Origin of the sequence: Aliiruegeria lutimaris, from assembly GCF_900099935.1 — a bacterium.
GTDB lineage: Bacteria > Pseudomonadota > Alphaproteobacteria > Rhodobacterales > Rhodobacteraceae > Tropicimonas > Tropicimonas lutimaris.
The window spans coordinates 1-55,662 of record NZ_FNEK01000027.1; the positions used below are offsets into that span (position 1 = coordinate 1).

Sequence of the window (55,662 nt, forward strand, 5' to 3'; positions counted from 1 at the left end):
ATCGAAACCCAACTGGGGCCGACGCTGCGCGAAGGCGACGTTGTCATACTCGACAACCTGTCGAGCCACAAAGCCCCGGCCGCAGCGGCGTCCCTACGCGCGATTGGTGCATGGTTCCTGTTCCTGCCACCCTACAGCCCAGATCTGAATCCCATCGAGATGGCCTTCTCGAAACTCAAGACACTGATCAGGAAGGCCGCCGCGCGAACCTATGACCAACTCTGGGCCGCCGTCGGACAGGTCTGCAACCTCTTCTCGGACGAAGAATGCTACAACTACTTCAAAGCCGCAGGCTATGAGGCCGATTAAACGCGACACGCTCTAGAGCGCCGCTCGAGTTCTGCTCGGCGGCAAGCCCCACCCTGAAACAGGCGATGTCAGGAAGTTTGTTCGTCCACCCGCACCGCGATGCGGCCGTCCTGCGGAACCGATGGAGTGGCAAAGGCGATGCGCTTGCCGCGGCCGGCATCGCTGTCATCCTCGCTCATGCGCATGATGGCAATGCCGAACTGTACCCCGGCAAAGACAACTCCGTTGAAGATGAAGAGCATCGCCACGGCGATCCAGCCGCCGCTCGTATGCGTCACCAGGTGCCACAAATTGGCGACGTTCAGCGACAGCAGCAATGTCACGAAAACCGCCGAGAGCAGGTACCCGATGATGACCTGGCGAATATAGAGGCGGACGAGTTTCGGCATTGCAATTCCTTTTCGCACAACATGCTGCGGGACAGCATAGCGCAGGCAGGTCCAAAGACAAAATGAAAAAATTGAATATGTTTGCTTTCGCCGCCCGCATCGCTACCGCATCCAGAGCTTGGCTTTCTTGATCCTGTTGCGCAGTTTCTGCTCCGGCCAGGGCAGGTCTGCGCGGTCGAACATTGCCCGGACCTTTTGGCCTTTCCCCTGAAAGATCATGCGTTTGAAGGGCTCGTGTTCCTTCAGCGCCTTCTTGATCCAGTTCGGGCTGGAGACGTCTTCCAGGATTTCCACCACCAGGTCGCTTTCACGCGCATAGAGCAGCGGCAAGACGCGCCAATGGCAGGTGGCGGTGCCATCGAGGGGCGATAACTCCGGCCCCGGCCGGCCGCCGCCCAAGGAATGAATCACCAGTGGCAGGGCCACCTGGTCGAGCCAGGGATCGAGCTTCTGGCAGACGAGTTCCGGTGGCGGGTCCGAGCGGATCGAACGGGCATATTCGAGGAAGCGCGCACCAAAGGCTGCCGGATCGCGGTAGAAGAACCAGCCGGCGTTGAAATAGAGATAGCGGCGCCAGAATTCGTCCGGCTCCGACAGGTCGAGCGAGCTTTCGAAATCCAGCTCGAAGCGGTCATAGAGCGATTTCCAGATCGCGCTGTAGCCCGGCCCGTAAAGCTCGATCTCCGGCCAGGTTCCCTCGCGCCGCATCGAGGCTGAGGGCCGGTCGAAATCGAATGGGGTTTCCGAGAGCGGCCCGGTGATCAGCGTGTCGCTGTCCAGGAACAGGAAAGGCTCATCGGCGGGCAGCGCGGCAAGTGCCTCGATTTTGTTTCCCTGCGGATAAGAGGCGCCGAAATGGGCAGCGTGAAAGGGTTGGATCTCCGCGCCGAGCCGCAGCAAGGCCTCCCGCGTCTCTTCGCCCTGTATGCGCGGGTCTTCCGGCCATGCGCCGCCGGGTTGCGGCTCCAGCAGGATCAACCGTCCGTTGAAGCCGGGATCGCAGGCCCTGAGCGAGGCTGCCAGCAAAAGCGCTTCGTACTGCAACCGTCCGCCCTGGGCGATGGCAGCGATGTTGAAGGGCGGGCGCGGGTCTGTGTCGGTCATCTGCACCGGGGCTCTGGTGTCATCTCGGTCTTTTGTTGCATCTTCGCGTTACGAAGGACATGGCGAACCGCGGCTCGCGCGCATTTTCTGATCTCCTAAGGGGTCACCTTCCCGAGCAGGATATCCGCCGCATTGGCAGCGATCATCATCGTCGGCGCATTGGTATTGCCAGCCGGAATGCGGGGCATGACCGAGGCGTCGATCACCCGCACCCCCTCAACCCCACGCAGCCGCAGGCTCGGATCCACCACGGAATGCGCGTCCGCGCCCATGCGGCAAGTGCCGACGGGGTGATAGATCGTCTCCGCATGCGCACGGATATGGGCCGCGATCTCCGGCTCCGCTTCCAGCCGCCGCGACGGCGTGACCCGCCCGCGACGATGTGCGGAAAGCGCCGGGTTCTCCATCAATGTCTGCGCGATGCGGAAGGCGTCGATCATGGTCTCCATGTCGGCGGGATGGCTGAGATAGGCCGGGTCGATCCGCGGCACGGCCATGGGCGAGGGGCTATTCAGCCCGATTTGGCCGCGGCTCTCCGGCAGAAGGTCACAGACATGCAGCGTGTAGCCATGGCCATATTTAAGCCTGCGCCCATGATCGAGCAGATAGGCCGGCAGGAAGTGGAATTGCAGGTTCGGCCGTTCTCGCTCCGGGTGCGAACGGGCAAAACCACCGGCCTCGGCGACGTTGCTCGTCAGCATGCCTGAACGGTGGCGCAGGTAGGCCAACGCCTCGACGATCCCGCGCGGCAGCAGCGACGCGGCCAGCCCGATCGGCATGCGGGAATTGGCCGAGTGCATCAGCGTGACATCGAGATGGTCCTGCCGGTTGCGCCCAAGCTCGGGCAGGTCGTGCAAAACCTCAACGCCACTCTGCTGCAATTCCAAGCCCGGCCCGATCCCGGACAGCATCAGGAGCTGTGGGGAGTTCACGGCCCCCGCGCAGAGCAGGATCTCCCCGCCCGGCCGGAGAACCAGCTCCCGGTCCCCATCGGCGTCGCGCAGGCGGATGCCACGCGCCCGCCGCCCGGAGAAATCCACCCGCGTTACATGGGCATTGGAGAGGATGTCGAGATTTGCGCGCTCGCGGGCCGGTTCGAGATAGGCGCGGGCTACGCTACAGCGTTTCCCCTTGCGTTGGGTCACCTGGTAAAGGCCCAGCCCTTCCTGCACCGCGCCATTGAAATCGTCGTTCGGGAGCAGTCCGATATGCCGTCCGGAGTCGGTAAACGCCCGGCTGACCGTGTTGGGCGAGGGCAGGTCGCTGACGGTGAGTGGACCGTCCGCGCCATGCTCGCCGGAGGCGCCGAGCCGCTCGTTGGCCTCGGCCGAGATGAAGAGCTCGCGCGCCCGTTCCCAACCCCAGAGCGCAGTGCCCGTGGCCTTTTCCCAGCCGTGGTAATCCGCCCGGTGTCCGCGACTATAGATCATCGCGTTCACCGAACTGGACCCGCCCGGCGTTCGCCCGCGCGGCCAGTAGAGCGGCCGGCCGTTCAGTTCCGGTTGCGGCTCGGTCTCAAGGTTCCAGTTGATGCCGCGCATATGGGCAAGCACGGCCAGTCCGAGCGGAATGTGGATGAAGGGTGAACAGTCGGGCGGTCCGGCCTCGATCAGGGCGATGCGGCGCGTGCCGCCCTCGCTCAGCCGGTTGGCCAGAACGCATCCCGCAGACCCGGCGCCGACAATTATATGGTCGTACACGTCCCTTCCTCGCCGACACTTCCGCGACCGGTCGTGCCGGCCGAGGATCGCAGCCCATCGGCGCGAACGATAGCGGTACGTGGAGTCACCGGAGACGGGGCGTCGTTTACCTCCAAGGGCTAGAATGCGTGAATTTTTTCGACGGAAATCACGCAGTCCCGCGTATGATCGGGTAACAGGAAGCAGCGGGGCGGGCCTGATGATATCGGCCTTGCGGTATTTCATCTCGAAACAGCCGGTCGTTTTCGGCATCTGCGTGGCGGCCAGCCTGTTCACGCTGTTTTTCGCTGTCCAGTTTCTCGCCCATTTCATCTGGATGCAGGACCCGGCAAATCGCGACCAGAGCCTCGAAGGATGGATGCGGCCTCGCTACGTGGCAATGTCCTGGCATGTGCCGCCGGATGTTGTGCGTGAAGCGCTGGAACTCGGGCCGCCGCCCAAAGAGCGGGGCAGGGAACCGCTGACCATGGCCGATATCGCCGTGGCGCAAGGCGTTAGCCTTGAGCAACTCACGGCGCGGGTGGCGCTTGCGGCCGAAGCGTTCCGGACGAGGCACGACAGATGATCGATACGCTTCTTGCCCTCGTGCCGATTTACGGGCTGTTCCTGATCGCGGGCGTGGTGGCGGTGTCCTGCCTCGCGGTTCCGCTGCCGTCTTCCATGCTGGTCATGGCATCGGGAGGCTTCGCTGCCGCGGGCGATCTCGTGTTGTGGCAGGTGATTGTCGTGGCCTTCCTAGGGTTCGTCCTGGGTGACCAGACCGCGTTCGGCATTGCACGCTGGGGTGGACCGAAGCTGCTCGACAGGCTCAAGGAGCGTTCTGGAACAAGGGCGGCGATCGCACGGGCGGAGGCGCTGGTGGATCGTTGGGGCGCGGCGGCTGTCCTGTTGAGCCGTACCCTGGTCAGCCCGCTGGGACCATGGACGAGTTATATCGGCGGGGCTGCCGGGCTGGGATGGTTGCCCTTCACGCTCGCGGCGATCTTCGGAGCGGCGCTTTGGGCGAGTGCTTATGCGAGCCTGGGCTACGTATTCGCAGACCAGATTGCGAATATCGCCTCGATGATCCTGAACGGTGCGGGGTTCATCCTCGCTGCAATGGTCGCGTTCGGTTCCGGCTGGTGGCTCCGTCGGAATTGGAAAGCCATGCGCGCGGAGTTGCGCATGGCTCAAACCGAAAAATCAGCCGCCGAGGAATAGGCGCGAAAGGACGTATCAGAGCATCCGTCCGGCGACCGCATCCAGTTTCGCCAGTAATGCGGGGTCCCGTTTTTCCGGGGCAGTCATCAGCGCGTTCTCCAGCGCGCGGTCGCACCCATGCTCGCAAGTGCCGCGCGCGGTCGTCAGCAGGGCGGGCAGGCGGGCAATCATGCCACGAGCCTTCTCCGAATTGCCGATCAGGGTGCGGATGATCTCGGTCACTTCCACCTCTCCGTGGTCGGGGTGCCAGCTGTCGTAATCGGTGACCATGGCGACGGAGGCATAGCACAGCTCCGCCTCGCGGGCGAGTTTGGCCTCGGGCATGTTGGTCATGCCGATCACATCGCAGCCCCATTGCTCGCGATAGAGCTTCGATTCCGCGAGCGTGGAAAATTGCGGTCCCTCCATGGCCAAATAGGTGCCGCCCGGATGCACCGTGATGCCCTGCGCCAGAGCGGCATCGAAACAGGCCTTCCCGAGGCGCTCGCAGGTGGGGTGGGCAACGCTGACATGGGCGACGCAGCCGGTTCCGAAAAAACTCTTCTCACGGGCAAATGTCCGGTCGATGAACTGGTCCACGATCACGAAATGCCCCGGCGCCATCTCCTCGCGGAAGGAGCCACAGGCGGAGACGGAAATGACATCCGTCACCCCAAGCCGCTTGAGCGCATCGATATTGGCCCGGTAGGGAACGGTGGTCGGCGAATGCACATGGCCGCGCCCGTGCCGCGGCAGGAAAGCCATTCTTACACCGTCCAAAGTGCCCGTCAGGATCTCGTCCGATGGCGCGCCCCATGGTGTCTCGACGGCGTGCCAGCGTGCGTCTTCCAGCCCGTCGATCTCGTAGAGGCCACTGCCCCCGATCACTCCGATCATCGTGTCCATGGCCTGTCTCCCCTGGCAGTGTCGCTCGCGGCAAATCTAGTGCACAGTTTGGAGCGATGGAAGCGCCTCCCATGCTCGGCCATCGCGGAGCCTTTGCAACGAAGCGGAGCCTTTGCAACGAATAGGTGCCGACAGCGGGTGAAAAGGCGGGGGCTTTGCCCCCCGCGCTCTGGCGAGCGCTCCCCCCAGGATATTTGTGGAAAGATGAAGTGGAGTGTTTTTCAGCTTCATCTTTCTTCAAATACCTCTGCCGGAGGCACGATCCAACGGATCGTCCATGTCCGTTTGGCTCCGGAGTTTACGTTCGCAGAGAATGCGGATCCGCGGCTTTTCATTCGCATGTCCTGCGCCGCCACAGAGCCTTTAGCCGGGCATAGGTTAGTCGCTGGAGGAAAGGAGCTATGCGTTGAGCGCATGACGGGTTCCCGCCTGGGTTCCTTCTGCGACGTGGTATCTTCTGATAACGCCAACCGGATGCGTGCTGCGGCAATCCGGCGCGTCAGAAAATCCGCCTGCGGCCGTCCCGAGTGTGACGTGTGCTGCAGCATCTGAACAGCGAACGAGGCCCCGCTTGACCCGAACCATAATGGCAGCTCTTGCCCCGAAGAATTATCTGGCACAGTTCTCGTCCGGCGAGACGATGAATTCCGCGCGGCTGCGCACCGAGATCCTTTCGGGCCTGACTGTGGCGCTGGCGCTGGTGCCGGAGGCGGTCGCCTTTGCCTTCGTGGCCGGCGTGCATCCGCTGGTGGGTCTTTACGCGGCCTTCATCGTTGGTCTGATCACGGCTTTGATCGGCGGTCGCCCGGGCATGATTTCGGGGGCAACCGGCGCGTTGGCCGTTGTCATGGTGTCGCTCGTGGCCGAGCACGGGGTTGAATACCTCTTCGCGACCGTTGTGCTGATGGGAACTATCCAGATCGCGGCGGGTATCTTCAGGCTGGGCAAATTCATTCGGCTGGTGCCGCATCCGGTGATGCTGGGGTTCGTCAACGGGCTCGCCATTGTCATCTTCCTTGCGCAGATGACGCAGTTCCAGGTGCCCGGCACGGCAGAGGCCTCGGGCCACGGCATGGCGGGGGGGGAATGGCTCTCGGGGCTTCCGCTCATCATCATGCTGGCGCTTGTGGCGCTGACCATGGCAATTGTCTGGGGCCTACCCAAGCTTACCAATGCCATACCTGCGCCACTCGCGGGGATCGCCATTACGGCCGCCATCGTGATCGTCTTTGGTATCGACGTGCCGCGTGTCGGTGACATGGCCTCCATCGAGGGCGGGTTGCCGATGTTTCACATTCCCAGTGTGCCGCTGACCTGGGAAACGTTTCAGATCATCCTGCCCTATTCGCTCATCTTGGCTGCCATCGGCCTGATCGAGAGCCTGCTGACGCTGAACCTGGTGGGGGAGATCGTGCATGAGCGCGGCGGCGCCAGCCAGGAATGCGTGGCCCAGGGGCTCGCCAATACCGTGACCGGTTTCTTCGGTGGCATGGGGGGCTGTGCGATGATCGGCCAGTCGATGATCAACGTGAAATCCGGTGGCCGCACCCGGCTTTCGGGTATCTCGGCCGCGCTTTTCCTGCTAGCCTTTATCGTGGTGGCCGCACCGTTGATCGAGCAGATCCCGCTTGCCGCGCTTGTCGGCGTCATGTTCATGGTCGTGATCGGAACCTTCGCCTGGAAGTCGCTGACTATCATGCGCAAGGTGCCGCTGACCGATGCCGTGGTGATCGTTCTGGTGACTGTCGTGACCGTGATGACGGATCTTGCCACGGCGGTTGTCGTTGGTGTGATTGTCTCCGCGCTGGCCTATGCTTGGGAGAGCGCTTCCCACATTCATGCCAAGACCTACAAGACACCCGAGGGCGCCAAGGTCTACCAGATCCAGGGACCGCTCTTCTTCGGCTCTGCACATGGTTTTACCGAGCTTTTCGATCCGGCGAACGACCCGCAGCGGGTGGTGATCGATTTTGCCGAGAGCAAGGTGGCCGACCAGTCGGCATTAACCGCGATCGAGGCGCTGGCGGGAAAATACGAGCAGGCCGGCAAGAAGCTTGAACTGCGCCATCTGAGCCATGACTGTCACAAGTTGCTGAGCAAGGCCGGGCAGCTCATCGTGGATGCAGATGACGATCCCGATTACGCCATTGCCGCGAACTATTCGGTTCGGACTGGGGTTCTGCACGCAGGGCACTGATCACGGCTCGGGCGTCTTGCGGGGAGATGCCAGAGGTCATGGGGTGATCGGCGGTCGCGTCGAGGCGCGCAAGATCAGCTCTACCGGAGCGATGATCTGCTGAGACGCGCGGTCTGCGCCATCGCAGAGTTGTTCCAGCATTCCGGCGATCGCCCGGCCTGCGTCCCGGATGGGCGCGCGGGTGACCGTAAGCGGGGCAGAGAAGCTGACCGTCGAAAGCCCCGACAGATCGTCATCATGGCAGATGAGGGACATGTCGCGCCCGAGTGCCAGTCCGGCATCGTGGATGGCCCGCTCCGCTCCGAGCGCCAGGTGAATCGAGGAGCAGATCGCGGCCGTTACGCCGGTTTCCAGTGCCGCACGCATGCAACGGAAGCCTTCCTGTTCGGTCATGGGCGTTTCGGATATCGGGGTTTGCGCGCGAGCGAGGCCGTTGACCCCGGCGAGGAAACCGTCGCGGCGCATGATCGCGAACATGGCATCCACGCGCCCGTTCAAAAGCGCGATCTTGCGATGGCCAAGCTGCATGAGAAGCTCGGTGGCGCGTTGGAAGGCGCCGAAATTGTCGATATCGTAATAAGCATGATCCGGCTCGGGAGCTGTTCTGCCATGCAGGACGAAGGGAACGCCGAGCCGTTCCAGCAACTCGGCGCGGGAATCTCCAAGCAGCGGTCGTGTTATAACGAACCCATCGACTTTGCAGGCGCGGATGAACCGTTCATAAGTGGCCGTGCTTCGTTCATTCGGTGACCCGCCAAGCACAACATCGCGCTCCTTGCCGGCCAGGGCCTCTGTTAGCCCGGCCATGAAATCCGAAAACTGCGGATCCAGCATCGGCGTGCCTTCCGTCGTCAGGATCATCCCATAGGCACCGGCCTTGCCGGTGGCGAGGCGTCGTGCGGAAGCATTTGGCCGGTACTCCATCTCGCGCGCGGCCCGCAGGACGCGCTCTCGGGTTTCGGCGTTTACCGTGGAATAGTTATTCAATGCCCGGCTGACAGTCGCCTGGCTCAGGCCGAGATGTTCCGCGAGTGATTTCAGGCTGGTCAAGGGAAGGTCCGGTTCTGGAAAGCGCTTTCATAATTTGGCGAAATCATTTCGCCTCGGCAATGGGGAAACCGCTTTGGGCGTTAAAGAGGTGGCTGGCGCGACACGGGGGCTGTTCGATCGGGGGCGCTCCGCATGTGACGACGATCCGTTGGATCGTGCCTCCGGCGGGGATATTTGTCGTCAGAAGAACAGGTTCGGGTCGGCTCGTCTATTAATGTTTGGAAGTTCCGTGGCGAGGGGCTGTTTAGGGATGGAACCTGAATTGTGATCGGGAACCGCATTGACGATGACGTCTTGCCGAGTGTTTATGAAAGCGCTTTCAATATGTCCGATTCCGAGGAGGAAAACATGTCCGGAGCGTCCCTGAGCCGAAATCCTGAGTGGTGGCGCGGTGCGGTGCTCTACCAGATCTATCCGCGCTCCTTTCAGGACAGTACCGGAAGCGGTACTGGCGACCTGCGCGGTATTACCAAGCGGCTGGACCATGTGGCTTCGCTCGGCGTGGATGCAATCTGGCTCTCGCCCTTCTTCACCTCTCCGATGGCGGATATGGGGTATGACGTAGCGGATTATTGCGATGTCGACCCGTCCTTTGGCACGCTGGACGATTTCGATGCGCTGGTAGCGCGGGCGCATGAGTTGGGCCTCAAAGTGATGATCGACCAGGTGCTCTCGCATAGTTCGGACCAGCATGAATGGTTCAAGCAGAGCCGGAGTTCGCGCGACAATGACAAGGCGGATTGGTATGTCTGGGCCGATCCGCTTCCCGATGGTTCGCCGCCCAACAACTGGTTGTCGATCTTTGGCGGCCCGGCCTGGGAGTGGGACGGGGTGCGGGGGCAGTATTACCTGCACAACTTCCTGATCGGGCAGCCGGATCTGAACCTGCACAACCCGGATGTACAGCAGGCGCTTCTGGACTCGGTGCGGTTCTGGCTCGAGCGCGGCGTGGATGGGTTTCGGCTCGATGTCTGCAATTTCTATTTCCACGACCGATCGCTCAGATCGAATCCGCCGCGGCCACAGACGATCGAGCGGAGCCGCTACACGAACCCCTACGGGATGCAACTCCATATCCACGACAAGACACAGCCCGAGAATCTGGAATTCCTTCGCCGCTTCCGGGCGCTGTTGGAGGAATATCCGGATCGCGCCTCGGTCGGCGAGATCGGGGCGGAGGAGCGCTCGCTCGACGTGGTGGCCGAATATACCGAAGGTAAGGACAAGCTCCACATGAGCTATACGTTCGACCTGCTTTCGGATGGCGGCACGCCTGCGGGGATCGCCGCGGCCATCGATAAGTTCGAGGAGGCGGTGAACGATGGCTGGGTGTGCTGGGCACTCTCCAACCACGACGTTCCGCGTCATGTTTCCCGCTGGCTGCGCGACGGTGACGACCGGGCGCGTGTCGCACGGCTGGCCGCCTGCCTGTTGTTGAGCTTGCGGGGGTCCGTCTGCGTCTATCAGGGCGAGGAGCTGGGACTGGAGCAGGTCGACGTGCCTTTTGAACGTTTGCAGGACCCTGAGGGAAAGCGGTTCTGGCCTGCGCACAAGGGGCGCGATGGTTGCCGCACGCCGATGCCTTGGGAAGAAGGAGCGGTTCAGGCCGGCTTCTCAATTGTCGAGCCGTGGTTGCCGCTCGGGCCGGATCATTATGCGCAGGCTGTGGATCGGCAGGGGGCGGCGGACAGCGTGCTCAATCACTACCGGCAAATGCTGGCATTCCGGAAGGCGCATCCTTTCCTGGCAACAGGCGATATTCGCGTCCGGGAAGTGAACGAAGACCTTCTCGCTTTCGAACGCATCGGGGATGAGCGCTTGTTGATGGTCTTCAACATGGGCTGCGAGGCGGTGAGGTTCCAGATTCCCGAGAACGGCACGCTTCTGCAATTGCCCGGATTCTCAGATGTAGCGTCGACTGGTGGGGCTTTGGACTTGCCAGCGCGTTCCGCGGCTTGCATCCGTCTCGGCTGAGGCCGGGTAAGTGCTTGTCAGCATTTGGTCTCTGCCAATTACAGGGAAAGGTGTCTGTTCGTGGGCGCGCGCAAGGCGCGCATGAACGATCCTGTGGATCGTGCCTCCGGCGGAGGTATTTGGGGAAAGATGAAGCAAGAAAACGCACTTTTCTTCTGACGACAAATATCCTCGGGGGAGCGCTCGAGAGAGCGCGGGGGCAACGCCCCCCTCCCACATTTGCCATCAGCTTGAACCTTGGTGGCACAGGGCAGGGTCTTCTGCCGAAGTGATGGAGAACTGACTGTTCTAGCTAGTCTCTCAGATTATGAAGCTCAACCCGCGTCATCCTCGATGAAGGTCTCGACACCATCGACCGGTATTTCGGCATCCTTGAGCCATTGGGACATGTTGGCAATTTTCTCGGTGTCCATTCGGGGGCGTTTCTGGCTACTGCGATGCGACGGCACGGGCCAGGCTAAGTCCGGAACGACGGCCTGGCGTTGGGTAATACTCTGCCTGGAAACATTCAGCACCATCAGATCCTCGGCCAGTGCAACCGGTCCTTTCCATTCGGTACGCAAGTCGTCGAGGACGGGCACGCGCAGGTCTTCGGAGATCATCGTGTGATAGAGCACACCCAGGCGCGGCTGGCAGAGCGTGAACATCTTGCCGGCAGAGCGCGGCGGGCAATGCACGCCGTGGCAGATATTCTGTGCGATCTGGAGCGGCAGGTGGGTCTTTTCGGCATAGTGTTTGGCCGGCAGGAATGCTTCGTGGATGAGCACGTCGGCTCCTTGTGCGTTCTCGACGAGGAACCGGCTTGGCTTGCCGTCGCCGAGAAAGACGAAGGACAGTCCGTTCCAATCGAGCCGATAGCTCACCGGGCCGTCGATGCAGTGGATCGCCGGGAAGGCGCTGATCGAGACGCCGTTTTCCTCGAACACGACATGGCCGTTTACCGCGTAGTCGAACTCTGTGAACTCGGTCTTCCAGCCGTCGCCGGCGGAGACGACATTCCGCCGGCTTTCGATATCCCAAGCCATCAGGGCCTCGAAGGCGCGGCCGAAAGCGGCCGTGCCCAGGCGCTCTTCGTTGCTGGAAGGGCCCCAGACCCGCAGGGGTGTGAAGCGGCCGCGCACCATGCCGAGCCCGTAGAGCGAGGTCAGATCCCCCATGTGATCGACATGCAGATGGGTCAGGAACACCTTGTCCAGCAGCGAATGCGGCACGCCGAGCGCGTTGAGATTGGCCGAGCTGCCGGTGCCCAGATCGAAGATGAACTTGTCGCCGTTGCCAAGCTCGACCAGCCAGCCCGCGGATTTCTGGTCGCGCCGGCAAAAGGGCATGCCGGTGCCGAGCGCGGTGATCCGCATCTCGTCCTCAAGCAGGGGCTCGCCGGGATAGAAGAAGTTCGGATCGCGTTCGCGCATGGAGGATCTCCGGGATGAAAGGCGGCAGACGGGTGATTCCACGGGCGAGCCTAGCAGCCCGTGGGCCATTTGCCCGATAGCGGGTTTGGATCCTGTCGAAACGCGTTGGAGCGGTGGGGCCCGAACGGAGCGAGTGGTTGCGGCATACGCGCCCCTTGGGCGGGTCCGCCTTGCAACGGGAGTATTGAGCGGCGAGTTTCGTCCCAGACCGGGCTGTGTCGGGCCGATCCGTCCCTCCGGGTCGGCAATCCGGAGCGCGTCGAGAAGCCAAATCGAGGAGAAAGCGTCATGCGGTTCCAAGGGAAACGGGTCATCATTACCGGTGCGGGCAAGGGGATCGGGCGAGATCTCGCCCTGCGACTTGCGGGCGAAGGTGCAGAGATCGCCGCCATGGCCCGAACGGCGGCGGACCTCGACAGCTTGAGGGCGGAGATTGGCGGAACTTCTCATGTCGTAGACCTGGGCGACGCCGAGGCCGCTAGAAAGGCTGCGCGAGAGGCCGTGCCTGCCGACCTGCTGGTCAATTGCGCCGGCATGAACATCCCGCAACCCTTCCTGGAGACGACCGTCGAAGCCTTCGACACCGTGAACGCCGTGAACACCCGTTCAGCGCTGATTGTGAGCCAGGAATACGCGAAGGCCCGTATCGCCGCGGGCGGCGGCGGCGCGATCGTTAACGTCTCCTCGATGTCGGCCTTTTATGGATGGGCCGATCACGCTGCCTATTGCGCTTCCAAGGGCGGTATGGACGCGATGAGCCGGGTGATGGCCAACGAGTTGGGGCGGCACGGAATTCGGGTGAACTGCATCAATCCGACGGTCACCATGACCGAGCTTGCCGTCGAATCCTGGAGCGCACCGGAGAAATCCGGGCCGATGCTTGCACGTATCCCGATCGGGCGTTTCGCCGAGACCGAAGACGTCTCGGGCCTGATCGCGTTTCTGCTCAGTGATGATGCGGCGATGATCAATGGGGTTGCGATTCCGATAGATGGCGGCCTTATGGCCTGCTGAGCACAATCAGCTCGTCACATCCCGCGCCGGCCGGCTGGCAAACGCGCCACCTGTCCGGCACTGCCGGACAAGCGAAACACGGCTATTACGGCGGCAAAAAAGGATTAATCTGTCTGGGAATGTCGCACCATCCGTAAAGATGGTGGGCGACCCTGGAATCGAACCAGGCATGGGTCTCCCCGGCGGAGTTACAGTCCGCTGCCGCACCTTGCAGCACGTCGCCCGACGCCGGGCGTACGTAGCCAAGCGGACTACCGGGGTCAACAGAAAAAAGCGAAAATCTTCGCGGCAAAGTTCTGCAAAGGATTGCCTGAGCGGTGACTTTCTGAGGGAGGATGTGCCTGGCGCACGAATTTCGGGAATGGGTAACGGATATGTGCTTGCTGCAGGTGATAATCGTTCGCAATGTGATTGATTTTTGCAAGTGATTTGCATATACAGAGTGCGAACAGGTGGGCGCGTTGAGCCCGAATCCAAAGGAACAGAGATGCAAAGACGAACGCTGCTGGCAGCGATGGGGGCGACTGCGCTTTGCACGACGGTTTTTCCCGGGTCAGCCCGAGCGGCGGGATCGCTGAATGTCGTTGCCACGACCGGCATGATCGCCGATGTGGTTCGCCAGATCGGTGCAGAACTGGTCGAGGTGCGCGGGCTTATGGGCCCCGGGGTCGATCCGCATTCCTATCGTCAGACGCGGACGGATATCGTCGCCATGACCAAGGCGGACCTGGTGCTGTGGCATGGGCTCTACCTTGAGGCGCAGATGGAAGAGTTCTTCCACAAGCTGGAGCGTCGGGGCAACGTGACCGCCGTGGCCGATGCCTTGCCTCGCGAGGTGCTGTTGGGCCACCCGGATTACGACGACAAGTTCGATCCGCACGTCTGGATGGTGCCGGAAATCTGGGAGCTGGTCGTGCCAGTGATCCGGGACGCGTTGACGAAAGCGCTGCCGGAACATGCATCGGCTTTCAACGCCGGGTCGGAGGCTTTCCTGGCCGATCTCGACAAACTTGGCGACTATGCGCGGGTCGTGTTGGCGAGTGTGCCGGAGCAGAGCCGGGTGCTCGTTACCGCGCATGACGCCTTCAGCTATTTCGGTCGCGAGTACGGGTTCGAGGTTCTGGGGATCCAGGGGATCTCGACCGAGTCCGAAGCCGGGCTGAACCGGATCGGCGAACTGGTCGATGTGCTGGTGAACCGCAAGATTGGCGCGGTCTTTGTTGAAAGCTCGGTTTCGGATCGCAATATCCGCGCGCTGATCGAGGGGGCCGCATCGCGTGGCCACGAGGTTCGGATCGGTGGCGAGCTGTTCTCGGACGCGATGGGCGAGACGGGCACCTATGAGGGAAGCTATCTCGGCATGATCGATCACAACATCACGAGTATTGCACGTGCCCTAGGCGGGGACGCCCCGGAACGCGGCATGCTGGGCCGGCTGAGTGCCGGGCTTTGAGGAGAGTGGAATGACACAGTTGGAACTGGCGACGGACCGGGGACATGTCGTGGCGGCGGAAACCCTTGCTGCAAGCCCGCTGGCGATCCGTGGCTTGACGGTCTCCTATGGCGAAAAGCCGGCGGTCTTTTCCATCGACGCGACGGTGCAGGACGGCTCGATGACGGCGATCATCGGCCCCAACGGCGCCGGAAAGTCCACCCTGCTCAAGGCTGCGCTTGGCGTGATCAAGCCGCTCTCGGGAACGGTATCGGTCTATGGCGCGCCGCTGGAAGGCCAGCGCGCGCGCATCGCCTATGTGCCGCAGCGCGCCTCGATCGACTGGGATTTCCCGGCCCGCGTGATCGACGTGGTGCTGATGGGGCTTTACCGCGAGCTCGGCCTTCTGCGCCGGTTGACTGGCGGGCATCGCCAGAAGGCAATGGACTGCTTGGAGCGTGTCGGCATGGCCGATTTCGCCGAGCGTCAGATCGGCCAGCTTTCGGGCGGCCAACAGCAGCGGGTCTTCCTGGCGCGTGCTCTGGCGCAGGACGCCGATCTCTACCTGCTCGACGAGCCCTTCGCCGGCGTCGATGCCGCCACCGAAAAGGCGATCATCGACGTGCTCAAGACGCTCAAGTCGCAGGGCAAGACCGTCATTGCGGTGCATCACGACCTGGCGACGATCACCGAGTATTTCGACCATGTCTTCCTGATCAACGTGCGCAAGGTGGCCGAGGGGCCGGTGGCGACGACCTTTACTGCCGAGAACCTGCAAAAGGCCTATGGCGGCCGTCTGGCCACGGCGCAGATCGAGGAATTGGAGCTAGGCGCGGGATAAAAGGATGCTGTTCGAAGCGCTGGCCCTGCAACTTGGCTACAACGCCACGCTGGTCGCCATTGGCTCGACCCTGCTTGGAATTTCGGCCGGGGTAACGGGCACTTTCCTGTTCCTGCGCAAACGCGCGCTTGTCTCGGATGCGATCAGCCATGCCACGTTGCCGGGCGTCGGCCTTGCGTTTATCGCGATGGTCTTGCTGGGCGGGGACGGGCGCAACCTCGCGGGGCTCATGGCCGGATCGGCACTCTCGGCGTGGATCGGGCTCATTTGTGTTCAATCGCTCACCCGCCGCACGCGTCTTTCCGAAGACGCGGCCATTGGTGCGGTTCTGTCGGTGTTCTTCGGTTTTGGTGTCGTCCTTCTGACGGTCATTCAGACGATGTCCTCGGGCCGGCAGGCGGGGCTCGACGGGCTGCTGCTCGGCTCGACCGCCGGGATGCTGATGCAGGATGCCATGATCATCGCCGGGGGCGGTGCGATAACGTTGGCGCTTGTCCTGCTGCTGCGCCGCGCCATGACGCTGGTGGCTTTCGATCCGCAATATGCCCGTTCCATCGGCATCGATCCCGACCGGGTCGACATGCTGACCATGCTGCTCGTGCTGTCGGTCACCGTGGTCGGGCTCAAAATCGTGGGGTTGATCCTGATTGTGGCGCTACTGATCATCCCGCCTGTCACCGCGCGCTTCTGGACCGAACGCAGCGAGAAAGTGGCGACATATGCCGGCGTGGTGGGCGGTGTGTCCGGCTACGTCGGGGCGGCGATCTCGGCTTCGGCTCCGGCCATGCCGACCGGCCCGATCATCGTACTGAGCTGTTTCGCGCTTTTCCTCGTCTCGCTCTTCCTGGCGCCGGAACGCGGCGTGCTGGCGGCCTATCTGCGCCATCGCAGGTTCCAGGAGAGAGTTCATATCCGGCAGGGACTCCTGTCGCTGGCCCAGCAACAGCCGGTCTATGAGCCCCTGACGATCCGGCTTCTGGCGCGCGAAGGACTCGCCCGGCTGGATGGCGTTCCGACGGAGGCCGGTCGCGCCCGCGCCGCCAAGGCCCTGCTCGACGAGCACCGATGGCAAATCGTCCATGGGATGGCTGATTTCGAGGCGATCTCCAGCCTTTATGACGGGCTGCGGGATATTGAGTCCGTCCTGACTGCCGACCAACTGGCCGAGATCGACGCCCTGATCGGCGGCCCGGCGGAGGTAATGCCATGATGGGTGAGGAGTTCGTCGCACTGAGCCTCGTGCCGATCCTGATCGGCACTTTCACCGCCATCGCTTGCGCGCTTCCGGGAAATTTCCTCGTGCTGCGCAAGCAGGCGCTGATCGGTGACGCGATCAGCCATGTCGTCCTGCCCGGGATTGTCGTGGCCTTCCTGGTGACGGGCACGCTGAGCACCTGGCCGATGATGATCGGGGCTGCCTTTGCCGCCATTATCGCCGTGATCCTGATCGAGGCCATCCGGCGGCTGGGACGGATCGAGACCGGTGCCGCCATGGGCGTCGTCTTCACTTCCATGTTCGCCGGCGGTGTGCTGCTGCTGGAGCGCTCCGACACCTCCACGGTCCATCTTGATGTCGAACATGCCCTGATGGGGAACCTCGAATCGCTGATCTGGCTCGATGCGATGGGTTGGTCCTCGCTGCTCGATCCGGTGGCGCTGGCGGGGCTGCCGCCTGAGCTGCCGCGCATCTTCGTCACCCTGCTGGGCGTGCTGGCCTTCCTCTGGCTGTTCTGGCGTCCGCTCAAGATCTCGACCTTCGACGAAGGCTTTGCACAGGGCGTCGGTATCCGCACCGGTGCCATGGGCATGGCGTTGGTCGTGGTGTCCGCCATCGCGGCGGTCGCCGCCTTCGATGCGGTGGGCTCCATCATCGTGATCGCCATGTTCATCTGCCCGCCCGCCGCGGCTCGGCTGATGACCAACCGGCTGGAGATCCAGGTCGCCTGGTCGGTCGCCTTCGCCGCGCTGTCGGCCGTGCTCGGTTACGTTTTCGCCGGCTACGGTCCGCTCTGGTTCGGTGGGCAGGATGCGGTCTCGGCCGCTGGAATGATCGCCACCATATCAGGTGTTATCCTCGCTCTGGCCGCGCTCTTCGGTCCGTGCAGGTCCCGCACCGGGGCGCCTTCGGGCGTGTAATGCCGCCAATTGCCGGTTAATCCGTCAAAACGGCGCCGGACCCCCGCGCCGAACTTGCCATTTCCGCCATGGACGGGCAGGGGAGGGGCAGAAGGATTGCAGACATGAAGAAACCGACCTGGGTGATCGACAAGGAACGCGCCCGCCGCGCCGCCGCCGCACAGACGATCTGGCTGTTCGGGCTGCATGCGGTCCGCGATGCGCTGGAAAACCCCGCCCGTGAACGGCTGCGCCTCGTGGTGACGCGCAACGCCGCCGACAAGCTGGCCGACGCCATCGCTATCGGCGGGCTTGAGCCCGAGATTGCCGATCCGCGCAAATTCCCGGTGCCGCTCGATCCCGGCTCCGTCCATCAGGGCGCGGCGCTGGAAGTGCGTCCGCTGGATTGGGGTAGCCTGGAGGATCTCTGCGCGCCCGGAAGCGCCTCACCGCGCGTCGTCCTGTTGGACCGCGTGACCGACCCGCATAACGTGGGCGCCATCCTGCGCTCGGCCGAGGTCTTCGGCGCCCGCGCCGTGATCGGTACGCTCCGCCATTCCGCCCCCGAAACCGGCGCACTGGCCAAGACGGCTTCCGGCGCGCTCGAACGCCAACCCTACCTGCGGGTCCGCAACCTTGCCGACAGCATGGTCCAGCTGCGCGAAATGGGCTACCTGCTCATCGGTCTCGATGGCGAAGCTGAGACCGACCTGGTGAAGGCAGCGGAAGAGGCACGGAACATTCCCCTCGGACTCGTGATGGGCGCAGAGGGCCCGGGCTTGCGGGAACGTACCCGCAATACTTGCGATAAACTGGTGAAAATCGACGCTTCCGGCGCTTTTGGCTCTCTCAATGTCTCCAATGCGGCCGCGGTCGCCCTATATGCCACACAAGTAAGGGCTACCGGAGAATAGGATGTACCGAAATACCAAGCTGGCAACCTGCTGCTACTGCGGCCTGCGCGCGGCGCTGGTCCTTGGCGAAGACCGCCATAGCTTGGCCTGTGGTGGTTGCGGTGCGCCCTTGAGCGACCTCAAGATCTTGCCGAGCGGCAAGACGACGAAGACGTCATCCGCGAGCAAAACGGCGTCTTTTGACCCCAGATCGGCAAAGAAAACGAAGTCGAAAAAGCGCTCCAAACCGAAAAAATCGTCGTTTCGAAGAGTGTTCGGTGATATTCTGGACGAGATAGAGGATATCTTTGACTAGGCCGCGCTTCGCGGTGCAGAGGTAGTCAAGTCCTTTTTAAGAGAAAACCGGCCGTGTTCACATTTTTATTACACTCTCTTGGATAATGCGAGATAAAACCTACATGATGGGTATGGGTTGCAGTTTTGGAACAACGCAACCCGCTGCACTGTCCCTCGTTCCGCAACTGGCGCTCGGTACTTCCGGGCGCCTTTTCTTTTGAACGCGATGCGGGCACATCTTGCCGCATGAACCCTATCGACCAACAGATTCGCGAGATCTTCAAACGCAGCCGCGTCATCGCCTGCGTCGGGGCCTCCGCAAACCCGGCCCGCCCTAGCCATTACGTCTCCATGTTTCTCAAGAAATGCGGATACCGCGTGATCCCGGTGAACCCCGGGCTGGCGGGACAGGAGCTGTTTGGCGAAACCGTGGCCGGCAGCCTGTCCGAGATCAAAGCCGAAGTGGACATGATCGACATCTTCCGCCGCTCGGAACAGGTTCCGCCAATCGTGGCGGAGGCGCTGATTCACTTGCCCCGGCTGCGCACGGTCTGGATGCAGATCGGCGTGGCCAATGCCGAAGCCGCCATTATGGCGGGCGAGCGCGGCCTTGATGTCATCGAAAACCGCTGCCCGAAAATCGAGATACCGCGCCTTTTCGGGCCGGACTGGCGCGTCGGCTGAACGTCGCGCGCTACGCGCCCCGGCTGGCCTTCTCGACGATCCCGGACGTGCCCTCGCGCCGCGCAAGCTCCGCTTCGACATCCGCGAGCGAAACATCCCGCGCAGCCAGCATGACCAGCAGGTGATAGAGCACATCCGCGGCTTCCGCGGTGAGCTTCTCCCGGTCGCCCTTCACCGCTTCGATGATTGCCTCCACAGCCTCCTCACCAAATTTCTCGGCACATTTCTCCGGCCCCTTCGCGAACAGCTTCGCTGTCCAGGACGAGTCCGGATCCGAACCCTTTCGGGCGTCTATGGTCTCGGCAAGCCGTTCAATGGCACTCATTTTCAGCCTTCATCTTTCAAGAAGTATCCCGGGGGTCCGGGGGCTGGCCCCCGGTCCCGCAATCTCAGTCCAGCCGAACGGGAATCCCCGCCGCCGCCATATGTTCCTTGGCCTCGCGGATCGTGTAATCCCCGAAATGGAAGATCGAGGCCGCCAGGACCGCGCTCGCTCCGCCCTCGGTCACCCCCTCTACGAGGTGGTCGAGCGTGCCCACGCCGCCCGAGGCAATCACCGGAACGCTCACAGCATCCGATATCGCCCGCGTCAGCGGCAGGTTGAAGCCCGCTCGTGTCCCGTCGCGATCCATCGAGGTCAGCAGAATCTCGCCCGCGCCCTTGGCGACCACGGTTTTGGCGAACTCCACCGCGTCGATCCCCGTCGGGCGCCGCCCGCCATGGGTGAAGATCTCCCACTTGCCGGGGCTCACCGTCTTTGCGTCGATGGCGACAACGATGCACTGGCTGCCGAAACGTTCCGCCGATTGCGCAACGACATCCGGGTTGGCCACGGCGGCAGAGTTGAAACTCACCTTGTCCGCGCCTGCCAGCAGCAGGTTGCGCACATCCTCGGGCGTGCGCACGCCGCCACCGATCGTCAGCGGCATGAAACATTGCTCCGCCGTGCGCGTCGCCAGGTCATACATCGTGCCCCGGTTCTCATGGGTTGCGTTGATGTCGAGGAAACACAACTCGTCGGCGCCGGCCGCGTCATAGGCCTTGGCCGCCTCGACCGGGTCGCCGGCATCGATGAGGTTGACGAAATTCACGCCCTTGACGACGCGGCCTTCCTTGACGTCCAGGCAGGGGATGATGCGGGTCTTGAGCATGGGGTCAGCCTCTGCGTCTGATCAGATGGGCGACAAGTGCCACGATTGCCCAGAGAAGGCCAGAGCCGAGGCTGAAGGGCAGGACCATCAACAGCCCCCAGGCCGCGAAAACACCCATCGAATAGGCGAGCACCCCAATCTCGACACCTGCCACCTGGCAAGGATTGGCAAAGCCTTCTTGGATCACGCAACCCCGCAAATCCGACAGCAGAATCACGCCAACCGCGCAGAACGCCCATATTAGAAACGGCCCGAAGGTGAGGACCGCGAAAACGCGGTTCAAGCGGCAAGGGCGCGCAGTGCCTCGCCCAGATCCAGTGCGCCGTCATAGAGCGCCCGGCCCGAGATCACGCCGGAAATGCCGACAGCATCGCGCAGCGCCTCGATATCCTTGAGCGAGGAAACGCCCCCCGAGGCGATCACCGGAATCGTCGTGGAGCGCGCCAGCGCGGCGGTGGCCTGCACGTTCGGCCCCTGCATGGCGCCGTCCCGGTCTATATCAGTATAGATAATCGCAGCGATGCCGGCGTCTTCCAACTGCCCGGCCAGCTGCGTCACTGTCACTTCCGTTTCCTCGGCCCAGCCACGCGTGGCCACCTTGCCATTTCGCGCGTCCAGCCCGACCGCCACCTTGCCCGGAAACAGCGTGGCGACCTCCCGGACAAGTTCCGGGTTCTCGACGGCAACCGTCCCGAGGATCACCCGTGACACGCCCTTGCCCAGCCACATCTCGATTGTCTCGATATCCCGAATGCCGCCGCCCAGTTGTACCGGCACGTTCACGGCTGCCAGGATCGCCTCGACGGCCGCGGCATTGACGGGCCGGCCAGCGAAAGCGCCATTCAGATCCACCAGGTGCAGCCATTCACAACCGGCCGCGACGAAGCGCCGGGCCTGTGCGGCCGGATCGTCACCAAACACGGTCGCCTTGTCCATATCGCCTTTCAGAAGACGCACGCATTGACCGTCCTTCAGGTCGATGGCGGGATAGAGGATCATGGCTTTGGCCTTTCATTATTGCTCGGGATGTTCTGTGCCACGACACGCGCGCGAATGCAAAGCGACGGAACGTTATTGTTGATCGGTCGAGCCCGGCTGCGACAGTGTGCCCAAAGCTTACCGGGAGGACACGAGATGAAGCTTCTTGCACTGGCGGCGGTCTTCGCTTGCCTCGGCACGATTGGCACTGCCGATCCGATACATGGTGTATGGAAAACCCAGCCGGGTGACGAGGGAAACTACGCACATGTCACGATCGCCGATTGCAGTGGGATGATCTGTGGAACGCTGGGGACGGCTTACGACAGTTCCGGCAATTCGGTTTCTTCCGACAAGGTCGGCAAGCGCATGGTCTGGGACATGAAGGCCGATGGAAACGGCGCCTATTCGGGCGGCAAGATCTGGGCGCCCGACCTTGACAAGACCTACAAGTCCAAGATGACCTTGAACGGCAATGCCCTCAAAGTGTCCGGCTGCGTCGGCCCGATCTGCCGCAGCCAGACCTGGACCCGGGTGAAGTAACCCGAAAAACAACGTTGAACTGAAGGGGCGGCGCTGCCGGCGCTTCCGTGGCCGGCCGAAATCCTGTGGCGGACAACGGGGGCTTCGCCCCCAGTGCACTCGCGAGCACTCCCCCAGGATATTTCGGGAAAGGGGAATAAGGCGCCATCCCCATTCATCTTTCCGGCAAATCTCCCCGCCGGAGGCACGATCTGCAAGATCGTTCAACGCGCGCAAAGCGCACGCCCCCGAATACAAGCAACGTTCAGCAGCCCGAGCGGTTCGGGTCGCGGCCATGGCCGAAGCCGTGGCCGCAGGGTACGTTATTCGAACTCGACCAGCAGGTCCTTGGCGTCCACCTGTTCGCCCGGACGCACATGGACCGCCTTGATCACGGCATCTCGCTCGGCATGGATGCCGGTTTCCATCTTCATCGCCTCGATGGTCACCATCAGGTCACCTGTCGAGACTTTCTGCCCCGGCTGAACGCCGACCGAGGCGATCGAGCCCGGCATCGGCGCGCCGACATGGCTGGCATTGCCCACTTCTGCCTTCGGGCGCACCGCCACCGCGCCCTGGCTCTTGCGGTCGGGTACCCGGATGACGCGCGGTTCGCCGTTGAGTTCGAAGAAGACCTTCACCAGACCTTCCTCGTTGGTCTCGGAGACCGCCTGCATGCGGATTTCCAGCGTCTTGGCCTTCTCGATAGCGGGCGTGATCTGCTCGCTCGGCACCATTCCGTAGAAGAAGCTGTGGGTCGGCAGGACGCGGACGGGGCCGTATTCCTCGTTGCGCGCGCGATACTGGCTGAAGACCTTCGGATACATCAGGTAGCCGTTGAGATCCTCGTCATCGGGATCGTAGTCGAAGCTCGCCTTCATCTCCGCGCGCACCTTTTCGAGATCGATCGGGGCAAGGTTCTTGCCCGGACGCTCCGTGGAGGGGGCTTCGCCCTTGAGGATCTTCTTTTGCAGGGCCGCGGGCCAGCCGCCCGGGGGTTGACCGAGCGCGCCGCGCATCATGTCGATCACCGAGTCCGGGAAGGAGACGTCCCGCTCCGGATTTTCGACATCGGCGCGGGTGAGGCCCTGGGAGACCATCATCAGCGCCATATCGCCCACCACCTTGGAAGACGGTGTGACCTTCACGATGTCGCCGAACATCTGGTTCACCTCGGCATACATGTGGGCCACCTCGTGCCAGCGTTCGTCCAGACCCATCGAGCGGGCCTGCGCCTTGAGATTGGTGAACTGTCCGCCCGGCATCTCATGCAGGTAGACTTCGGAGGCGGGCGCCTGCATGCCGCTCTCGAAGGCGACGTAATGGCCACGCACGGCTTCGAAGTAGTTGGATATCCGGCGGATTTCCTCGATATCGAGCCCCGTGTCACGATCGGTATGAGCCAGCGCCTCGACCACGGTGCCGAGCGTGGCCTGCGAGGTGTTGCCGGAGAAAGCGTCCATCGCGCAGTCGACCGCGTCCACGCCCGCCTCGGAAGCGGCCAGGATCGTGGCGCAGGCAATGCCGGCGGTGTCATGGGTGTGGAAATGGATCGGCAGGCCGACCTCTTCCTTCAGCGCCTTGATCAGCACCCGCGCGGCGGCGGGCTTCAAGAGGCCTGCCATGTCCTTCAGCCCGAGAATATGCGCGCCGGCGGCCTTCAGGTCCTTGGCCGTGGCGACATAGTAGTTCAGGTCATACTTGGCCCGGTCTGGGTTCAGAATATCGCCCGTGTAGCAGACGGTGCCCTCGCAGACCTTGTTGTTCTCGACCACCGCATCCATCGCGACGCGCATGTTCTCGACCCAGTTGAGGCTGTCGAAGACGCGGAAGACGTCGATGCCGGTCTCGGCGGCCTGTTTCACGAAGGCCTGCACCACGTTGTCGGGATAGTTGGTGTAGCCCACGCCGTTGGCCCCGCGCAGCAGCATCTGGGTCATCAGGTTGGGCATGGCAGCGCGCAGGTCGCGCAGACGTTGCCAGGGGCATTCCTGCAGGAAACGATAGGCGACGTCGAAGGTCGCGCCGCCCCAGCATTCCACCGAGAAGAGCTGCGGCAGGTTTGCCGAATAGGCGGGCGCAACGTTGATCATGTCGATGGAGCGCATCCGGGTGGCCAGGAGCGACTGGTGGCCGTCCCGCATGGTGGTGTCGGTGATCAGCAGCTGTTTCTGGTCCGCCATCCAGTCGGCGACGGCCTGGGGGCCGAAATCCTCAAGGATGTTGCGCGTGCCGGGCTTCGGATTGTGTGTCAGCAGCGGCGGAACCACGGGCTGGCGAATATCGGCGGGTGGCTTGGGCCGGCCCGCAACGTCCGGGTGTCCGTTCACAGTGATATCGGCGATGTAGCGCAAGAGCTTCGTCGCGCGGTCCTTGCGTCGCGGGAAGTGGAACAGCTCCGGCGTCTCGTCGATGAACTTGGTGTGGTATTCGTTGTTGAGGAACATCGGATGCGCGAGCAGGTTCTCGACGAAGGCGATGTTGGTGGCAACGCCACGGATGCGGAACTCACGCAGCGCGCGGTCCATCCGGGCGATCGCATCCTCGGGCGTCGGCGCCCAGACGGTGACTTTTTCCAGCAGCGAGTCGTAATAGCGGGTGATCACCGCGCCTGTATAGGCCGTGCCGCCGTCGAGCCGGACGCCCATCCCGGTGGCACCGCGATAGCCAGTGATGCGGCCGTAATCGGGGATGAAATTGTTGCGCGGGTCCTCGGTGGTGATCCGGCACTGCATGGCGTGGCCGTCGAGTTTCACGTCATACTGGCTCGCAACGCCAGTCGCCTCGATCAGGCTCTTGCCCTCGGTCACGAGGATCTGGGCGCGGACGATGTCGATCCCGGTGACTTCCTCGGTGACGGTGTGTTCCACCTGCACGCGCGGGTTCACCTCGATGAAGTAGAACTCGCCCGAATCCATATCCATCAGGAACTCGACGGTACCGGCGCATTGGTAGTGCACATGCTCGCAGATGCGCTTGCCGAGCGCGCAGATCTTCTCGCGCTGTGCGGAGGAGAGATACGGCGCGGGTGCGCGTTCCACGACCTTCTGGTTGCGGCGCTGCACGGAGCAGTCGCGCTCGTAGAGGTGATAGATCTTGCCATGCTGGTCGCCGATGATCTGCACCTCGACATGCCGGGCGCGGGTGATCATCTTCTCGAGGAACCCTTCGCCATTGCCGAAGGCCGCCTCGGCCTCGCGCCGGCCTTCGAGCACCTTTTCGACCAGCTCCTTTTCGCTCATGATCGGGCGCATGCCGCGCCCGCCGCCGCCCCAGGAGGCCTTGAGCATCAGCGGGTAGCCGATCTCGGCGGCCTCTTTCTTGACCGCTTCCATGTCATCGCCCAGCACGCCGGTGGCCGGAATGACCGGCACCCCGGCCTCGACGGCGATCTTGCGCGCGCTGGCCTTGTCGCCGAGCTGGCGCATGGTTTCGGCCTTGGGCCCAATGAAGGCGATGCCGTTGGCGGTGCAGGCATCGACGAAATCGGGGTTCTCGGAAAGCAGCCCATAACCGGGATGAATCGCGTCGGCGCCACATTCCTTAGCGACCCGAATGATCTCGTCGATCGACAGATAGGCCTGGACCGGGCCGAGACCTTCGCCGATGGAATATGCTTCGTCGGCCTTGAACCGGTGCAGGGAAAGCTTGTCTTCCTCGGCATAGACGGCAACGGTGCGTTTGCGCAGTTCAGAGGCTGCACGCATGACGCGAATGGCAATCTCGCCGCGGTTGGCGACAAGGATCTTGTTGAATTCGGGCATGGCGGGCCTCCCTTTGCAGTTGCAGCATAGGTGTAAGTCGGTTCGGGTTTACATGGCAATAACGTATAAATCGGTATGGCGTCATCTTTAAAAAAATCGATGATAATAATAATAATTCAAAAAAATAGATTATATTGCGTTGGTGCCGGTGTTTGGTTGTAACGAAGAGCGGCGGAACACATGGCGAACACAGGTTTTCCTTGTCCGCCGTGCAGGGTAAGGTGTGGGCATGAGCAGTTACGATGACGAAGAGGCCTTCGCGGCCGCAGTTCCGCTTTCGCAGCGCGCCATGGCGGCGCGCTCGATGCCCTATCTCGATGAGCTGAACCCGGCGCAGCGGGACGCTGTCGAAACGCTGAATGGGCCGGTGCTGATGCTGGCCGGTGCCGGGACCGGCAAGACCAAGGCGCTGACGGCGCGAATTGCGCATTTGCTCAATACCGGGTCTGCGCGGCCGAACGAGATTCTCGCGGTGACATTCACCAACAAGGCCGCGCGGGAAATGAAGGAGCGGGTGGCGCGGCTTCTGGGCGAATCTGTCGAGGGAATGCCGTGGCTTGGCACCTTCCACGCGATCTGTGTGAAGCTGTTGCGGCGGCATGCCGAACTGGTTGGCTTGAAGTCGAATTTCACCATTCTCGATACCGATGACCAGCAACGCCTGCTCAAGCAGTTGATCGTGGCCGCCGGGATCGACGAGAAACGCTGGCCGCCACGCCACCTGGCGCAGGTGATCGAAAATTGGAAGAACCGGGCCTGGACGCCGGACACGGTGCCGTCTGCAGAGTCGGGCGCCTTCGACCGCAAGGGGGTGGCGCTTTACGCCCAGTACCAGGAGCGGCTTCGGACACTCAACGCCGTGGATTTCGGCGACCTGCTGCTGCATGTGGTGACGGTCTTTCAGCGCCACGAGGACGTGCTCGCCCAGTATCAACGCTGGTTCCGCTACATTCTGGTCGACGAGTACCAGGACACCAACGTGGCCCAGTACCTTTGGCTGCGTCTTCTGGCCGGCGGGCACAAGAATATCTGCTGCGTGGGCGATGACGACCAGTCGATCTACGGTTGGCGGGGCGCCGAAGTGGGCAATATCCTGCGGTTCGAAAAGGATTTTCCGGGCGCCGTCGTGGTGCGGCTGGAACAGAACTACCGCTCCACCGCCCATATCCTGGCCGCTGCCTCCGGTGTGATCGAGGCCAACAAGGGCCGGCTTGGCAAGACGCTCTGGACGGCGGCCGAGGGCGGCGAAAAGGTTCGCCTCATTGGCCATTGGGACGGCGAGGAAGAGGCGCGTTGGATCGGCGAAGAGCTGGAGGCGATGGGGCCGGGCACGCGTGGCCAGCGGCCGATTGGTCTCGATGAATGCGCGATTCTGGTTCGTGCCTCGCACCAGATGCGGGCCTTCGAGGATCGTTTCCTGACCATCGGTCTGCCCTATCGCGTCATCGGGGGGCCGCGTTTCTACGAGCGGATGGAGATCCGCGATGCGATGGCCTATTTCCGGCTCGCGGTGAGTCTCGAGGACGATCTCGCCTTCGAGCGTATCGTGAACACGCCCAAGCGCGGTCTTGGCGACAAGGCTCAGCAGAAAATCCAGGTGGCGGCGCGCGCTAACGGGGTGTCGTTGGTGGACGGCGCGAAGATCCTGTTGGCTGCCAAGGGGCTGACTGGCAAGGGCGCGAAAGCGCTGGCCGAATTGTTGAGCGGGCTGGAGCGTTGGCATCGCGCCGCCGTCGGCACCGCGCCGCCTTTGCCAGACGATGACGATGTGCTCGATGACGGGCTCTTCGTGGCAAGCGCGCCGGGCGCGGGGCCGCGCGTGTCGCATATCGAACTGGCCGAGACGATTCTCGAGGAATCCGGCTACACGGCGCATTGGCAGAACGAAAGGACACCTGAAGCGCCTGGGCGGTTGGAAAACCTCAAGGAGCTGGTCAAGGCGCTGGAAAATTTCGACAATCTTCAGGGTTTCCTAGAGCATGTCGCGTTGATCATGGACAACGAGACCGAGGATTCCGAGGCCAAGGTCACGCTGATGACGCTGCACGCGGCCAAGGGGCTGGAATTTCCGGCCGTCTTCCTGCCGGGCTGGGAGGACGGGTTGTTCCCCAGCCAGCGGGCGATGGACGAGACCGGGCTCAAGGGGCTGGAGGAGGAACGGCGGCTGGCCTATGTCGGCATCACGCGTGCCGAGGAACTCTGCACGATTTCCTTCGCCGCCAATCGCCGGATCTATGGCCAGTGGCAGTCGGCGCTACCCTCGCGTTTCATTGATGAATTGCCCGAAGCGCATGTCGATGTGCTGACCCCGCCGGGGCTCTATGGCGGCGGCTACGGTGCTGCGGCCACGGCCCAGCCCGCGCGCTCGGACCTGCACGAGAAGGCATCGCGGGCCGATGTCTACAATTCGCCTGGCTGGAAACGGATGCAGGCCCGCAGCCAGACGCGCCCGACGGGGCAGCCGCGCGAAACCCGCAACATCACGATCGACCTGGAGGCCGTCTCGGCCTTTGGCTTGGGAGACAGGGTGTTCCACACGAAATTCGGCTATGGCGCGGTCACGGCGATCGAGGGCGACAAGCTTGACATCGCCTTCGACAAGGCCGGGGTGAAGAAAGTTGTCGCGAAATTCGTCGTTCCGGCGGCCTCAGCCGATGATGTGCCCTTTTGACCTGCGACATTTTGTGTGTAATTAGGGGTCCGGATAAAGTTTTCCCTGTTCGCCGAGTCGCGGAGTGAGCGCATGAGAATACTGGTTGTCGAGGACGATCCTAACCTGGGGGCCCTGTGGGGCGATGTCCTCGAGCGAGCCGGTCATGCGATGCTGCTGGTCGATACCGAGGCAGAGGCGCTCAAGTTGCTCCAGAGCACGGCCTATGACCTGGTTGTGCTGGACCTGTGCATGAATGGCTCACAAGCGCTTGGGGTTGCGACCTTGGCCACCTATCGCAACCCGCTGTGCAAAGTGGTGGTCGTGAGCGGTTCGGCGGAGTATTCCCGCAAGACACTGTTTGCCATGTCGCCCGCCGTTGCGGCGGCGATACGGAAACCCGTGGACATCGAGGATCTTGTCGAAGTCTGCAACGCGGTTCAGAGCAACGAGCGCCGCGCGCCTGTTCCATGTCTTGAAAGCGGCTGCGCCGAGTTCCGGCAGTAAACCGCAATCCGATACGGTTGCCCGCGTTACCAAAGGGCCGTTTCGAGCGTTTTCCCAAAAGAAACCCGATGTCTCTCGGGGGATCTTTCCGGAAGAAAGGTCTTTCGCCGCTTACGCAGCCATCGCGGCGGCTTGCCTTGCGATGTCACGCACCATCAGGCTGCTCAGCCCGATATCGGCCAGTTCCTTGTCATTCATCGCGCTCAACTCGTTGAACGTGCGGCGATAGGCTTCGCGGCGGATGCGAACGATTCTGTAGGCTTCGACCATTGCCGAAAACCAGGCTGGGGTGAAGCCACCAGCAACACGGGGCGTTTCGGACACATATGCCATTTCAGGCTCCTTGGGGAATAGTCGGCAACTTGCCGATCGGGTGTCAGGAGCGCTGCATTTCGAGCTTCGCGCTCCGAGGGGAGGATTCACGGGAATGTCCCGTTGTCGTCTCGTCTTTTCACCGGCGGCACGAGGGAGGAGATACGTGCCGCCGCCTGACCGGATCTGCCCAGGGAGGAGGAGGGGCCATCCGATTTCGGTTCACGCCAGATCAGGCGCCGTAGGCGGCCTCGCGAGCGAGGCTCTTGATCATGGAGCGGCTCAGGCCCAGGTCGGCCAGCGCACGGTCCGAGAGGCTGGACAGTTCACAGTAGGTCTGGCGATAGATCTTGCGCTTCTGCAGGTTCACGCGAAGGGCTTCGATCGGGGCAGAGAACCAGCTGGTGGTGCTGTTGGCGGTATAGGTCGTTTCCATTTTCAATCCTTTACTCAGTGCCGCTATCGGCATTTGTCTCATCGCGCTGTTCTAATTGTTAGCGCTATCTTCACTGACTAAGATACGTCGAATTGCTGCGGTTTAAACGCTTGTTTGGGCAATGCTACCATGCAGCATTTGCAATCTGATTTTCATCGGAGGTTCATTTTTCGGCACAAAAGCGGGCGCAAAAAAAGAAATGGCGACGACACCAGGGAGGAGGAGGGTGTCGTCGCCATTTTAATCTACGGTCTTGAGGGAGGAGATAAACCGTAGTCTGGTAAAACTCAGGATTTAAGTGCGGCCTCGCGTGCGATTCCGCGGAACATTGCGCGGCTCAGGCCGAGGTCGGCAAGTTCGCGATCATCGAGCGTGTTCAACTCGTCCATGGTCCGGCGATAGGCGCGGAACTGGCGCAGCTTGGTCAGCCCACCATCGACCATCGCAGAAAACCAGGATGCGTTGACGCCGGTTTCAATACGGGAGGTGTTGGCAGCGATTTCCATTTTCATCTTCCTTCGGATTGTTCGGAACCATTCCGAACCGGGTTTGAGGCGTCCAATCAGTCATTGTTAGCGCTCTCTTGAGCCTCAATTTAGTGAAATGGCGGATTTGGACAATCCGAAGAATGGTCAAAGCCGCTATGCAGTTTTTGCCGTGAGCTATGATGTTAGCGTTAAGCGCTGCTTCGCGCAGGTTAAGCGCAGCTTTCCAATTCGGCTTTGTGCGGTGGAAAATAAAAAAAATGGCGGCGACACCAGGGAGGAGGAGGTGTCGCCGCCGGAATGCAGAAAACCCAGGGAGGAGGACGGGTTTTCTGTAACCATGTGCCGCGCTTTCGCGCGTGCCGGACGAACCGGCTGGAATTAGGTGCGGCGACACCAGGGAGGAGGAAGGTGTCGCCGCGGAACCGAAAGACCCAGGGAGGAGGACGGATCTTCGGAACTCTATGTCGCTGCGCCTCTCAGGCGCGTCGGGCTCGCCCGACCGTGTAAGTTGCGGTGACACCAGGGAGGAGGAGGGTGCCGCCGCCGAAACCATGACCCAGGGAGGAGGAGGGGCTTCCGGTTCCGTATCTCAGCCCTTTCGGGCGGTATCTTGTGGCGGCAACACCAGGGAGGAGGAGGGTGTTGCCGCCGTATCAGAAAACTCAGGGAGGAGGACGGGTTTCTGAAACTCTATCTCGTTACGCCGCTTTCGCAGCCTGCCATGCCAGCGGCCGGATCATGTCCCGGCTGAGGCCCAGCTTGTTCAGTTCCGCATCGGTCAGCGCCGACAGTTCACTCCGGGTTTGGCGGAACTTCCGCGCTTTCCCGAGCCATCCGGTCGCACCGCGCAGTGCGGTGGAGAAACGATTGCCAGATGTGCGGCTGCGCATGACTTGTGCATTCCTTGCCGTTGCCATCTACTCGCTCCTTGCGGGTCCAGCCGCTTGTCTCACCATCCTACTCGAAGCAGGTTTCGTTCGTGTTAGCGCCTGACTTGCGTTCCGTTAGCGCCCTCGTTGAACTTCAAAATAAGGATGGAAACCGTTTGCGCAATCACCGGCAGCCTCAATGCCGCTATGCAGCATTTGCATATGTAGCCCTGACCTTTTAGGGGGCAGATCGCTGCTTTTTTGGGCGAGGCGCGGACGTGACTTGCGCTCGGCAGTGGGGAGATTAGGTGTAACGGTAGGATTTTCGGAAGGTCGGACAGGAAAATGGCTCTAACCCGTGAAGAAGTTGTCAAGGCGCTGAAGGGCGTATCTCTGGAAGATGGTGGCGATTTGGTCTCACGCGACCTCGTGCGTGCGCTCTCTGTCGATTCGAGTGGGAGGGTCAGCTTCGTCATCGAGGCCGAATCCGACCAAATGGCGCGGGCGATGGAGCCGGTTCGGCAGGCCGCCGAGGGTGTCGTGGCCAAGCTCAACGACGTGACATCGGTTTCCGCAGTGCTGACAGCACATTCTGCTCCCCCGGCTGGTGCAGCGCCGGCTGGTTCGCCGCCGAACCTGAAGGTGGGCCGGCATCCCACGGCGCAGCCCGCCGGACCGCAGGACGTTCCGGGCATCGCGGGTATTCTTCTTGTCGGTTCTGGCAAGGGGGGCGTCGGCAAGTCCACGGTTTCGGCGAACCTCGCGGTGGCGCTTGCGCGGCAGGGGCGGCGTGTCGGGCTTCTAGATGCGGATATATATGGTCCGTCTCAGCCGCGGATGATGGGGGCAAGCGGCCGGCCGGCCTCGCCGGATGGCAAAACCATCGTGCCACTGAAGGCGCATGGCGTCACGCTCATGTCCATGGGCTCGCTTCTAAAGGAGGCCGAGGCAGTGATCTGGCGTGGCCCGATGCTCATGGGCGCGCTTCAGCAGATGATGGGGGATGTCGCCTGGGGCGAGCTTGATGTGCTGATCATCGACCTGCCGCCGGGAACCGGCGACGTCCAGCTCACCCTCGGCCAGAAATACCGGACCAGCGGCGCGATCGTCGTCTCGACGCCCCAGGATGTCGCCCTGCTCGATGCGCGCCGCGCGATCGACATGTTCACCAAGCTCAAGGTGCCGATCCTCGGTCTGATCGAGAACATGTCTACTTATATATGTCCTAGCTGCGGACATGAGGCGCATCTGTTCGGTCATGGTGGCGTGGCTGCCGAGGCGCAGGCGATGGATGTGCCCTTCCTCGGGGCACTTCCGCTGGAGCTGGAAACCCGGATCGCGGGCGATTCCGGGGCGCCGGTCGCCTTGGGCGAGGGCCCTGCGGCCGAAGCCTATGCCGCTCTGGCGGCGCGACTCGTCGGCGGCGGCATGGCCTGATCCAGCCCGCATTCGTTGAAAATCAGAACGGGAGGGGGCAACCCCTCCCGTTTTGCGTTTGTCGATGGGAAATCGTGACACCGACCTGTCCCAGGGTTGCGACATGACGAATCGCACTGCCTTGTGCGGCTTGATTCGTATGGGAAATCATGGTCCGAGACGGGATGGACGCGAAAAAACGGGCCGAATTCATGATTTCGGGAGAATTTTCGAGATTTTTTTGTTAACGGCGGTTTGGCATATCTTGTGTCTGAAAGGTCATAAATCGCTATTTGTGCCAAATATGACGTGTTCTTCTGTCCTCTCTAAGCCCCGATTTTCTTCAGGTGGGTGTGTGTGGGGCAAAGTGGGTTGATTTCCATTAAGGTGGGCGGCATAGTGAATTCACACGATGAGGACGGGCAGACAAAAAGGGGCGACAGACCCCGGAACTTCCCAAAGTCAGGTTTCATACAGGCACCCGCTTTTCATCGAAAAAAAGAGATCCGACGCGTGAGCGAGCAGACATCCCCCCAGGTGGCACGCGCGATCGGACGCACCCAGCGATGGGACGAGGGCGGCAGATCAGACAGTGGCAGCAGTCTGATCTGCCGTTTTCGTTAACGGGACGAGAACGAGAGGCAGCAAGGAGCGCTCAAAGTGGCGCGTGTATTCAGAGGTCAGGGCCGTAACAAGGTCGACGCGAAGGGCAGGGTTTCGGTACCCGCCCCGTTTCGTCGTGTTCTGGAAGCCTGTGACCCTGAGTGGAAAGATGGCCTGCAGCCGAACCTCGTCGTGCATTACGGCACCTCCCGCAAGAAATTCCTCGAAGTCTACACGATGGAGGCCGCGGCCGAAGTCGATGCCAAGATCAGCGCCCTCACGCGCGGCTCCAAGGAGCGGCGCATGATGGAAGCCTATTTCAACGCGCAGTCGCACCCGGCGACCGTGGATGACAACGGGCGCCTGCTGTTGCCGCAGAACATTCGCGACATGATCGGGCTGGAAGGGGAAGCGCTTTTCGTCGCCTCCCACGACACGTTCCATATCTGGAACCCGGAGACCTATGATCAGGAAGTCGCCCCGCAGACCGAAGCGATGCTGGACGAACTGCCCGACGATGTCGATCCGCTGACGCTCCTGGAGGGAGGAGGTCTCTGAGCCATGGTTGGTGCTGCCCCTCCGGACAATCCCAATTCGCCGCATGTCTCCGTTTTGATCGATCCGTTGATCAAGGCGGTTTCGCCCGTTTCCGGCACCTGGCTGGACGGCACCTTTGGCGCGGGCGGCTACACGCGGCGCCTGTTCGAGGCGGGGGCCGGGAAAGTGATCGGTGTGGATCGCGACCCGAGCGCGCTCGCGCTGGCCGCGCCCTTGCTGGAGGAATATGGCGACCGGCTGAAACTGGTTCAGGGCAAGTTCTCCGAGCTGGACCAGCATGCCGGGGAGCCGCTCGACGGGATCGTGCTCGATCTCGGCGTGTCTTCGATGCAGCTCGATCAGGCCGAACGCGGGTTTTCCTTCTTGCGCGAGGGGCCGCTGGACATGCGGATGAGCGATCAGGGGCCGTCGGCTGCCGACCTGGTCAACTCTGCCAGCGCGGACGAACTTGCCGACATTCTCTATCACTATGGCGAGGAGCGTGCCTCGCGTCGCATCGCGCGAGCGATTGTCGCCGTGCGGCCGTTCGAGAACACGTTGCAACTGGCAGAGGCCGTCGCCTCCTGCCTTCCGCGCCCGCGTCCGGGGCAGATCCACCCGGCCACCCGTTCCTTCCAGGCGATCCGCATTGCCGTGAATGACGAGTTTGGAGAGCTTATCGCGGGTCTTCAGGCCGCCGAGCGGGCGCTTAAGCCCGGCGGCAAGCTCGCGGTCGTGACCTTCCACTCGCTGGAGGATCGCGTGGTAAAGCGTTTCCTGCAGGCACGTTCCGGCAGCATGGCCCGCACGAACCGCTATGCGCCCGAGGCCGAGGAGCAGGTGGCGCAGTTCAAGCTGATTTCGCGCAAGGCCATCGGGCCGAGTGACGAGGAGATTGCCGCCAACCCGCGTGCGCGCTCCGCCAAGCTGCGCGCCGCGATCCGGACGGATGCTCCCATTACCCCTCTCGACCGCACCGCCATGGGCCTGCCGGGCCCCAAGGATTGGTGGAAGGAGACGCCATGAAGACGTTTTTCTACCTGATGTCCGCGCTTTTCGTCATGGGGTTGGCCTTCTGGGCCTACCAGGAAAACTACCAGACCCAGGCCGCGCTGAAGCAATCGGCCGAGCTCAAAGGTGAAATCGGCGATCTTCGTCAGGAACTGGCGGTGCTGGAAGCCGAATGGGCCTATCTGAACCGGCCCGGGCGATTGGCCGAGCTGGCCGAGATCAATTTCGACACGCTGGGCCTTCTGCCGCTGATGCCGGAGCAATTCGGCTCGCTGGAACAGGTGGCCTTCCCACCGCTGCCCATGCTCGCCATTTCGGATCCGATCGAGGTGCGCGGCCATATCGCCGTTGGAGGACAGTTCCCATGATCCGCACCCCGCTGCGACCGCTCGCCCGCGTCCTGTCGGCGCGCGAAAAGGGCGAGAACCCCGAGGCTATCGAGCAAGAGAACCTTCGCCAGCGCCACGAGGTCATGCGCGACCGGGCGCGCCATCGGGCCGAAGGGCGGCTGTTCCTGCTCGCGCTGTGTTTCTTCTGTGCCTATGCGGTGATCGGAATGCGCATGGGGAGCCTCGCGGCTTCCGAGCCCTCCGAGCCGCGCGCCGCCGCGACCGGTTCCGATATCGTCGCGCAGCGCGCGAACATCGTCGACCGCAACGGGCGTATCCTGGCCACGAACCTGTCCACCCATTCGCTTTATGCCCAGATGCGCGACATGGTGGAGCCGGAGCGCGCCGCGCGTGAACTGGCCACGATTTTCCCCGATCTCGATGCGGACAAGCTCTATGCGGACTTCACCGGCAAGAAGAAATTCCTCTGGATCAAGAAGAAGCTGAGCCCCGAGCAGATGCAGGCCGTGCATGATATCGGCGAACCGGGGTTGCTGTTCGGTCCGCGCGAAATGCGGCTCTATCCCAATGGCAAGCTGGCCGCCCACGTTCTGGGCGGCGCGAGCTTTGGCCGCGAGGGCGTGCATTCGGCCGAGGTGGTCGGCGTGGCAGGCGTCGAGAAGGAGTTCGACACCTGGCTGCGGGACCCGGCCAATAACGGCGCGCCGCTGGAATTGTCGCTGGATCTGACGGTACAGGCCGCCTCGCGCGAGATCCTCGAAGGCGGCATGCGGCTGATGAATGCCAAGGGCGCCAGTTCCGTGCTGATGGATGTGAAGACCGGCGAGATCCTGTCGCTGGTTTCCCTTCCCGATTTCGATCCCAACGACCGTCCCCGCCCTCTTGCCAAGGGCGATGCCGGCGACAGCCCGCTGTTCAACCGCGCTGTGCAGGGCGTCTATGAGCTTGGATCGGTGTTCAAGATCTTCACTGCCGCGCAGGCGATGGATCTGGGTCTGGTCAATCCCGACACGATGATCGAAGCCAATGCGCCGATGAAATGGGGCAAGTTCAAGATCAAGGAATTCCGCAACAAGTCCTACGGCACCATTTCGGTCACCGACGTGATCGTGAATTCCTCCAATGTGGGCACTGCCAAGCTGGCGCTTGCCATCGGTTCGGAGCGGCAGCAGGCATTCCTCGATTCGCTCGGCTTCCTGCAACCGACGCCACTGGAATTGGTCGAAGCGCCCACCGGCAAGCCGCTTGTGCCGCCGCGCTGGACCGAGATTTCGACCATCACGATCTCTTATGGGCATGGGCTCAGCTCCTCGCCGGTGCATCTGGCCGCCGGCTATGCGTCGCTGTTGAACGGCGGTCGGCGGGTGCAGCCGACATTGCTGCGGCAGGACAAGCCACAGAATGGCGAGCGGATCCTTTCCGAAGAGGCCTCCAAGGCCGCGGGCAGCATGCTGCGGCAGGTGGTGACACGCGGCACGGCGAGCTTTGGCGAGGTTCCCGGCTATGCCGTGGGCGGCAAGACCGGCACCGCCGACAAACCCAAGCCCAAGGGCGGCTATTACGACGACAAGGTGATCGCGACCTTTGCCTCGGTCTTTCCCGCACATGATCCCAAATATGTCCTGATCGTCACGCTGGACGAACCGGTGGAGACCTCCGGTACCACGCCGCGCCGCACTGCCGGTTGGACGGCGGTTCCGGTCGCCGCCGAAATGATCCGGCGCGCCGCACCGCTGTTGGGACTGCGCCCCGAGGCCGAACCTGCCCCGGAGGCTGAGGTCGTCCGCGTCGCGCAGCATTGAGCGGTGGACCCCGCTTCTAAAACGGAGGAAAAGGGGCCCCAACATGGCGGGGCAGGTGTCCCCCGCGGCAACAAGGGGTGGGCAGGAATGAGCGAGATTGCGACGAAATCCCTGGCCGAGCTGGGGCTCACCGCGCAGGGCGGAGCGGAGGCGCGGATCACCGGGCTCGCCGTCGATAGTCGCGAGGTGACCCAAGGGGCGTTGTTCGCGGCGCTGCCGGGCACGCGCGTTCATGGCGGCGAGTTCATTCAATATGCGCTGCGGCAGGGGGCGGGTGCGATCCTGACCGATGCCGAGGGTGCGCGCATTGCCGAGGCCGAGTTGGCCGCCAACCCGGTCGCTGTTGTGGTGGTCGAGGATCCGCGCGCTGCGCTGGCGGGCGCTGCTGCGCTCTGGTTTGCCGCCCAGCCCGAGGTGATGGTCGCCGTGACCGGCACCAATGGCAAAACCTCGGTCGCCAGTTTCACCCGCCAGATCTGGAGCAATCTCGGCCTCGCGGCTGTCAATCTCGGCACTACCGGCGTCGAGGGCGCCTGGGAGGCGCCGCTGCGCCACACAACCCCCGAGCCGATCACGCTGCATCGCGCGCTGGCCGAGGCCGCCGCGAACGGGGTGACCCATGCCGCGATGGAAGCCTCCTCGCACGGGCTGGCACAGAAACGGCTCGACGGGGTGCGGCTGGCTGCGGCGGGCTTCACCAACCTCACGCAGGACCATCTCGATTATCACGCGGATTTCGAAGAATATTTCGCCGCCAAGGCAGGGCTCTTCAACCGCGTGATGGGCGATGACGGCATCGCCGTGATCCAGATGGACAGCGCCTATGGCGCGCGCATGGCCGGGGTGGCTGAATCCGTCGGGCAGGAGGTCATCCGGGTCGGGCGCGGCGAAGGGAACCATCTGCGTATCTTCGGGCTGCGTTTCGACAGCACCGGGCAGGATCTGCGTTTCGCCTGGAATGGTGCCGTCCAGCAGGTGCGGTTGAAACTGATTGGCGGGTTCCAGTCCGAAAATGTGATGATCGCCGCCGGGCTGGCCATTGCTGCCGGGAGCGATCCGGCGGATGTGTTCGGCGTGCTGCCGCAGCTTGTCGGGGTGCGTGGCCGGATGGAGCTTGCCGCCACGCGGGATAACGGCGCACCGGTTTTCGTCGATTACGCCCACACGCCCGATGCGCTCTCTACCGCGCTCAAGGCGCTGCGCCCGCACGTGATGGGGCGCATCGTCTGTGTATTTGGCGCTGGCGGCGACCGGGATACCGGCAAGCGCATCCTGATGGGGCAGGCCGTGGCCGAGAATGCCGATGTCGCCATCGTGACCGACGACAATCCCCGTTCCGAAGATCCGGCGGACATTCGGGCGATGGTCAAGGCGGGGTGCCCGGAAGCGACCGAAGTGGGCGACCGTGCCGAGGCGATCCTGCGCGGCGTCGATGCGCTCGGCCCCGGCGACGCGCTGCTTGTCGCGGGCAAGGGGCACGAGACGGGCCAGACCGTCGGCGATGTCGTCTACCCCTTTGACGATGTGGAGCAGGCCTCGGTCGCCGTGGCCGCATTGGACGGACATCTGACATGAGCAACATACTCTGGACTTCCGAAGCCGCCGCCGCCGCAACCGGCGGGCGCATCACCAAGGACTGGCAGGCCAGTTCGGTTTCCATCGACACCCGCACGCTCGCGCCGGGTGCGCTTTTCGTTGCGCTCAAGGATGTGCGCGACGGGCATGATTTCGTGGCGCAGGCACTGGAGAAAGGTGCCGCGGCGGCGCTGGTCAACCGCATTCCCGAGGGGGTAGCCGAGGATGCGCCGCTCCTGATCGTCGAGGATGTTCTAGCCGGGCTGGAGGCGCTTGGCGCCGCCGCGCGGGCTCGCACACGTGCGAAGGTGATCGGTGTCACGGGATCTGTTGGCAAGACCTCGACCAAGGAAATGCTGCGCGCCATCCTCGGGGGGCAGGGCAAGGTCCATGCCGCCGAGAAGAGCTACAACAACCACTGGGGCGTTCCTCTGACGCTTGCCCGCATGCCGGCCGATGCCGATTACGCGGTGATCGAAATTGGCATGAACCACCCCGGAGAGATTGCCCCGCTTGCGCGCCTGGCCGATCTGGACGCGGCGCTGGTGACCATCGTCGCGCCGGCGCACCTGGAAGCTTTCGAGAATATCGAGGGGATCGCCCGCGAGAAGGCCTCGATCCTGGAAGGGCTGCGCCCGGGTGGACCGGCGGTGCTCAACGCCGATGTGCCGACCGCCGATATCCTGTTTCAGGCCGCGCGGGCGCATGGCGCCAGTATCATCGGTTTCGGGGAAACAGGTGCGCAGGCGCGCCTGATCGAAGTGCTGCTTCAGGAGGGCATGACGATCGCCAAGGCCCGGATGACCGGGCCGGACGGGAAATCCCACCCGGTCATGTTCAAGCTGCAATCGCCGGGACGGCATTTCGCCATGAACGGTCTGGGCGCACTGGCCGCCGCTACCGCCGTTGGAGCGGATCTGGCCATTGCGGCACATGACCTCGCGCTGTGGAAACCTTATGAGGGCCGGGGCGCGCGTGAAGTCATTTCGTTCGATATCGTCGACGAGACAGCCCGTTTCGAGCTGATAGACGATTCCTACAATGCCAACCCGGCTTCCGTCGGCGCGGCGCTGGCCACGCTGGCGGCATCAGAGCCGCGCGGGCGCCGGATCGCCATTCTGGGTGATATGCTAGAGCTTGGCCCGCAGGAAGCGGACTTGCATGCCGCGCTGGCCGATCTTCCGGCGATGGAGGCGGTTGACGTGGTGCATTGCGTCGGCGAACGCATGCAGGCTCTATACGAGTCGTTGCCCAAGGCTCAGCAGGGCCTGTGCTGCGACACCAGCGCCAAGATGGCCGAACGGGTTCGAACGGTGGTCGCTCCCGGCGATATCGTGCTGATCAAGGGGTCGCTGGGCATACGGCTTGCGCGTGTCGTTGACGCGGTTCGCAAACTGGGTCAATCGGTGGCCGAATAATAAGAAGGGGCAGGGCGGATGCTCTACTGGCTGACAAATTTCTCGGATGGCGGTGATTTCTTCAACCTGTTCCGCTATATCACCTTCCGCACTGGCGGCGCGTTCTTCACCGCGCTGATCTTCGGGTTCCTCTTCGGCCGTCCGTTGATCGACCTGCTGCGACGCAAGCAGGGCAAGGGACAGCCCATCCGCGAAGACGGGCCCGAGGGCCATTTCGTCAAGGCCGGTACGCCCACTATGGGCGGGGTGCTGATCCTGGGCGCGCTCGTATTCTCGACCCTGCTCTGGGCGCGACTGGACAACCCGTATGTCTGGGTCGTGCTCTTCGTGACCATGGGGTTCGGGGCCATCGGGTTTGCAGACGACTATGCCAAGGTGTCCAAGAACAACACGGCCGGCGTTCCGGGGCGGGTACGTCTCGGGCTCGGCTTCCTGATCGCGGCACTGGCCAGCGGGCTGGCGGCGTGGATGCATCCGGCGGAACTGACCAACCAGCTCGCGCTGCCCGTGTTCAAGGACGTGCTGATCAACCTGAGCTTCCTCTTCATCCCCTTCGCCATGATCGTGATCGTGGGCGCGGCCAATGCGGTGAACCTGACCGATGGGCTGGACGGGCTGGCGATCATGCCGGTGATGATCGCTGCCGGCACGCTGGGGATCATCGCCTATTTCGTTGGCCGTTCGGACTATACCGAATACCTCGGCCTGCATTACGTGCCCGGCACCGGTGAGTTGATCGTCTTCGTGGCGAGTTTGATCGGCGGTGGCTTGGGATTCCTTTGGTATAACGCTCCGCCTGCGGCGGTGTTCATGGGCGATACCGGCTCGCTGGCTCTTGGCGGGGCATTGGGCGCTATCGCCGTATCCACCAAGCACGAGATCGTGCTGGCCATTGTCGGCGGGCTGTTCGTGGTCGAGGCGCTGTCGGTCATCATTCAGGTCGCCTATTTCAAGCGCACCGGGAAGAGGGTTTTCCTGATGGCGCCGATCCATCATCATTTCGAGAAGCGCGGCTGGGCGGAGCCGCAGATCGTCATCCGTTTCTGGATCATCTCGCTGATCCTGGGCCTGATCGGCCTGGCGACGCTGAAGATCCGCTGAAGCGACAATCCGAGGGGAACAGCCATGGCCAGGGCCGCTCTGGTAACCGGTGGAAACCGTGGCATCGGTCGCGCTATCGCGGCCGGGCTCGTTGCGCAGGGGTGCGAGGTGACCATCACCGCGCGGGATCGCGGTGAGGGGGAAGAGGCCGCGGCGGCACTCGGTTGCAACTGGGCCTTGGCCGATCTGCTGGAACCGGACACGCTGCGCCAGTTCGATGGCGCGGAGTTCGACATCCTGGTCAACAATGCCGGCATCCTGCCGCAGGGAAGCCTGCTGGAGAACCCGGCCGGCTATTTCGACGCGATGGCGGTCATGGTCGATGCGCCCTTTCGGCTTGTTCTGTCGCTGGCGCCCGGGATGATCGCGCGCGGCTATGGGCGGATCGTCAACATGTCCTCGGGATGGGGCGCCTTTGCAGAAGGTCTCGGCGGGCCGAACGCCTATGGCATCGCCAAGGCGGCGCTGAATGCGCAGACGAAAGCACTGGCGCGCGACCTTCCCGATTGCGTGAAGATCAATACCATGTGCCCTGGCTGGGTACGCACGCGCATGGGCGGCGAAGGGGCCAATCTCAGCGCCGAAGAGGGGGCCGACACGGCGATCTGGCTGGCGACATTGCCGGAGGATGGCCCCACGGGCGGTTTCTTCCGGCGCCGCAAGGAGATCGCGTGGTAACCGGTGCCGCCCTTGATCGCCACCCGCGCGCGCTTGCGCGCGCCGCCGCCCGTCGGGCTCCGCCCGCGGGCAAGCCCCCCTTTACGACAGGAGACAGGCCATGATCCCGGTTCGCGGAGTTGAAGGACAGAATATCGCAATCCTGGGCCTGGGACGCTCCGGCCTTGCCGCGGCGCGCGCCGTGCAGGCAGGGGGCGGAAACCCGGTCTGCTGGGATGACGGCGCGGCTGGACGGGAACGCGCGGAGGCCGAAGGGTTTGAAATTCGTGATATAGGCCGGGCCGGGGCACTGGACGATGTTTCGCTGCTGGTAACGTCGCCCGGCATCCCGCATCTCTATCCCGCTCCGCACCGGGCGATCGCCGCCGCACTGGAGGTTGGCGTGCCGGTGGACAATGATATCGGCCTGTTCTTCCGCTCGCTGGCTACTTCGGACTGGGACCAGTTCGAGACGATCCCGAAAGTGGTGGCGGTGACTGGCTCCAACGGCAAGTCGACCACCTCGGCGCTGATCGCGCATTTGCTGGCCGAGGCTGGTCGGTCTGTGCAGCTTGCCGGCAATATCGGCCGGGGCGTGCTCGATATCGACCCGCCAGAAGATGGCGGTGTCGTGGTTATCGAACTCAGCTCCTACCAGACGGATCTGGCGCGATCGTTGACGCCTGATGTGGCGGTCTTCACCAATCTGTCGCCGGACCATCTTGATCGACATGGCGGCTACGGCGGCTATTTCGCGGCCAAGCGGCGGTTGTTGGCTGAAGGCGGTCCGGACCGGGCAGTGATCGGCGTAGACGAGCCCGAGGGGCTGTTCCTGGCCGGTCAGCTTTCCGAGGGGCCGGCGGATGATCGGGTGATCCGGGTGTCGTCCGGGCGTAAGCTGCAAGGGCCGGGATGGTCCGTTTTCGCCCGCAAGGGGTTCCTTTCGGAGTATCGCAAAGGGCGGCAGGTGGCCTCGATCGACCTTCGGCAAGTGAAGGGCCTGCCGGGGGCGCATAACCACCAGAATGCCTGCGCGGCTTACGCGGTTGCGCGCACGCTCGGGATCGCGCCGCGCGTGATCGAGGCGGGACTGCATTCCTACCAGGGCCTTCCACATCGCAGCCAGGTGGTGGGCGAGAAGGACGGCGTTGTTTACGTCAACGATTCCAAGGCGACGAATGTCGACTCCGCCGCGCAGGCGCTGCAGGCATTCGACCGGATCCGCTGGATCTGTGGTGGGCTGGAAAAGGAAGGCGGGCTAGAGGCGTTGCACCCGCATCTGGGAAATGTCGCCAAGGCCTATGTGATCGGTCGCGAGGCGGAGCATTTCGCGCTCGGGCTGGGCGACGGGGTGGAATGCGAGATCTGTGGCACCATGGAAGCGGCCGTGGCGCGCGCCATGGCCGAGGCGCAACCGGGCGAGACCGTGCTGCTGGCGCCGGCAGCGGCGAGTTTCGACCAGTATGACAGCTTCGAGAAACGTGGCGAGGATTTCATGGCGCGGGTTCGGGCCGCGCTCGACGTATAAGGGCGGGCGAACAAACGGCGCGCCTGCGGCGCATTCTATCTTAGCGCTTCGGGCCGTTGCTGCGTGTTGAGGCGGAGCGCCTCAGGTTGAGGCGATCGCCTGACCTGCGGCCCAGCCAGACGACCAGGCCCATTGGAAATTGTAGCCGCCGAGCCAGCCTGTCACGTCGACCGCTTCACCGATGAAATAGAGGCCGGGCAGGGCGTTGGCTTCCATCGTGCGGGAAGAGAGTGCGGCGGTGTCGATGCCGCCCAGCGTAACCTCGGCCGTTCGGTAGCCCTCGCTGCCGGTCGGGGTCAGTCGCCAATCGGTAAGCTGTGAAACGAGGATTTGCAGGGACCTGTCGGACTGGTCGGCAAGATTGCCGACAAGCCCGCTCTCCTCCACCATCTTTCGCGCAAGCCTTGTTGGAAGATACTCCCCCAAGACGGTTTGCAGCGCCTTTCGTCCCTCTGTCTGCCGGTGGGATTGCAGAAGAGCGAGGAAATCCTGGTCCGGCAGCAGGTGGACCGACAATGCGTCCCCTTCGCGCCAAAACGAGGAGATCTGCAGGATCGAGGGGCCGGAGAGGCCGCGATGGGTGAAAAGCAGACCTTCGCGGAAACGCGTGCCGTTGCAGATGATCTCGGCCTCGACCGACAGGCCGGCCAGTGGCGTCAGCCCTTCCAGTGTGCTTCCGCCGAATGTGAGTGGCACGAGGGCGGGGCGGGTTTCGGTCACGGGCAGACCGAAGCGCTCCGCGATCCGATAGGCAAGGCCTGTCGCGCCCATCTTGGGGATGGATTTGCCGCCCGTGGCCACGACCAGCGCGCGGGCTTCGACGGTGGTTACCCTGCCAGCGCGGGTCAGTTGCACCCGGAAACGCCCGTCGGAATGGGTGATTTCGCCGATCTGTGTCTCCAGCCAGATCTCGGCCCCGGCCTTGGCGGCTTCGGACAGAAGCATGGCGATGATCTCCTTGGCGGAGCCGTCACAGAACAATTGTCCGAGCGTCTTTTCGTGCCATGCGATCTTGTGGCGCCCGACGAGATCCAGAAAATCCCACTGAGTGTAGCGGCTCAGCGCCGATTTGCAGAAATGCGGGTTGGCCGAGAGGTAGTTTTCCGGGCCGGCATGGAGGTTGGTAAAGTTGCACCTCCCGCCGCCAGAGATACGGATCTTCTCGCCAGCTGCCCTCGCGTGATCCACCACGAGACAGCGCCCGCCAGCATGGGCGGCGCACATGAGCCCTGCGGCTCCGGCTCCGAGGATCAGGGTGTCTAGCTTCATACCCCGGCACCTGCCGCCCCTCCGCGGCGGGGTCAAGCCCCAACCGGCGCCCGCCGGCTTTCGGAGGCAGCGCGGCAAGAAATCCGCCGACGGCTTTCATTCTTCTGGAAAAAACGACCGCACGCGGGTAGAGTTCGCGCATAGACCCGGAAAACCGGGCATGTAGAGGCAGAGTGGCGGTATACCCATGACGGAGATGGTCTATGGCACCGCGCCCGCGCGCGCGGGCGATCCGGTTCTTCCACGTTGGTGGCGGACAGTCGACAAGTGGACAATGTCGGCCATCCTGTTGCTGTTCGGCATCGGCTTGTTGCTGGGGCTTGCCGCCTCGCCGCCGCTGGCCGCGCGCAACGGGCTGAGTTCGTTCCACTACGTGGAGCGGCAGGTGTTCTTTGGCGGGCTGGCCATCATCACCATGCTTCTGACATCCATGATGTCGCCGGCGCTGGTGCGCCGCCTGGCGGTGTTGGGTTTCATCGCGGCCTTTTTCTCCCTCGTGCTGCTACCCTTCTTCGGGACCGATTTCGGCAAGGGCGCGGTGCGCTGGTATTCCTTCGGCTTCGCCTCGGTGCAGCCGTCGGAGTTTCTCAAACCCGCCTTCGTGGTTCTGGCCGCCTGGCTCATGGCCGCCAGCCAGGAAGTGGGCGGTCCTCCGGGCAAGGCGATCTCTTTTGCGCTGGTCTGCGCCATTGTCGGCCTGCTGGCATTACAGCCCGATTTCGGGCAGGCCGCGCTGACAATGTTCGCCTGGGGCGTGATGTATTTCGTGGCCGGTGCGCCGCTTGTCCTGCTTGTCGGCATTGCCGGTGGGATCGTGGGGTTCGGCTTCACGGCCTATAACGCGTCGGAGCATTTCGCCCGCCGGATCGACGGCTTTCTGAACCCGGAAATCGACCCGCGCACGCAGCTTGGCTATGCCACCAACGCGATCCAGGAGGGCGGCTTCTTCGGTGTGGGCGTGGGCGAGGGACAGGTGAAATGGTCCCTGCCGGATGCGCATACCGATTTCATCATCGCCGTGGCGGCCGAGGAATACGGGCTCGTGCTCGTGATGGCCATCATCGCTTTGTATGGCGTCGTGGTTCTGCGCTCGCTGTTCCGCTTGATGCGGGAGCGCGACCCGTTCACGCGTCTGGCCGGAACGGGGCTTGCCTGCATGTTCGGCGTTCAGGCGATGATCAACATGGGCGTCGCCGTGCGCCTGCTGCCCGCCAAGGGCATGACGCTTCCCTTTGTCTCCTATGGGGGCTCCTCGCTGATCGCCGGAGGGATTGCCGTCGGCATGCTTCTGGCCTTTACCCGCAACCGTCCGCAGGGCGAAATCGCGGATGTCTTCCAACGCAGGGGGCACTAGGTGGCTCAACCACTGATCATTATCGCGGCTGGCGGCACGGGGGGGCACATGTTCCCCGCGCAGGCGCTGGCCGAAGCGCTGTTGGAGAAGGGATGGCGGGTTCGGCTATCGACAGATGCGCGCGGTGCGCGTTATGCAGGCGGCTTCCCGGATGCGGTCGAGATTGTCGAGGTCGCCTCGGCGACCTTCGCGCGCGGCGGGCTTCTCGCCAAGGCGCTGGCGCCGTTCCGCATCCTTGGTGGCGTGATCGGTGCGACTTTCCGCATGTTGCTGGAGCGCCCCGCCGTGGTGGTGGGGTTCGGTGGCTACCCCGCGATTCCGGCCATGACGGCGGCGTGGATCCTGCGTCTGCCACGGATGCTGCATGAGCAGAACGGCGTTCTGGGCCGGGTGAACAGGATCTTTTCCAAGCGGGTCAATGCGGTTGCTTGCGGCACCTGGCCGACCGAACTGCCCGCCGGCGTCACGGGTGTTCACACGGGAAATCCTGTGCGCGGAGCGGTCATGGAGCGGGCGGGGGCGGGCTATATTCCGCCCGGAGACTACCCAATGGAGCTGCTGGTGATTGGCGGCAGCCAAGGGGCGCGGATTCTTTCGGATGTCGTCCCGCCCGCCATCGCCGCCCTTCCGATGTCGCACCTGGAGCATCTGCGCGTGTCCCATCAGGCGCGCGATGAGGATCAGGAGCGGGTCGAGACCTATTACCTGGAACACGCGATCACGGCGGATGTGCAGCCTTTCTTCACCGACGTACCACGCCGCATGAGCGAGGCACAGCTCGTGATCTCGCGTTCGGGCGCGTCTTCGGTGGCCGATATCTCGGTCATTGGCCGGCCCTCGATCCTGATCCCCTATGCGGTGGCGGCGGGCGATCACCAGACCGCCAATGCGCGAGGTCTTGCCGATGCCGAGGCGGCGGTGGTGATTCCGGAATCGCAGCTTGATGTGGAAACGCTTTCAGAGCAGATACGCGCGATACTTGAAAACCCGGATGCGGCCCTGCGGATGGCGTTGAACGCTCTCTCCGAAGGGCGTCCCGATGCCACCGAGAGATTGGTCGAGATGGTCGAAGAACTGTCCGGTCAAAAGACGCAGGAGGGCGCGCAGCCATGATGGACGGAAGCAGAATAATGAACGCAGTAACCAAACTTCCCACCGATGTGGGCCCGATCCACTTCGTCGGAATCGGCGGTATCGGCATGTCCGGCATTGCCGAGGTGCTGTTGACCCATGGCTACACCGTTCAGGGCTCCGACCTGAAATCGTCGAAGATCACGGAGCGGCTGGAGCGGCTCGGGGCGACGGTCTTCATCGGGCAGAGGGACGACAATCTCGAAAATGCCGAGGTCGTGGTGATTTCCTCCGCGATCAAGCCGGGCAACCCGGAACTGGACGGCGCCCGCGCCCGCGGCCTGCCGGTGGTGCGTCGGGCCGAGATGCTGGCAGAGCTGATGCGGCTCAAATCCAACATCGCCATCGCCGGCACCCACGGCAAGACGACGACCACCACCATGGTCGCCACGCTTCTCGATGCCGGCGGCATTGACCCGACGGTGATCAATGGCGGCATCATCCACGCTTACGGTTCCAACGCGCGCGCGGGGCAGGGCGAGTGGATGGTGGTTGAGGCCGACGAAAGCGACGGCACGTTCAACCGTCTGCCCGCGACCGTGGCGATCATCACCAATATCGACCCCGAGCACATGGAGCACTGGGGCTCGATCGAGAACCTGCGCGCGGGCTTCAAGACCTTTGTCGAGAACCTGCCCTTCTATGGCGTCGCGATCTGCTGCACCGACCATCCGGAGGTGCAGGCGCTGGTCGGCAAGATCACGGATCGCCGGGTCATCACCTATGGTTTCAATGCGCAAGCCGATGTGCGGGCGCTGAACCTGCACTACAAGGCGGGTATCGCGCATTTCGATGTCGAGCTGAAGAATGACGGCATGATCATCGAGGGCTGCACCCTGCCGATGCCGGGCGACCATAACGTGTCCAACGCGCTCTCGGCGATTGCCGTTGCGCGTCACCTGGGCATGAAGGCCGATGAAATCCGCGAGGCGCTCGCCAATTTCGGCGGCGTTAACCGTCGCTTCACCAAGGTGGGCGAAGTAAACGGTGTGACCATCATCGACGATTACGGCCATCACCCGGTCGAGATCGCGGCGGTGCTGAAGGCCGCGCGGCAGGCTTGTGACGGACGCGTCATCGCCGTGCACCAACCGCACCGGTATTCGCGGCTTCACAGCCTCTTCGATGATTTCTGCGCCTGCTTCAACGAGGCGGACGTGGTTGGTATCGCCGAGGTCTTTGCTGCCGGCGAAGCGCCCATCGAGGGGGCTGACCGGGATGCGCTCGTGGCCGGGCTAATCCGGCACGGTCACCGCCATGCCCGCGCGCTTCTGTGCGAAGATGACCTGGAGCGGCTCGTGCGCGAACAGACCCAGCCGGGCGACATGGTGGTCTGCCTAGGCGCCGGTACCATCAGCGCCTGGGCCAATGCCCTGCCGGAACGCCTGCAGGGGTGAGTGAAACCGCCGGTCCGTTCGGCCGGCCCCAAGGGAGGAACGCATGAACGTTCTTGTCCTCGGGTGTATCTGGGTGCTTCTCGGTGCCGCCACCGCGATGCTTCCCATACGTTACCAGACCCTCCCCGGCCTGGCGCTGCTTCTGAGCGCGCCTTGGCTCATCTGGCAGATCGGCTCCGAATATGGCTGGCTACCGCTGCTGCTGGCCATCGCGGCCGTGCTGTCGATGTTCCGCAAGCCGCTGCGCTACTTCGCGCTGCGCGCCACCGGCGCGACCCGTGAAGGCGCAAGACAGCGCATTCTGGGGGACCGGCGGTGAGCCTCTCGCTCACGCTCGCCTGCCTGTGGGTTGTTACAGCGGCGGTGATCGCGCTGATCCCTTCCAGGCGCAGCCACTGGCCGCAAGCCTACGTGCTGATCGCGCTCGGACTGCCGCTGCTGGTTTTCGTGGTCTATGAAAACGGCATCTGGGTGGGGCTTCTGGTCTTCCTCGCGGGAGCCTCTGTCCTGCGTTGGCCGCTGATCTATCTGTGGCGTTGGGTCAGGCGGATCGTCCAGTAGGCGCATTTTGGATTCATCTTTATAGGGCGCATCGTTGGAGCAACGCCCGCCAATCGGCCAATTCCCCTCTCGACTTGACCGCCAGCGCCTGTCTATCAAGGCGCGATCCGATTTGTGGAGGAATACGACATGGCCCAGCCCGACCAGATCGAGGTCCGTGGTGCGCTGACCCCGAACCGGCCTCTCGACGGGCTGACATGGCTGCGCGTGGGGGGACCGGCGGATTGGCTGTTTCAACCGGCCGATCAGGCGGACCTGTGTCATTTACTGAAAGAGCTCGACCGGGATGTCCCGGTCTTTCCCATGGGTGTCGGTTCCAACCTGATCGTGCGCGACGGGGGCATCCGTGGCGTAGTGATCCGGCTGGGCCGCGGCTTCAACCAGATCGCCTGCGATGATGGAATCGTGACAGCCGGCGCGGCGGCACTCGATTCCATGGTGGCCCGGAAGGCGGCCGAGGCGGGGCTGGACCTGACCTTTCTTCGGACCATTCCCGGCGCTATTGGCGGTGCCGTTCGCATGAATGCCGGCTGTTATGGCTCCTATATGGCCGATCACCTGGTCGAGGCCGAGGCGGTGACCCGCGATGGCGAGATCGTTCGGTTGACGCCGGAGATGTTGGATTTTGAATACCGCTCGACCAGCCTGCCCACAGGCTGGGTCATCACCACGGCGCGTTTGCGGGCCGACAAGGGCGCACCGGAAGTGCTGCAGGCCCGCATGGAGAGCCAGCTTGCAAAGCGCGACGCGACGCAGCCCACCAAGGACCGGTCCGCCGGCTCCACCTTCCGCAACCCGGCCGGGTTCAGCTCGACCGGACGGGCCGATGACAGCCATGAACTGAAGGCCTGGAAGGTGATCGACGACGCCGGGATGCGCGGCGCCTGGCTGGGCGGCGCGCAGATGTCCGAGAAGCACTCGAACTTCCTTTTGAACGCCAATGACGCGACCGCCGCGGAGCTCGAAGGTCTCGGCGAGTTGGTCAGGAAAAAGGTTTACCAAAACAGCGGAATAGAGCTAGAGTGGGAAATCATGAGGGTCGGTGAACCGGCCCCGGAATGACACCGGCGGAACCACGCCGGGATGACGGGCAGTGAAACCACGCAAGCAGCGGATTTCACAATATAAAAATCGGACGCAAGTCCGGAAAAGAGGCGGGCATGTCGAGCAGGACATCCCCAAAGGTGGCGGTTCTCCTTGGAGGGCCATCGGCGGAGCGTGAGGTTTCGCTTTCGTCTGGGCGCGAATGCGCCGCCGCGCTGCGGGGCGAAGGGTTTGAAGTTGTCGAGCTGGACGCGGGTCCGGACCTTGCGGCGCGCCTCATCGAGGTTGCGCCCGATGTCGTCTTCAACGCGCTGCATGGTCGTTGGGGTGAGGATGGTTGCGTGCAGGGGATGCTGGAATGGCTGCGCATTCCCTATACCCATTCGGGTGTTCTGGCCTCGGCGCTGGCGCTGGACAAACAGCGCTCCAAGGAAACCTACAAGGCCGCCGGACTGCCGGTGGTGGAAAGCATTCTGGCCAATGCCGACGAGGTGCGTGCACGCCACGTGATGGAGCCGCCATATGTGGTGAAGCCCAATAACGAGGGCTCCTCGGTCGGTGTCTATATAGTGCACGAGGTGGCGAACGGGCCGCCGAAGCTGGACGAGGGGATGCCCGAGGTGGTCATGGTCGAAACCTTCGCGCCGGGGCGCGAATTGACCACGACCGTGATGGGAGACCGGCCGCTGACGGTGACCGACATCCTCACCGACGGTTGGTACGACTACGACGCGAAATACAAGCCGGGCGGGTCGCGTCACGTGGTGCCGGCCGAGATTCCAACCGAGATCTTCGATGCCTGCATGGACTACGCCCTGCGCGCACATGAGGCGCTCGGCTGTCGCGGCATCTCTCGTACCGATTTCCGTTGGGACGAGCCGCGCGGGCTGGACGGGTTGATCCTGCTGGAGACGAACACCCAACCGGGCATGACGCCGACCTCGCTCTCGCCAGAGCAGGCCAGGTCTGTCGGTATCTCCTTCGGCGCTCTCTGCCGCTGGCTGGTGGAGGATGCCTCGTGCAATCGGTGAGCCCTCCACAGCACGACCCGGCACCGTCGCGCTGGTCCTACCGGATTCACCGCTGGTGGTTGACGCCGTTCTATCGGCGGCTGCTTCGGGTGGGCGTGCCGGCGCTGACTATGGTCGGTGCCGTGGTCTGGTATGTCTCCGACGAAGCCCGCGTGACCCAGATCACCGATGCGGTGAGCGAGGCGCGCGAGGCGATCGAGGAGCGGCCGGAATTCATGGTGCGCGTCATGTCGGTCGAAGGCGCGTCGAACGAGCTTGCCGAGGCGGTACGAAACGAGCTTGCGCTGCGGCTTCCGATGTCGAGCTTCGAGATGGATCTGGACGCGATGCGCCAGACGGTGAAGAAATTCAACGCGGTCGCGGATGCCAATCTGCGCGTGCGGCCGGGCGGGGTGCTTGCTGTCGAGATCACCGAGCGGCAACCGGCCGTTCTATGGCGGCATGCCGATGGCCTGAGCCTTCTGGATGCAGAGGGGAACATGGTGGCGGGGGCCTCGCTCCGCGCCGACTGGCCCGATCTGCCGCTGGTCGCAGGGGAGGGTGCGGAGCGGGAGATTCCCGAGGCGCTCGCGCTCATCGCGGCCGCCGCCCCGCTCAAGGACCGTTTCCGCGGGCTTGTCCGCATGGGCGAACGTCGCTGGGACGCGGTGCTCGATCGCGGTCAGCGTCTCCTGCTTCCTGAAAAGCAACCTGTCGCCGCCCTGGAACGCCTGATCGCGCTCGACAAGGGGCGGGACATGCTGCAGCGCGACATTACCATCGTCGATTTCCGTAATCCGCGCCGTCCGACGGTGCGGCTCAACACCAACGCGGTCCATGAACTGCGAAATATAAGAGACACCGAGTCCGGAGGCCAACCAGAATGACCGAGCTGTACCAGACCCAACGCACCATGCGCCGCATGCGCAAACAGGCGATGGATCGCGGCGTTATCGCGATCCTTGACGTTGGCACGTCCAAGATAGGCTGCCTCGTGCTGCGCTTCGACGGCTCGGACAAGTTCCTGGGCAGCGACAGCGTGGGCTCGCTGGCGGGCCAGTCGAGTTTCCGGGTGATCGGGGCGGCGACGACGCGCTCGCGCGGCGTGACCTTTGGCGAGATCGACGCCATGCAGGAAACCGAACGGGCGATCCGTACCGCGGTGCAGGCGGCGCAGAAAATGGCCAATGTGCGGGTGGACCATGTCATCGCCTGTTTCGCCGGCGCGCGTCCGCGCAGCTACGGGCTCGACGGGCGGATCGACCTGGCCGACAGCATCGTGACCGAGAATGACGTGGCCCGCGTGCTGGCCGTCTGCGACGTGCCCGATTACGGGCGCGAGCGCGAGATGCTGCACGCACAGCCGGTGAATTTCGCAATCGACCATCGCTCGGGCCTGAACGATCCGCGCGGCCAGATGGGCAACTCGCTGGCCGTCGACATGCATCTGCTGACCGTTGACACCTCGGCTGTGCAGAACCTGCTCTACTGTATCAAGCGTTGCGATCTTGAACTCGCGGGGCTGGCCTCCTCGGCCTATGTGTCGGGCATTTCGGCGTTGGTGGAGGACGAGCAGGAGCTTGGCGCGGCCTGTGTCGACCTTGGCGGCGGCGCGACGGGGATTTCGGTCTTCATCAAGAAGCACATGATCTTTGCCGACAGTGTCCGCATTGGCGGCGACCACATCACGCAGGACATTTCCAAGGGGCTGAAAGTGCCGCTGAACGTGGCCGAGCGCATCAAGACCTTCTACGGCGGCGTGATGGCGACCGGCATGGATGATCGCGAGATGATCGAGATCGGCGGCGATACCGGCGATTGGGAGCTTGACCGGCGCACCGTGAGCCGGGCCGAACTGATCGGTATCATGCGCCCGCGCGTCGAAGAGATCCTCGAAGAAGTACGGTTGCGGCTGGACGCGGCCGGGTTCGACCACCTTCCTGCACAGCAGATCGTACTGACCGGCGGTGGCAGCCAGATTCCAGGGCTCGACGGGCTTGCCACGCGCATTCTCGGCCAGCAGGTTCGCCTGGGCCGTCCGTTGCGGGTGCAGGGTTTGCCTCAGGCCGCAACCGGGCCGGCGTTTTCCTCGGCCGTGGGGCTATGTCTTTTTGCCGCCCATCCGCAGGATGAGTGGTGGGATTTCGACGTGCCCGCAGACCGCTACCCGGCCCGCTCGCTCAAGCGTGCTGTGAAGTGGTTCCGGGACAACTGGTAGGATCGGTTCGCGCGCGCCCCGGAACAAGGGAGTTTTCGGCAGGGCTAAACAGCCTTCTGTGCCTCCTCCGAGCGGCGTTTCCGAAGGGTTCGCGCAAGTACCAGGTACAAAAGGCATGCCCCCGTGATGAAGGCCGCGGCGGTGTTCAGCAGGCTCTGATTTTGATTCACAAAATCGACGATGGTCTCGATCATCTGTAATCTCCGGTTGGTTGGGTAACGTATGGTTAACCCATAAAAAGGGACGAACTGTGTTCCGAATTTGTGCGGGTTCAGTCGTTTTTTCGTCGGAAACCGTATCGCGTCGCCGAAATTGCGGTTTCGGACGGGGTTCCGGGCGTTTCAAAGCATGCGGACAGCCTGATAGCCGGCGCTTTCCCAAGGGGCGGATGCCCTGATTGGGCGGTGCCGAAGTGCGGGTTGCAAAAAGATATCCACAGGGTGTGGAAAAGACTGGAAACCGGGGAGGGCTGTCGTTACCTTGGCATCCGATAACGCCGGGAATCCGGCATATGGCAGGCCGAGCAGCCGCCCGAAATCGTTGGCCCACAGCTCGCAGATGCGAGTATGACCGTGCAATTTGGAACATTTGCGCGGTTTTTGTGCTATTTTGATTGTGCGCCACCATATAGCGTGACTTTGCGCAGATAAGCGCCGAATTAACCTTTTCAGGCCCATATTTTGTGGCAATTCTCCACTTTTCTAATGACGAATGTTTGTCGCTCGCCTATGCTGGACTGTAAATAAACGAATATCGGGGTCCAATTGCCCCGTTTAGGGACAGATGGCAAGCCGCCCGGGGACGGGGCGGCAAAATACAGGCGGAGAAAACATGGCTTTGAACCTCGGTATCCCCCAGGAGCAGGACGAATTGAAGCCGCGGATCACCGTTTTCGGTGTCGGCGGTGCTGGCGGCAACGCCGTCAACAACATGATCGAAAAGCATCTGGAAGGCGTGGAGTTCGTCACCGCCAATACCGATGCCCAGGCGCTGCAGCAGAGCAACGCCGAAGCCCGCATCCAGATGGGTGTGAAGGTCACCGAAGGCCTCGGCGCCGGTGCCCGCCCGCAGGTTGGCGCGGCCGCGGCCGAGGAAACCATCGAGGAGATCGTCGATCACCTCGCCGGCGCGCACATGTGCTTCATCACCGCCGGCATGGGCGGTGGCACCGGCACAGGCGCGGCTCCGATCATTGCGCAGGCTGCACGTGAGCTGGGCGTCCTGACCGTCGGTGTCGTGACCAAGCCGTTCCAGTTCGAAGGCGCCAAGCGTATGCGGCAGGCCGAGGAGGGCGTCGAAGCGCTCCAGAAGGTCGTCGATACGCTGATCATCATCCCCAACCAGAACCTTTTCCGCCTCGCCAACGAAAAGACGACCTTTACCGAGGCCTTCTCGATGGCCGACGACGTGCTCTATCAGGGCGTCAAGGGCGTGACCGACCTGATGGTGCGCCCGGGCCTGATCAACCTCGACTTCGCCGACGTGCGCTCGGTGATGGACGAGATGGGCAAGGCGATGATGGGCACTGGCGAATCCGATGGCGAAGATCGCGCCATCCAGGCCGCCGAGAAGGCCATTGCCAACCCGCTGCTGGACGAGATCTCGCTGCGCGGCGCCAAGGGCGTTCTGATCAACATTACCGGCGGTTACGACCTGACGCTGTTCGAACTGGACGAGGCCGCCAACCGCATCCGCGAAGAGGTGGACCCGGAGGCCAACATCATTGTCGGCTCGACCCTCGACACCGACATGGAAGGCAAGATGCGGGTTTCGGTGGTTGCCACCGGCATCGATGCCTCCGACGTCCAGCAGGACATTCCGCGCCCTGATCGCAAGTTGCGCGCGGTTGCCAGCCCGTCGATTTCCGTTTCGGAAAAAGCGGCTCCGACCGAGGTCGAACTTCCAGAGCCGGCCGCCGCCGAGGTGGCCGTTGCGGCCGAGGAACCGTCGCTCTTCACCGGTTTCCAGTCGAAGGCCCGGGAAGAGGTGGTCGAGGAAACCTCCGACGACCTGCCGCCGCCGGCTTATCAGCAGCCCGCAACCGAGCCGCTGCCGCTGGTGGACGCGATCGAGCCAGCCGCCGATGAGTATGTCGCGCCGAAGAAGCGCCCGGCCGGCACGCCGAGCCCGGAAGCAATCCAGCGTCTTCAGGCCGCTGTCAGCAGGGCCGCCCCCTCCGCTCCGAAGCCCGAGACTTCCGCTGCTCCGGCCCCTCGTGCCGAGGCGGAGCCCGCCGCGAGAAAATCCAGCTTTGGCATCGGCAACCTGATCCACCGCATGTCCGGTAGCGGCGAGACCCCGGAGCGTCCGGCGCAGCCGTCGCGGCAGCAACCGCCGCAACTGCGCCAGCAGACGACTCGGCCCAGCCAGGCCTATGAAGATGATTCCGAAATGGATCCGGAACAGGAACGTATTGAAATTCCTGCGTTCCTTCGCCGTCAGGCCAACTGACATTTTTCTGCAGCAGGTTTGAACGGGGCCGGTTTTCGCCGGCCCTTTTCTATTTT

At 63.2% G+C, this 55,662-nt stretch carries 54 protein-coding genes and 1 tRNA gene; 37 read left to right on the forward strand and 18 right to left on the reverse strand.

Going from position 1 to position 55,662, the window contains the following annotated elements:
- Positions 1–309 (forward strand): transposase (locus tag BLR85_RS13830; RefSeq protein WP_170844569.1); only part of this gene is annotated, 309 nt, incomplete at its 5' end.
- A 68-nt stretch (positions 310–377) separates the two neighbouring features.
- On the opposite strand, the gene BLR85_RS13835 is transcribed toward BLR85_RS13830, so the two are convergent.
- The 3 genes from BLR85_RS13835 to BLR85_RS13845 all read right to left on the reverse strand — a co-directional run bounded on the left by BLR85_RS13835 (position 378) and on the right by BLR85_RS13845 (position 3,502).
- On the reverse strand, positions 378–698 hold the full coding sequence (locus BLR85_RS13835) for a hypothetical protein (protein ID WP_093156984.1): 321 nt from the start codon (positions 696–698) through the stop codon (positions 378–380).
- A gap of 102 nt (positions 699–800) precedes the next feature.
- The gene (locus BLR85_RS13840; RefSeq protein WP_093156987.1) at positions 801–1,802 is read right to left on the reverse strand and encodes a hypothetical protein; all 1,002 of its coding nucleotides are present in this window, start codon (positions 1,800–1,802) and stop codon (positions 801–803) included.
- A gap of 95 nt (positions 1,803–1,897) precedes the next feature.
- The gene (locus tag BLR85_RS13845; RefSeq protein WP_093156989.1) at positions 1,898–3,502 is read right to left on the reverse strand and encodes a GMC family oxidoreductase; all 1,605 of its coding nucleotides are present in this window, start codon (positions 3,500–3,502) and stop codon (positions 1,898–1,900) included.
- A 199-nt stretch (positions 3,503–3,701) separates the two neighbouring features.
- Here BLR85_RS13845 and BLR85_RS13850 point away from each other — a divergent pair, with 199 nt between their 5' ends.
- Positions 3,702–4,067 carry a hypothetical protein gene (locus BLR85_RS13850; protein WP_093156991.1) on the forward strand — a complete coding sequence of 122 codons (366 nt, stop codon included), beginning with the start codon at positions 3,702–3,704 and terminating at the stop codon, positions 4,065–4,067.
- Positions 4,064–4,702, forward strand: coding sequence for a DedA family protein (locus BLR85_RS13855; protein ID WP_093156993.1), 639 nt, complete (start codon positions 4,064–4,066; stop codon positions 4,700–4,702). The genes BLR85_RS13850 and BLR85_RS13855 overlap by 4 nt, the downstream gene beginning before the upstream one ends.
- A 15-nt stretch (positions 4,703–4,717) precedes the next feature.
- Here BLR85_RS13855 and BLR85_RS13860 read toward each other — a convergent pair whose 3' ends face one another.
- Complete coding sequence (locus tag BLR85_RS13860; protein WP_093156997.1) at positions 4,718–5,587, reverse strand: S-methyl-5'-thioadenosine phosphorylase; 870 nt, start codon at positions 5,585–5,587, stop codon at positions 4,718–4,720.
- Between the two features lie 640 nt (positions 5,588–6,227).
- Here BLR85_RS13860 and BLR85_RS13865 point away from each other — a divergent pair.
- Positions 6,228–7,784: a SulP family inorganic anion transporter gene (locus tag BLR85_RS13865; RefSeq protein ID WP_244520734.1), complete on the forward strand. Its 1,557-nt coding sequence runs from the start codon at positions 6,228–6,230 to the stop codon at positions 7,782–7,784.
- Between the two features lie 36 nt (positions 7,785–7,820).
- Here BLR85_RS13865 and BLR85_RS13870 read toward each other — a convergent pair whose 3' ends face one another.
- Positions 7,821–8,834 (reverse strand): substrate-binding domain-containing protein, encoded by a 1,014-nt coding sequence (locus BLR85_RS13870; protein ID WP_093157003.1) that lies wholly within the window; start codon positions 8,832–8,834, stop codon positions 7,821–7,823.
- Between the two features lie 348 nt (positions 8,835–9,182).
- On the opposite strand from BLR85_RS13870, the gene BLR85_RS13875 reads away from it, so the two are divergent.
- Complete coding sequence (locus BLR85_RS13875; protein ID WP_093157149.1) at positions 9,183–10,808, forward strand: alpha-amylase family glycosyl hydrolase; 1,626 nt, start codon at positions 9,183–9,185, stop codon at positions 10,806–10,808.
- 314 nt (positions 10,809–11,122) lie between these two features.
- On the opposite strand, the gene gntH is transcribed toward BLR85_RS13875, so the two are convergent.
- Positions 11,123–12,220: a guanitoxin biosynthesis MBL fold metallo-hydrolase GntH gene (gene gntH, locus BLR85_RS13880; protein WP_170844570.1), complete on the reverse strand. Its 1,098-nt coding sequence runs from the start codon at positions 12,218–12,220 to the stop codon at positions 11,123–11,125.
- Between the two features lie 288 nt (positions 12,221–12,508).
- Between gntH and BLR85_RS13885 the strand changes: the two genes are divergently transcribed.
- Positions 12,509–13,234: an SDR family oxidoreductase gene (locus BLR85_RS13885; protein ID WP_093157009.1), complete on the forward strand. Its 726-nt coding sequence runs from the start codon at positions 12,509–12,511 to the stop codon at positions 13,232–13,234.
- Positions 13,235–13,374: 140 nt separating this feature from the next.
- Here BLR85_RS13885 and BLR85_RS13890 read toward each other — a convergent pair.
- Positions 13,375–13,458, reverse strand: a tRNA-Tyr gene (locus tag BLR85_RS13890).
- A gap of 263 nt (positions 13,459–13,721) precedes the next feature.
- Between BLR85_RS13890 and BLR85_RS13895 the strand changes: the two genes are divergently transcribed.
- From BLR85_RS13895 to BLR85_RS13925, 7 genes are all read left to right on the forward strand, one after another.
- Entirely contained in the window at positions 13,722–14,687 is a 966-nt protein-coding gene (locus BLR85_RS13895; protein WP_093157012.1) for a metal ABC transporter solute-binding protein, Zn/Mn family, read from the forward strand.
- Positions 14,688–14,697: 10 nt separating this feature from the next.
- On the forward strand, positions 14,698–15,507 hold the full coding sequence (gene aztA, locus BLR85_RS13900; protein ID WP_093157015.1) for a zinc ABC transporter ATP-binding protein AztA: 810 nt from the start codon (positions 14,698–14,700) through the stop codon (positions 15,505–15,507).
- 4 nt (positions 15,508–15,511) lie between these two features.
- On the forward strand, positions 15,512–16,717 hold the full coding sequence (locus BLR85_RS13905; protein WP_093157018.1) for a metal ABC transporter permease: 1,206 nt from the start codon (positions 15,512–15,514) through the stop codon (positions 16,715–16,717).
- The gene (locus BLR85_RS13910; protein WP_093157020.1) at positions 16,714–17,643 is read left to right on the forward strand and encodes a metal ABC transporter permease; all 930 of its coding nucleotides are present in this window, start codon (positions 16,714–16,716) and stop codon (positions 17,641–17,643) included. The genes BLR85_RS13905 and BLR85_RS13910 overlap by 4 nt, the downstream gene beginning before the upstream one ends.
- Before the next feature lie 104 nt (positions 17,644–17,747).
- Positions 17,748–18,536 carry a 23S rRNA (guanosine(2251)-2'-O)-methyltransferase RlmB gene (gene rlmB / locus BLR85_RS13915; RefSeq protein WP_093157023.1) on the forward strand — a complete coding sequence of 263 codons (789 nt, stop codon included), beginning with the start codon at positions 17,748–17,750 and terminating at the stop codon, positions 18,534–18,536.
- 1 nt (position 18,537) lies between these two features.
- The gene (locus BLR85_RS13920) at positions 18,538–18,831 is read left to right on the forward strand and encodes a hypothetical protein (protein ID WP_093157026.1); all 294 of its coding nucleotides are present in this window, start codon (positions 18,538–18,540) and stop codon (positions 18,829–18,831) included.
- A 227-nt stretch (positions 18,832–19,058) separates the two neighbouring features.
- The gene (locus BLR85_RS13925) at positions 19,059–19,496 is read left to right on the forward strand and encodes a CoA-binding protein (RefSeq protein WP_093157029.1); all 438 of its coding nucleotides are present in this window, start codon (positions 19,059–19,061) and stop codon (positions 19,494–19,496) included.
- A 10-nt stretch (positions 19,497–19,506) separates the two neighbouring features.
- Here the strand turns inward: BLR85_RS13925 and BLR85_RS13930 are convergent, their stop codons facing one another.
- The 4 genes from BLR85_RS13930 to hisA all read right to left on the reverse strand — a co-directional run bounded on the left by BLR85_RS13930 (position 19,507) and on the right by hisA (position 21,646).
- Entirely contained in the window at positions 19,507–19,821 is a 315-nt protein-coding gene (locus BLR85_RS13930) for a phosphoribosyl-ATP diphosphatase (protein ID WP_093157032.1), read from the reverse strand.
- Positions 19,822–19,885: 64 nt separating this feature from the next.
- On the reverse strand, positions 19,886–20,647 hold the full coding sequence (hisF, locus tag BLR85_RS13935; RefSeq protein WP_093157035.1) for an imidazole glycerol phosphate synthase subunit HisF: 762 nt from the start codon (positions 20,645–20,647) through the stop codon (positions 19,886–19,888).
- Positions 20,648–20,651: 4 nt separating this feature from the next.
- On the reverse strand, positions 20,652–20,834 hold the full coding sequence (locus BLR85_RS13940; protein ID WP_244520729.1) for a hypothetical protein: 183 nt from the start codon (positions 20,832–20,834) through the stop codon (positions 20,652–20,654).
- A gap of 92 nt (positions 20,835–20,926) precedes the next feature.
- The gene (hisA, locus tag BLR85_RS13945) at positions 20,927–21,646 is read right to left on the reverse strand and encodes a 1-(5-phosphoribosyl)-5-[(5-phosphoribosylamino)methylideneamino]imidazole-4-carboxamide isomerase (protein WP_093157038.1); all 720 of its coding nucleotides are present in this window, start codon (positions 21,644–21,646) and stop codon (positions 20,927–20,929) included.
- Between the two features lie 135 nt (positions 21,647–21,781).
- Between hisA and BLR85_RS13950 the strand changes: the two genes are divergently transcribed.
- Positions 21,782–22,168, forward strand: coding sequence for a DUF2147 domain-containing protein (locus tag BLR85_RS13950; RefSeq protein WP_093157040.1), 387 nt, complete (start codon positions 21,782–21,784; stop codon positions 22,166–22,168).
- Positions 22,169–22,470: 302 nt separating this feature from the next.
- On the opposite strand, the gene BLR85_RS13955 is transcribed toward BLR85_RS13950, so the two are convergent.
- The gene (locus BLR85_RS13955) at positions 22,471–25,911 is read right to left on the reverse strand and encodes a pyruvate carboxylase (RefSeq protein WP_093157043.1); all 3,441 of its coding nucleotides are present in this window, start codon (positions 25,909–25,911) and stop codon (positions 22,471–22,473) included.
- A gap of 229 nt (positions 25,912–26,140) precedes the next feature.
- On the opposite strand from BLR85_RS13955, the gene BLR85_RS13960 reads away from it, so the two are divergent.
- A complete protein-coding gene (locus BLR85_RS13960) occupies positions 26,141–28,582 on the forward strand; it encodes an ATP-dependent helicase (protein WP_093157046.1) in 2,442 nt (813 codons plus the stop codon).
- 72 nt (positions 28,583–28,654) lie between these two features.
- A complete protein-coding gene (locus BLR85_RS13965; protein WP_093157049.1) occupies positions 28,655–29,068 on the forward strand; it encodes a response regulator in 414 nt (137 codons plus the stop codon).
- A gap of 111 nt (positions 29,069–29,179) precedes the next feature.
- On the opposite strand, the gene BLR85_RS13970 is transcribed toward BLR85_RS13965, so the two are convergent.
- From BLR85_RS13970 to BLR85_RS13980, 3 genes are all read right to left on the reverse strand, one after another.
- Positions 29,180–29,401 carry a DUF1127 domain-containing protein gene (locus tag BLR85_RS13970; RefSeq protein WP_093157052.1) on the reverse strand — a complete coding sequence of 74 codons (222 nt, stop codon included), beginning with the start codon at positions 29,399–29,401 and terminating at the stop codon, positions 29,180–29,182.
- Positions 29,402–29,612: 211 nt separating this feature from the next.
- Positions 29,613–29,816, reverse strand: a complete 204-nt coding sequence (locus BLR85_RS13975) for a DUF1127 domain-containing protein (RefSeq protein ID WP_093157055.1) — start codon at positions 29,814–29,816, stop codon at positions 29,613–29,615.
- Between the two features lie 287 nt (positions 29,817–30,103).
- The gene (locus tag BLR85_RS13980; protein ID WP_244520730.1) at positions 30,104–30,322 is read right to left on the reverse strand and encodes a DUF1127 domain-containing protein; all 219 of its coding nucleotides are present in this window, start codon (positions 30,320–30,322) and stop codon (positions 30,104–30,106) included.
- A 97-nt stretch (positions 30,323–30,419) separates the two neighbouring features.
- On the opposite strand from BLR85_RS13980, the gene BLR85_RS28510 reads away from it, so the two are divergent.
- Complete coding sequence (locus BLR85_RS28510) at positions 30,420–30,686, forward strand: hypothetical protein (RefSeq protein WP_139188392.1); 267 nt, start codon at positions 30,420–30,422, stop codon at positions 30,684–30,686.
- A 316-nt stretch (positions 30,687–31,002) separates the two neighbouring features.
- Here the strand turns inward: BLR85_RS28510 and BLR85_RS13985 are convergent, their stop codons facing one another.
- The gene (locus tag BLR85_RS13985) at positions 31,003–31,221 is read right to left on the reverse strand and encodes a DUF1127 domain-containing protein (protein WP_244520731.1); all 219 of its coding nucleotides are present in this window, start codon (positions 31,219–31,221) and stop codon (positions 31,003–31,005) included.
- A gap of 297 nt (positions 31,222–31,518) precedes the next feature.
- Between BLR85_RS13985 and BLR85_RS13990 the strand changes: the two genes are divergently transcribed.
- From BLR85_RS13990 to murD, 10 genes are all read left to right on the forward strand, one after another.
- A complete protein-coding gene (locus BLR85_RS13990) occupies positions 31,519–32,610 on the forward strand; it encodes an Mrp/NBP35 family ATP-binding protein (RefSeq protein WP_093157061.1) in 1,092 nt (363 codons plus the stop codon).
- A gap of 639 nt (positions 32,611–33,249) precedes the next feature.
- Entirely contained in the window at positions 33,250–33,750 is a 501-nt protein-coding gene (gene mraZ / locus BLR85_RS13995) for a division/cell wall cluster transcriptional repressor MraZ (protein ID WP_093157063.1), read from the forward strand.
- 3 nt (positions 33,751–33,753) lie between these two features.
- Positions 33,754–34,755 (forward strand): 16S rRNA (cytosine(1402)-N(4))-methyltransferase RsmH, encoded by a 1,002-nt coding sequence (gene rsmH / locus BLR85_RS14000; RefSeq protein ID WP_093157066.1) that lies wholly within the window; start codon positions 33,754–33,756, stop codon positions 34,753–34,755.
- On the forward strand, positions 34,752–35,108 hold the full coding sequence (gene ftsL, locus BLR85_RS14005; protein ID WP_093157068.1) for a cell division protein FtsL: 357 nt from the start codon (positions 34,752–34,754) through the stop codon (positions 35,106–35,108). Before rsmH ends, ftsL begins: the two co-directional genes overlap by 4 nt.
- Positions 35,105–36,892, forward strand: coding sequence for a peptidoglycan D,D-transpeptidase FtsI family protein (locus BLR85_RS14010; RefSeq protein WP_093157071.1), 1,788 nt, complete (start codon positions 35,105–35,107; stop codon positions 36,890–36,892). Before ftsL ends, BLR85_RS14010 begins: the two co-directional genes overlap by 4 nt.
- A gap of 87 nt (positions 36,893–36,979) precedes the next feature.
- Entirely contained in the window at positions 36,980–38,467 is a 1,488-nt protein-coding gene (locus BLR85_RS14015; RefSeq protein ID WP_093157073.1) for a UDP-N-acetylmuramoyl-L-alanyl-D-glutamate--2,6-diaminopimelate ligase, read from the forward strand.
- Positions 38,464–39,885: a UDP-N-acetylmuramoyl-tripeptide--D-alanyl-D-alanine ligase gene (locus tag BLR85_RS14020; protein WP_093157076.1), complete on the forward strand. Its 1,422-nt coding sequence runs from the start codon at positions 38,464–38,466 to the stop codon at positions 39,883–39,885. The genes BLR85_RS14015 and BLR85_RS14020 overlap by 4 nt, the downstream gene beginning before the upstream one ends.
- Positions 39,886–39,903: 18 nt before the next feature.
- Positions 39,904–40,986, forward strand: a complete 1,083-nt coding sequence (gene mraY / locus BLR85_RS14025; protein WP_093157079.1) for a phospho-N-acetylmuramoyl-pentapeptide-transferase — start codon at positions 39,904–39,906, stop codon at positions 40,984–40,986.
- 24 nt (positions 40,987–41,010) lie between these two features.
- Positions 41,011–41,664 (forward strand): SDR family NAD(P)-dependent oxidoreductase, encoded by a 654-nt coding sequence (locus tag BLR85_RS14030; RefSeq protein WP_093157082.1) that lies wholly within the window; start codon positions 41,011–41,013, stop codon positions 41,662–41,664.
- A gap of 100 nt (positions 41,665–41,764) precedes the next feature.
- Positions 41,765–43,171 carry a UDP-N-acetylmuramoyl-L-alanine--D-glutamate ligase gene (gene murD / locus BLR85_RS14035; protein ID WP_093157085.1) on the forward strand — a complete coding sequence of 469 codons (1,407 nt, stop codon included), beginning with the start codon at positions 41,765–41,767 and terminating at the stop codon, positions 43,169–43,171.
- An 81-nt stretch (positions 43,172–43,252) separates the two neighbouring features.
- On the opposite strand, the gene BLR85_RS14040 is transcribed toward murD, so the two are convergent.
- Entirely contained in the window at positions 43,253–44,440 is a 1,188-nt protein-coding gene (locus BLR85_RS14040) for a BaiN/RdsA family NAD(P)/FAD-dependent oxidoreductase (protein ID WP_093157088.1), read from the reverse strand.
- Between the two features lie 187 nt (positions 44,441–44,627).
- On the opposite strand from BLR85_RS14040, the gene ftsW reads away from it, so the two are divergent.
- The 9 genes from ftsW (at position 44,628) to ftsA (ending at position 53,155) form a co-directional block, all read left to right on the forward strand.
- Complete coding sequence (gene ftsW, locus BLR85_RS14045; RefSeq protein WP_093157091.1) at positions 44,628–45,794, forward strand: putative lipid II flippase FtsW; 1,167 nt, start codon at positions 44,628–44,630, stop codon at positions 45,792–45,794.
- Complete coding sequence (locus BLR85_RS14050; protein WP_093157094.1) at positions 45,795–46,907, forward strand: UDP-N-acetylglucosamine--N-acetylmuramyl-(pentapeptide) pyrophosphoryl-undecaprenol N-acetylglucosamine transferase; 1,113 nt, start codon at positions 45,795–45,797, stop codon at positions 46,905–46,907.
- A 17-nt stretch (positions 46,908–46,924) separates the two neighbouring features.
- Positions 46,925–48,322: a UDP-N-acetylmuramate--L-alanine ligase gene (gene murC, locus BLR85_RS14055; protein ID WP_093157098.1), complete on the forward strand. Its 1,398-nt coding sequence runs from the start codon at positions 46,925–46,927 to the stop codon at positions 48,320–48,322.
- Between the two features lie 43 nt (positions 48,323–48,365).
- Positions 48,366–48,641: a DUF2484 family protein gene (locus BLR85_RS14060; protein WP_139188393.1), complete on the forward strand. Its 276-nt coding sequence runs from the start codon at positions 48,366–48,368 to the stop codon at positions 48,639–48,641.
- On the forward strand, positions 48,638–48,883 hold the full coding sequence (locus BLR85_RS14065) for a DUF2484 family protein (RefSeq protein WP_093157101.1): 246 nt from the start codon (positions 48,638–48,640) through the stop codon (positions 48,881–48,883). Before BLR85_RS14060 ends, BLR85_RS14065 begins: the two co-directional genes overlap by 4 nt.
- 129 nt (positions 48,884–49,012) lie before the next feature.
- A complete protein-coding gene (gene murB / locus BLR85_RS14070) occupies positions 49,013–49,945 on the forward strand; it encodes a UDP-N-acetylmuramate dehydrogenase (protein WP_170844571.1) in 933 nt (310 codons plus the stop codon).
- A 98-nt stretch (positions 49,946–50,043) separates the two neighbouring features.
- Positions 50,044–50,958 carry a D-alanine--D-alanine ligase gene (locus BLR85_RS14075; RefSeq protein WP_093157107.1) on the forward strand — a complete coding sequence of 305 codons (915 nt, stop codon included), beginning with the start codon at positions 50,044–50,046 and terminating at the stop codon, positions 50,956–50,958.
- On the forward strand, positions 50,946–51,824 hold the full coding sequence (locus BLR85_RS14080) for a cell division protein FtsQ/DivIB (protein WP_093157109.1): 879 nt from the start codon (positions 50,946–50,948) through the stop codon (positions 51,822–51,824). The genes BLR85_RS14075 and BLR85_RS14080 overlap by 13 nt, the downstream gene beginning before the upstream one ends.
- Complete coding sequence (gene ftsA, locus BLR85_RS14085; protein WP_093157112.1) at positions 51,821–53,155, forward strand: cell division protein FtsA; 1,335 nt, start codon at positions 51,821–51,823, stop codon at positions 53,153–53,155. The genes BLR85_RS14080 and ftsA overlap by 4 nt, the downstream gene beginning before the upstream one ends.
- Before the next feature lie 44 nt (positions 53,156–53,199).
- Here the strand turns inward: ftsA and BLR85_RS29150 are convergent, their stop codons facing one another.
- The gene (locus BLR85_RS29150) at positions 53,200–53,349 is read right to left on the reverse strand and encodes a hypothetical protein (RefSeq protein WP_170844572.1); all 150 of its coding nucleotides are present in this window, start codon (positions 53,347–53,349) and stop codon (positions 53,200–53,202) included.
- A gap of 637 nt (positions 53,350–53,986) precedes the next feature.
- Here BLR85_RS29150 and ftsZ point away from each other — a divergent pair.
- A complete protein-coding gene (ftsZ, locus tag BLR85_RS14090; RefSeq protein WP_093157115.1) occupies positions 53,987–55,606 on the forward strand; it encodes a cell division protein FtsZ in 1,620 nt (539 codons plus the stop codon).
- Positions 55,607–55,662: the final 56 nt, after the last annotated feature.

What these genes read in the sequence shown, in the direction of transcription:
- BLR85_RS13835 (WP_093156984.1), bottom strand. Translation starts at nt 698, where the DNA reads ATGCCGAAACTCGTCCGCCTCTATATTCGCCAGGTCATCATCGGGTAC.
- BLR85_RS13840 (WP_093156987.1), bottom strand. Translation starts at nt 1,802, where the DNA reads ATGACCGACACAGACCCGCGCCCGCCCTTCAACATCGCTGCCATCGCC.
- BLR85_RS13850 (WP_093156991.1), top strand. Translation starts at nt 3,702, where the DNA reads ATGATATCGGCCTTGCGGTATTTCATCTCGAAACAGCCGGTCGTTTTC.
- BLR85_RS13855 (WP_093156993.1), top strand. Translation starts at nt 4,064, where the DNA reads ATGATCGATACGCTTCTTGCCCTCGTGCCGATTTACGGGCTGTTCCTG.
- BLR85_RS13860 (WP_093156997.1), bottom strand. Translation starts at nt 5,587, where the DNA reads ATGGACACGATGATCGGAGTGATCGGGGGCAGTGGCCTCTACGAGATC.
- BLR85_RS13865 (WP_244520734.1), top strand. Translation starts at nt 6,228, where the DNA reads ATGAATTCCGCGCGGCTGCGCACCGAGATCCTTTCGGGCCTGACTGTG.
- BLR85_RS13875 (WP_093157149.1), top strand. Translation starts at nt 9,183, where the DNA reads ATGTCCGGAGCGTCCCTGAGCCGAAATCCTGAGTGGTGGCGCGGTGCG.
- gntH (WP_170844570.1), bottom strand. Translation starts at nt 12,220, where the DNA reads ATGCGCGAACGCGATCCGAACTTCTTCTATCCCGGCGAGCCCCTGCTT.
- BLR85_RS13885 (WP_093157009.1), top strand. Translation starts at nt 12,509, where the DNA reads ATGCGGTTCCAAGGGAAACGGGTCATCATTACCGGTGCGGGCAAGGGG.
- BLR85_RS13895 (WP_093157012.1), top strand. Translation starts at nt 13,722, where the DNA reads ATGCAAAGACGAACGCTGCTGGCAGCGATGGGGGCGACTGCGCTTTGC.
- aztA (WP_093157015.1), top strand. Translation starts at nt 14,698, where the DNA reads ATGACACAGTTGGAACTGGCGACGGACCGGGGACATGTCGTGGCGGCG.
- BLR85_RS13905 (WP_093157018.1), top strand. Translation starts at nt 15,512, where the DNA reads ATGCTGTTCGAAGCGCTGGCCCTGCAACTTGGCTACAACGCCACGCTG.
- BLR85_RS13910 (WP_093157020.1), top strand. Translation starts at nt 16,714, where the DNA reads ATGATGGGTGAGGAGTTCGTCGCACTGAGCCTCGTGCCGATCCTGATC.
- rlmB (WP_093157023.1), top strand. Translation starts at nt 17,748, where the DNA reads ATGAAGAAACCGACCTGGGTGATCGACAAGGAACGCGCCCGCCGCGCC.
- BLR85_RS13920 (WP_093157026.1), top strand. Translation starts at nt 18,538, where the DNA reads ATGTACCGAAATACCAAGCTGGCAACCTGCTGCTACTGCGGCCTGCGC.
- BLR85_RS13925 (WP_093157029.1), top strand. Translation starts at nt 19,059, where the DNA reads ATGAACCCTATCGACCAACAGATTCGCGAGATCTTCAAACGCAGCCGC.
- BLR85_RS13930 (WP_093157032.1), bottom strand. Translation starts at nt 19,821, where the DNA reads ATGAGTGCCATTGAACGGCTTGCCGAGACCATAGACGCCCGAAAGGGT.
- hisF (WP_093157035.1), bottom strand. Translation starts at nt 20,647, where the DNA reads ATGCTCAAGACCCGCATCATCCCCTGCCTGGACGTCAAGGAAGGCCGC.
- hisA (WP_093157038.1), bottom strand. Translation starts at nt 21,646, where the DNA reads ATGATCCTCTATCCCGCCATCGACCTGAAGGACGGTCAATGCGTGCGT.
- BLR85_RS13950 (WP_093157040.1), top strand. Translation starts at nt 21,782, where the DNA reads ATGAAGCTTCTTGCACTGGCGGCGGTCTTCGCTTGCCTCGGCACGATT.
- BLR85_RS13955 (WP_093157043.1), bottom strand. Translation starts at nt 25,911, where the DNA reads ATGCCCGAATTCAACAAGATCCTTGTCGCCAACCGCGGCGAGATTGCC.
- BLR85_RS13960 (WP_093157046.1), top strand. Translation starts at nt 26,141, where the DNA reads ATGAGCAGTTACGATGACGAAGAGGCCTTCGCGGCCGCAGTTCCGCTT.
- BLR85_RS13965 (WP_093157049.1), top strand. Translation starts at nt 28,655, where the DNA reads ATGAGAATACTGGTTGTCGAGGACGATCCTAACCTGGGGGCCCTGTGG.
- BLR85_RS13970 (WP_093157052.1), bottom strand. Translation starts at nt 29,401, where the DNA reads ATGGCATATGTGTCCGAAACGCCCCGTGTTGCTGGTGGCTTCACCCCA.
- BLR85_RS13975 (WP_093157055.1), bottom strand. Translation starts at nt 29,816, where the DNA reads ATGGAAACGACCTATACCGCCAACAGCACCACCAGCTGGTTCTCTGCC.
- BLR85_RS13980 (WP_244520730.1), bottom strand. Translation starts at nt 30,322, where the DNA reads ATGGAAATCGCTGCCAACACCTCCCGTATTGAAACCGGCGTCAACGCA.
- BLR85_RS28510 (WP_139188392.1), top strand. Translation starts at nt 30,420, where the DNA reads ATGGCGGATTTGGACAATCCGAAGAATGGTCAAAGCCGCTATGCAGTT.
- BLR85_RS13985 (WP_244520731.1), bottom strand. Translation starts at nt 31,221, where the DNA reads ATGGCAACGGCAAGGAATGCACAAGTCATGCGCAGCCGCACATCTGGC.
- BLR85_RS13990 (WP_093157061.1), top strand. Translation starts at nt 31,519, where the DNA reads ATGGCTCTAACCCGTGAAGAAGTTGTCAAGGCGCTGAAGGGCGTATCT.
- rsmH (WP_093157066.1), top strand. Translation starts at nt 33,754, where the DNA reads ATGGTTGGTGCTGCCCCTCCGGACAATCCCAATTCGCCGCATGTCTCC.
- ftsL (WP_093157068.1), top strand. Translation starts at nt 34,752, where the DNA reads ATGAAGACGTTTTTCTACCTGATGTCCGCGCTTTTCGTCATGGGGTTG.
- BLR85_RS14010 (WP_093157071.1), top strand. Translation starts at nt 35,105, where the DNA reads ATGATCCGCACCCCGCTGCGACCGCTCGCCCGCGTCCTGTCGGCGCGC.
- BLR85_RS14015 (WP_093157073.1), top strand. Translation starts at nt 36,980, where the DNA reads ATGAGCGAGATTGCGACGAAATCCCTGGCCGAGCTGGGGCTCACCGCG.
- BLR85_RS14020 (WP_093157076.1), top strand. Translation starts at nt 38,464, where the DNA reads ATGAGCAACATACTCTGGACTTCCGAAGCCGCCGCCGCCGCAACCGGC.
- mraY (WP_093157079.1), top strand. Translation starts at nt 39,904, where the DNA reads ATGCTCTACTGGCTGACAAATTTCTCGGATGGCGGTGATTTCTTCAAC.
- BLR85_RS14030 (WP_093157082.1), top strand. Translation starts at nt 41,011, where the DNA reads ATGGCCAGGGCCGCTCTGGTAACCGGTGGAAACCGTGGCATCGGTCGC.
- murD (WP_093157085.1), top strand. Translation starts at nt 41,765, where the DNA reads ATGATCCCGGTTCGCGGAGTTGAAGGACAGAATATCGCAATCCTGGGC.
- BLR85_RS14040 (WP_093157088.1), bottom strand. Translation starts at nt 44,440, where the DNA reads ATGAAGCTAGACACCCTGATCCTCGGAGCCGGAGCCGCAGGGCTCATG.
- ftsW (WP_093157091.1), top strand. Translation starts at nt 44,628, where the DNA reads ATGACGGAGATGGTCTATGGCACCGCGCCCGCGCGCGCGGGCGATCCG.
- murC (WP_093157098.1), top strand. Translation starts at nt 46,925, where the DNA reads ATGAACGCAGTAACCAAACTTCCCACCGATGTGGGCCCGATCCACTTC.
- BLR85_RS14060 (WP_139188393.1), top strand. Translation starts at nt 48,366, where the DNA reads ATGAACGTTCTTGTCCTCGGGTGTATCTGGGTGCTTCTCGGTGCCGCC.
- murB (WP_170844571.1), top strand. Translation starts at nt 49,013, where the DNA reads ATGGCCCAGCCCGACCAGATCGAGGTCCGTGGTGCGCTGACCCCGAAC.
- BLR85_RS14075 (WP_093157107.1), top strand. Translation starts at nt 50,044, where the DNA reads ATGTCGAGCAGGACATCCCCAAAGGTGGCGGTTCTCCTTGGAGGGCCA.
- ftsA (WP_093157112.1), top strand. Translation starts at nt 51,821, where the DNA reads ATGACCGAGCTGTACCAGACCCAACGCACCATGCGCCGCATGCGCAAA.
- BLR85_RS29150 (WP_170844572.1), bottom strand. Translation starts at nt 53,349, where the DNA reads ATGATCGAGACCATCGTCGATTTTGTGAATCAAAATCAGAGCCTGCTG.
- ftsZ (WP_093157115.1), top strand. Translation starts at nt 53,987, where the DNA reads ATGGCTTTGAACCTCGGTATCCCCCAGGAGCAGGACGAATTGAAGCCG.